We start from the raw sequence: 48,094 nt of genomic DNA, 5'->3' as shown, positions 1-48,094 counted from the left end.
GACGTTATCGTTGCTCACGGTGGCGTACCTCGTGGTTGGGTGGACTCGTGACAAGCCCATTCCAACCCGGTACGCCGCCTCTCCTCAACTCAGGGGCGTGCACCAGATTCGGTCATATCTCGCGGGGTTCCGGCCACCTGTGCTGCGGGTGAAGTCCGGCCCGAACGACGTCCCCCGCCTTTGAGTAGCCCCGCGATCTGGAGTCCAATCCCCATCGACAAGGAGATTGGACGTGAAGAAGCGGTTTACCGAAGAGCAGATCATCGGCTTCCTGCGTGAGGCGGAAGCGGGCGTGTCGGTCAAGGACCTGTGCCGTCGGCACGGCTTCAGCGAAGCCTCGTATTACCTGTGGCGCAGCAAGTTCGGCGGCATGAGAGTGCTGGATCAGCCGGGCATGGACGCGCTCACTGCGCCGTCCAGCCGCCATCCACTGGGAGCGCGGTGCCGGTGATGTTGTGCGCTTCGCGCCGGCACAGGAACACGGCGAGGGCGGCGATCTCTTCCGGCAGGGTCATGCGCAGGCTGGGCTGCTTCTCGGCCAGCAGCGCGCGCACGCCGTCCTCGCGCGAGCCGCCGTGCATGCGCGCCGCGATCTGCGGCTCGATCAGCGGGGTCTCCACCCAGCCCGGGCAGATGCAGTTGACGGTGATGCCGCCGGACTCGCGGCTGCCCTGCGCCGCGTATTCCAGCGCGGCGACCTTGCTCAGGCCGACGAGGCCGAACTTGCTGGCCACGTAGGGTGCCTTGTCCTTGGAGGCCACCAGCCCGTGCACCGAGGCGATGTTGATGACACGCCCGTAGCCGCGCGCGGCCATCGCCGGCAGCGCCGCGCGCATGGTGTGGAAGGCGGACGAAAGGTTGATGGCGAGGATGTCGTTCCACTTCGAAACCGGCATCTCGTGCAGCGACACCGCGTGCTGGATGCCGGCGTTGTTCACCAGCACGTCCACGCCGCCGTCCGACCAGGCGGCGAGATCGCTCATCATCGCCGCGATGGCGTCGGGATCGCGCAGGTCGGCGCCGAAGTGGCGCACAGGCTCCGGCCCGGCGCCCGCGCCCGCAGCCTCGACTTCGCGGATCGCACTGGCGATCTGTTCTGGCGTGCCCAGGCCGTTGATCGCCACCCGTGCGCCGGCCGCGGCCAGCGCCTTGGCGATCGCCAGGCCAATGCCGGAGGTGCTGCCAGTGACCAGGGCGGTGCGCCCGTGCAGGAAGGATTCGCTCATGGGGGAACTCCGCGACGCCATGGGGGAGCCATACGCTAGCAGGATCGTGTCGGCGCGGCGGCCGCGCCTGGCTGGTACGAAAGTACGATGCGGGAGCGTGCGGCAGGGGGTAAGGTCGGCACATGCACACACTCCGCCATTGCGCCCTCGCCGCGGCCGGCCTGCTGCTGGCCGCCTGTGCCAGCCTGCCCGCGCAGGCACCGTCGAATCAGGAAGCCCGCCCCATGTTCAGCCCGATCCGTATCACCGAACACCGCGGCGATGACGATCTGCTGACCGCCGGCCTTGGCCTGCAGGGCCTGCGCGCGCTGCTGCCGCCGGCGTTCGCGGAGGCCGCGCATCCGACCCCGACCGAGCTGCGCCGGCGCGCGATCTGGTCGAACTGGCGCGGGATCGCCGACCTCGCGCCGGGCGGCGGCTATGGCGAGCTGTACGGCAGCACCGCGGCGGCGCCAGGCCGCGAGTTCAGCGCCTATGCCCGCCTGCCCGGCGCGACGCAGCCGCATCGCGTGCTGGTGCAGCTGCCGGACGATTTCGATGCGCGCAAGCGCTGCGTGGTGGTGACCGCGTCCTCGGGTTCGCGCGGCATCTACGGCGCGATCGCGGTGGCCGGCGCCTGGGGCCTGCCGCGCGGCTGCGCGGTGGCCTACACCGACAAGGGCGCTGGCACCGACTATTTCGACCTGGATGCCGGGCAGGGCATCGCGCTGGATGGCACCGTCGCCGCCGCTGGGGGCGATGCCGCGCTGGCCTTCGCGCCCACGCCGGCTTCCGGCCACGGCGTGGCCTTCAAGCACGCGCACTCGCAGGACAATCCCGAGGCCGACTGGGGCCGCCACCTCAAGCAGGCCGCGCAGTTCGCGCTCTCGGTGCTGGACGCGCAGTTCCCGCAGCAGGCGCCGTTCACCATCGCGAACACCCGCATCATCGCGGTCGGCATCTCCAACGGGGGCGGCGCGGTGCTGCGTGCGGCGGAAGACCCGGAGCCGTGGTTGGACGCGGCGGTGGCCGGCGAACCCAGCGTACTGGTGGACGGCCACGGTGCGCGCGCGCTGTACGACTACGCCAGCGAGGCCGCGCTGCTGATGCCTTGCGCGTTGCCGCAGCTGGGCATCCCGGCGATGCCGGGGCTGGAGGCGAAGTGTGCGGCGCTGGCGGCGCGCGGTGTGCTCGCGGGCGCGACCCTCGACGCCCAGCAGAAGGACGCGCTGGCGCGGCTGCGTGCAGCCGGCTGGAGCGATGCCGGCCTGCGCGCGGGTGCGATCAGCGTGGGCTTCGACTTATGGCGCGCGATCGCGGTGGCCTATGCCTCGGCCTACGGGCGCTATCCGCACGATGCGCATCCCTGCGGCTACCGCTATGCCGCGCTGGGCGCGGACCTCGCGCCGCGCGCGGCCACCGCGGCTGAGCGCGCCGCCTGGTGGGCCGATGCTAGCGGCATCCCGCCCGGCGCGGGCGTGGCCATCGTCGATCCGCAGCCGCTCACCGATCTGGGCCTGACCGGCCTGCAGTGCCTGCGCGGGCTGTGGACGGGCGAGGGCGCGGATGCGCGCCGCGTGCGCCAGGGTATCGCCGAAACTCGCGCTGCGCCGCCGCGCGCCGGGCTGCCGCTGGTGGTCGTGCATGGCGCTGACGACGGCCTGGTGCCGCCGGCCTTCTCCAGCGCGCCCTACGTGGCGATGGCCAGGGCCGCCGGCCGCGATGTGCGCTACTGGCAGGTCCGCAACGTTCAGCATTTCGATGCCTTCCTCGGCCTGCCGCACATGGCCGCGGCCTACCTGCCGCTGCTGCCGTATGTGTACGCGGCGCTGGATCGGGTCGATGCCTACCTCGACGGCAAGGCGGCGCTGCCGGAGGATGCGGTGATCGCCACCACGCCGCGCATGGGTGTGCCGCTGGCGCCGGCGAACCTGGCGATGCCGCGTTGAATCGATGGTCCTTCGTCATGGCAGTGCCGTAACGGCGTTGCTAGCATGGCACCTATAGCGGAGGACACATGACGGACGCATCCAACGATTTCGCGGCGCTGGCGCGCCAGTACTGGGCGCTGTGGGGCGATGCGCTGCGCGGTGCGCCAGCAACGGGCGGCCCGGCGGCGGCCGGCCTGCAGGACGCGCTGGGGGCATGGCGCGCCCAGCTTGGCGGCAGCGATGCCTTCAACGGCGTGCTCGATCACTTCCAGCGACAGGCCGGCACTTGGCTGGCGCAGATGCAGCAGGTGGCGGCGCAGTTTGCCGGGCGCCCGCATTCCGCGCCGGACGTGGCGCGTGCCTGGCAAGGCGTGGTCGGCGCCAATCCGGTTGCCGGCATGGTCCAGGGCATGCAGGGGCCTGGGCTTGGCAACCTCACGCAGTGGAGCGAAGCAGCCGCGCCCTGGCTGCATGGGCTGCGCGCGCAGGCGGAGGGCATGTTGGGGTTGCCGGCATTCGGGCTCACCCGCGAGCACCAGGAGCGCGCGCAGGCGCTGGGCCGTGCGCTGCTGCGCCTGCAGCGCGCGCAGGAGGCGTGGAATGCGCTCTTGGCCAGGGCCTCGCAGGACGCGTTCGCACGCTTCGAGGCGAAGCTGGCCGAACACGAGGCGCCAGGTCGCCAGCTCACCAGCGTGCGCGCGCTGTTCGATGTGTGGGTGGATGCCGCTGAGGAGGCTTGGGTCGAACTCGCACTGTCGCATGAGTATCGCCACGTGCTGGGCGAGCTGGTCAACGCGCAGATGCAGACACGCGCCGCGGCGCAGGCGATCGGCGAGCAGATGGCGACGGCACTGGGCCTGCCCGGGCGGGTGGAACTGGACAGTGCGCACCGCAAGATCGCGGAGCTCGAACGCGCAGTGCGGCGAATGCAGCGCGCGCCGACCGCCGACCCACCCACGCACCCAGCGGGGGCTGCGAAAAGCGCGGCCGGCAAGGCCGTGAAGGCGGGAGCCACCCGAGCGGCGAAGGCTGCGCCGGCCAAGGCTGGGCGCACGCGCAGGCCTGCCGTGAAGCCTGCGGAAAAACCCGCAACCAAGACCGCGACCAAGACCACCGCCAGGAAGCGCTGACATGTACGGCCCGCTCGCCATCACTCCGGAAACGCTGGCCGAAGAGGCCGCCAAGCTGCAGCAGAAACTCGTGGCCGGCTTGCGCACCCTGCGCGAGCTGGACGATGTCCACGTGGGCGCGACCCCGCGTGAAGAAGTCTGGCGCGACGGCAAGGTGGTGCTGTACCGCTTCCGCGGCGAGCGCGCGCCCACGGCGAAGGTGCCGATCCTGATCGCCTATGCGCTGGTCAACCGTCCGTACATGGTGGATCTGCAGGACGACCGCTCGCTGGTGAAAGGACTGCTGGCCCGCGGCGAGGACGTGTACGTAATCGACTGGGGCTACCCTGACCGCTCCGACCGTTTCCTGACCCTTCAGGACTACATCGAGCGCTTCCTCGGCGGCGCGGTCGAACATCTGTGCGATGCGCACGGGCTGCCGGCGATCAACCTGCTGGGCATCTGCCAGGGCGGCGCGTTCTCGCTGTGCTACGCGGCGCTGCACCCGCAGCGGGTGAAGAACCTCGTCACCATGGTGACGCCGGTGGACTTCCACACCCCGGACAACATGCTGTCGAACTGGAACCGTGAGATCGACGTGGACCTGCTGGTGGACACGCTGGGTAACGTGCCGGCCGACATGATGAACTTCACCTACCTGATGCTCAAACCGTGGCGGCTGTTCGTACAGAAGTACGTGGGCATGCTCGATATCCTCGACGATCGCAAGGCGATGCAGGATTTCCTGCGCATGGAGCAGTGGATCTTCGATTCGCCCGACCAGGCCGGCGAGGCGTTCCGCGAGTTCAGCAAGCAGTTCTTCCAGGAGAACCGCTTCGTCACCGGCGGGGCCAAGGTGGGCGAGCGCGAAGTAGAGCTGCGGCGGCTGCAAATGCCGATCCTCAACATCTACGCGGAGCAGGACCACCTGGTGCCGCCGGATGCCTCGCGTGCGCTGCGCACGCTGTGCGGCAGCCGCGACTACACCGAGTATTCCTTCCGCGGCGGTCACATCGGCATCTACGTCTCCGGGCGCGCGCAGAAGGACGTGCCGCAGACCATCCACGACTGGCTGGCGCAGCGGTCGCATTGAGTATGCGCGGGCTGCCGCGCTGGGGGCTGCGCTTCGCACAGGGCCTTGGCATCGTATGGGCCTTGCCGGTGACCGCGCTTGGCCTGGTGGCGGGGCTGGCGGCAATGGCCGCTGGCGCGCGGTTGCGTTTCAGCCCGCGCGACCTGGCCTGCGTGTTCCAGCGGGTGCCGTGGGGGCCGGGCGGCGCGCTGACCCTGGGCAACGTGATCCTGGATACCGGCGACGATCTGGAGCGGCCGTGTCGCACCTATGCGCACGCGGCCGGAATCGGCCACGATCCGCCGGTTCTGCTGGCCGATCACGAGCGCGCGCATGTCTTCCAGTACATGGCATTGGGCGCACTGCTGCCGCCGCTGTACCTGCTGCACGGCGGGGTGTCCGCGCGCAACCGTTTCGAGCGTGCGGCCGACCGCTATGCGCTGACCGGTCGCGGCTGGTGGCCGTGGGCACGCGACTGAATGCGACTTGCCGACACGCCGCGGCGCGGGTGCGTTTATCGTTTTGCTAACGTCGCCGGTTCTATGGTGTTTGGTGCCGGAGAAAAACTGTCCGGCGCGCAAGGCGCCCCGCAGAATCGCTCCGGCCACGACCCGGTCCCCTCCAGGCGCAACGCCTGCGAGACCGGGTCTTTTGTGATGCGCGCTCACCCTTGCATGCACGCATCCATTCGCCATGTGATGGCGGTGGTGCGTGCTGCCATCTGGCTGCCTTCGCCGGACATCGCGCCCGCCATGCAAAAGGGGCCCGCAGGCCCCTTCGCACGCTGCGCTGGTACGGGCCGCGGTCAGTTCACGTTCGACAGGTCGCGCAGCTGGGTAGGCACGCTGTGGAAATAGGCGGCCAGGTCCGCGATCTGCTGGTCGCTCAGGCCCTTGGCCTGGGCCGCCATCACGTCGGCATTGCCGCCGGCGCGTGCGCCGCTGCGGTAAGCCTGAAGCGCATGCGCGATGTAGTCGGCGTACTGGCCGCCGATCTTCGGATAGATGTCGCCGATCGGGGCATTGCCTTCGGCGCCGTGGCAGGAGGTGCAGGGCGCGATGCCGTTGCCGCCCTTGGTGGCCAGCTCCTGGCCGGCGCGGATGTCGCCCTTGGGCAATCCGGCGGACGAGGACGCATGGGAGGTGGCTTCGGTGGCGGCTTCGGCGTCGGACTTGCCGGCGCTGCAGGCGGACAGAGCGAGAGCGCAGGCCAGGGTCAGCAGAGTCATCGAAATCTTGGTCATGGCGCGGCTCACTTCAGGCTAGACAGGTAGGCGGCGATGTCGGCGATGTCCTGCTCGGAGAAACTCTGCGCCTGTGCCTGCATGGTGGGATGCTTGCGATTGCCGTTGCGGTATTCGTTCAAGGCATTGAGCAGGTAGGTTTCCGATTGCCCGCCGATCATCGGCACGTGGTAGCTCGGGTAGGCGTTCTTGTAGCCGGTCAGGCCGTGGCAGCCGCGGCAGGTGTAGGTCAGGCCTTTGCCGCGGGCGGCATCGCCCTTGACGGCGGCAGGCGCGGGATCCTGGGCGGTGGCGGAAAAGGCCGCCAGGAGCAGGGCAAGGCTTGCGGCAATCGACAGCGGTCGCGTCATCGGGCGGTTCCCGTGGTGATTTCGGAAGATGGTGCGTTGGCAGGTGAAGCCACCGTGTCAGGCAGCTTCCGTTCAGGGAGTATAGCGGCGATTTTTCGTCGGCGGCACCGGACACCCATCCGGCCGCCGTGGATCAGCGTAGAGAGGTCAACCGGGCTCATCCCTGCCATTTCGCCCGGCCAGTCCGCCCGGCCACCCATGACCTTCGGCGCATGGCAGTCGGATTGGCCTGGTGAAATACTTGACTACAACACCAAACTTTGCGAATCCCCCCATGCACGACACCCCTACGGCTGCCGTTTTCCGTCCCGGCCGCATTTCCTCGCTGGCGCGCGCCGGCCTGGTGCTGATCCTCCTCGGGCTGTCCGCCTGCAAAGTCTCCACGGCCCCCGGAGGCAAGCCGGACGCCAAGCAGGACAAAGGTCCGGAGGCGGTGCCGGTGGAAGTGGCGCGGGTCGAGCGCCGCTCGATCTCGGCCAGCTATAGCGGCACAGCGCCGTTGGAGGCGCGCGCCCAGGCGCAGGTGGTCGCCAAGACCTCCGGGATCGCGCTGAAGGTGCTGGCCGATGTCGGCCAGCATGTGACGGCCGGACAGACCCTGGTCGTAATCGACCGCGACCGCGCCAAGCTGCAGGTTGCCCAGGCCGAGGCGCAGGTGCGCAAGCTGGAGGCGAACTACAACCGCGCCCTACAGCTGGCGGCGCAAAAGATGGTCAGCGCCAACGACGTGGACCAGCTGCGGTACGACCTCGACAACGCTCGCGCCACGTTGCGCATGGCCAGGCTGGAGCTGTCCTATGGCAACGTGGCCGCGCCGATTTCCGGAGTGGTGGCCAGCCGTGACATCAAGCCCGGCAACTTCGTGCAGATCAACACCCCGATCTTCACCATCGTGGACACTTCGCGCCTGGAGGCGACCCTGAATGCGCCCGAGCGTGAGATCGAGAAGCTCAAGCCCGGGCAGACGGTGGAACTGACGGTGGATGCGCTGCCGGGCCGCATCTTCAAGGGCCGGGTGGACCGGGTGGCTCCAGTGGTGGATGCCGGCAGCGGCACTTTCCGGGTGATATGCGCGTTCGATGCCGATGGCGGCCTGCAGCCAGGCATGTTCGGGCGCATCCGGATCGACTACGACCGGCGCGCGGATGCGCTGGTGATCCCGCGCAGCGCGCTGCTGGACGACGGCGGCGACCCGGCGGTGTTCGTGGTGCGCAACGGCAAGGCCCGGCGGGTCACCCTCGAGCTGGGCTATGACGACGGCCCCTGGGTCGAGGTACGCGCCGGCCTCAAGCAGGGTGAGCCGGTGGTGGTGGCCGGCAAGGCCGCGCTGCGCGACGGCAGTGTGGTGAACGTGCTGGGAACGGGCGCAAACCAGGCGCCAGCGCAGGTTGCCCGATGAGCACGCCGTCGCCGCACGACCCGCTGGGCACACCTGCCGGCCGCTTCAGTCTGGTCGAGTTCGCCACCCGCCGGCGCGTCACCATCGCGATGATGACGGTGACGTTGGTGCTGTTCGGCCTGATTGCGCTGGGCAGCCTCAAGGTCAATCTGCTGCCGGACCTCAGCTATCCCACCCTGACCGTGCGCACCGATTACCCAGGCGCGGCGCCGGCCGAGGTCGAGACTCTGATCACGCAGCCGGCGGAAGAGGCGCTGGGCGTGGTCAAGGGGTTGCGCAAACTGAAGTCGATTTCGCGCACCGGTCAGTCCGACGTGGTGCTGGAGTTCGCCTGGGGCACCGACATGAACCAGGCCAGCCTGGACGTGCGCGACAAGATGGAGTCGTTGCAGCTGCCGCGCGAGGCCAAGCCACCCGTGCTGCTGCGCTTCAATCCGTCCACCCAGCCGATCATGCGGCTGGCGCTGACGCCGAAGCAGGCCGTGCGCGGCGACGAGGAGCTGCGCCAACTGATGGGGCTGCGCCGCTACGCCGATGATGACCTCAAGCGCAAGCTGGAACCGGTGGCCGGGGTGGCCGCGGTCAAGGTCGGCGGCGGTCTCGAGGACGAGGTGCAGGTGGAGGTGGACCAGCGCAGGCTGGCGCAGCTGGGGCTGTCGATCGACACCGTGATCCAGCGCCTGCAGCAGGAGAACGTGAACATCTCCGGCGGACGCCTGGAGGAAGGCTCGCAGCGCTACCTGGTGCGCACCGTCAATCAGTTCGCCAGCGTCGATGAAATCCGCAACATGCTGTTGACCACGCGCGCGGCCAGTGCCGCCAATCCCGCCACCCTGGCGGCGATGCGGGTGGCGGCGGCGAGCGGCAACGCCAGCGTGATGGCGGCGCTGGCGCAGGGCAGCAGCAACGGGTCCAGCAGCGGCAGCGAGGCTCTGCGCTTGGGCGACGTGGCGCAGGTGCGTCAGGGCTACAAGGAGCGCGACACTATCATCCGCCTGGACGGCCGCGAGGCGGTGGAGCTGGCGATCTACAAAGAGGGCGATGCCAATACCGTGGCCACCGCCGATGCGCTGCAGGTGCGGCTGAAGCAAATCCGCGAACAGCTGCCGCGCGACATGGAGTTGACGGTGATCGAGGATCAGTCGGTGTTCATCCGCAACGCCATCCGCGACGTGAAGGTGGATGGCGTGATCGGCGGCATCCTGGCGATCCTGATCATCTTCCTGTTCCTGCGCGACGGCTGGAGCACTTTCGTCATCAGCCTGTCGCTGCCGGTGTCGATCATCGCCACCTTCTTCGTGATGGGCCAGCTGGGGCTGAGCCTGAACGTGATGTCGTTGGGTGGCCTGGCGCTGGCCACCGGTCTGGTGGTGGACGATTCGATCGTGGTGCTGGAATCCATCGCCAAGGCGCGCGAGCGTGGCCTTGGGATCCTCGAGGCGGCGATTGCCGGCACCCGCGAGGTGAGCATGGCGGTGGTCGCCTCGACCCTGACCACGATCGCGGTGTTCCTGCCGCTGGTGTTCGTGCAGGGCATCGCCGGCCAGCTGTTCCGCGATCAGGCGCTGACGGTGGCGATCGCGATCGCGGTGTCGCTGGTGGTGGCGATGACCCTGATCCCGATGCTCAGCTCGCTCAAGGGCCGCGCGCCGCTGGGCTTCCCGGAGGAGCCGCCGCGCCCGCGCTGGCAAGCCGGAAAAGCCTGGCAGAAGCCGGTGATGTACGTCGGACGCGGTCTCGCTGCGCTGCTGCGCTATGCGGTATTCGCTCTGGTATGGCTGGTAGTGCGCACCTGGCGCCTGCTGGGCGCGCTGGTGGGGCCGGTGATGCGCAAGGCCAGTGATCTCGCGATGGCGCCATATGCGCGTGCCGAGCGCGCGTATCTGCGCCTTCTTCCGGCCGCATTGGCGCGCCCGGCGCCGGTGCTGCTGGCAGCGGGCATCGCGTTCGCGGCGACGTTGGCGGTGCTGCCGCTGCTGGGCACCGATCTGATCCCGCAGCTGGCGCAGGACCGCTTCGACATGACCGCCAAGCTGCCGCCCGGTACGCCGCTGGCGCGCACCGATGCGCTGATCCGGCAGGTGCAGGCCGCGCATGCCAAGGACGAGGGCGTGCGCCTGCTGTACGGGGTCTCCGGCACTGGCACCCGGCTGGATGCCAATCCGACCGAGAGCGGTGAGAACATCGGCAAGCTGTCGGTGGTGATGACCGACAATGCGGCGGAAGGCCCGCTGACCGAGGCGCTGCGCAAGACCATGGCGGCTTACCCGGGCGTGCAGGTCGATTTCAGCCGGCCCGAGCTGTTCTCGCTGTCGCCGCCGCTGGAGATCGAGGTGGAGGGCAATGATCTCGACGCCATCCGTGCTGCCGGCAACAGACTGGCCGCCATGCTGCGCGCCAACAGCCACTACGCCGACGTGAAATCGACGGTGGAGCAGGGCTTTCCCGAGATCCAGATCCACTTCGATCAAGACCGCGCCGCTGCGCTCGGCCTGACCACCCGCCAGATCGCCGATGCCGTCACCAAGAAAGTGGCTGGCGAAGTGGCCACCCGCTACAGCTTCCGCGATCGCAAGATCGACGTGCTCGTGCGGGTGCAGGAGGGAGACCGCGCTACGGTGGAGGATATCCGCCGCCTGATCGTGAATCCCGGCAAGGGCGCGCCGGTGGAACTGGCGTCAGTGGCCCGCGTGGTGGAGACCTATGGGCCAAGCGAGATCCACCGTGCCGACCATCGTCGGGTGGCGATCGTTTCCGCCAACCTGCGCGGGATCGACCTCGGCACCGCGATCCGCGAGGTGCAGGCGATGGTGGCGGAGAACCCGCTGGGCGTCGGCATCGGCATGCAGATCGGCGGCCAGGGCCAGGAGCTGGACGATTCCATCCGCTCGCTGCTGTTCGCGTTCGGGCTTGCGGTCTTTCTGGTGTATCTGGTGATGGCCTCGCAGTTCGAATCGCTGCTGCACCCGTTCGTGATCCTGTTCACCATCCCGCTGGCGCTGGTGGGCGCGGTGGCGGCGCTACTGCTGACCCGCTCGCCGGTGTCGGTGGTGGTGTTCATCGGTCTGATCCTTCTGGTGGGCCTGGTGGTGAAGAACGCGATCATCCTGATCGACAAGGTCAACCAGCTGCGTGAGGCCGGCGTGGCCAAGCGCGAGGCGCTGGTGGAGGGCGCGCGCTCACGCCTGCGTCCGATCATGATGACGACCCTGACCGCCGTGTTCGGCTTTCTGCCGCTGGCGCTGGCGTTCGGCGATGGTGCCGAGGTGCGCAGCCCGATGGCGGTGACGGTGATTGGTGGCCTGCTGGTATCCACCCTGCTGACCCTGGTGGTCATCCCGGTGGTGTATGACCTGCTGGACCGCAAGCCGGACGAGTACTACGCCGAGCGTGGCCGACGCGCGCGCCGCGATGCGCAGGCGGTGGCCGAAGTGCTGGCCCACGAGCACGACCCGCTGATGGCGCCCGGCAGCGGCGAAGTGAAGGGATGAGCGGGCGATGAACATCACCGAACTCTCCATCCGCCGCCCGGTTACCACCATCATGCTGTTCGTGTCGATGGTGGTGATCGGCCTGATCGCCGCGTTCCGGCTGCCGCTGGAGGCGCAGCCGGAGGCATCTGCGCCATTCTTCTTCGTGCAGCTGCCGTATGCCGGCTCCACTCCCGAGGAGGTGGAGCGCAACCTGGTGCGTCCGGTGGAGGAAGCGCTAGCCACCATGTCCGGCATCAAGTCGATGAATTCCAATGCCGGCGCCGACGGTGGCGGCGTGTTCGTACAGTTCACCGACTGGGGTCGTAACGTGGCGGTGGCCGCTTCCGAGGCGCGCGAGCGGATCGACGCGATTCGCGACCAGCTGCCGTCCGATTTTCAGCGCTACTTCGTGCGGCGCTGGAGCACGGGCGATCAGGAGGCGATCAGCCTGCGCCTGACCAGCAGCGAGGACCTGAGCGCGCGTGGCGACCTGATCGACAAGAGCATCAAGCGCCGGCTGGAGCGCCTGCCCGGTGTGGCCCGGGTCGAGGTGGAGGGCGTGCCGGTGCAGGAGGTGGTGGTCGCGATCGATCCCGACCGACTGACCGCCAACGGCGTGGTGCTCAACGATCTGGTGACGCGCCTGCAGGCTGCCAACTTCTCGGTATCGGCCGGTCAGATCACCGACAACGGGCGGCGGCTGCGGATCCAGCCCAAGGGCGAGCTGACCGATCTGCAGCAGCTGCGCGACCTGCCGATCAACGCGCGCGGCGTGCGCCTTGGCGATATCGCCGACGTGCGGCTACAGCCGCAGCGGATGAACTACGTGCGCCAGATCGACGGCCGTCCCAGCGTGGGCGTGGACATCTACAAGGAGCGCGCGGCGAACCTGGTGGAGCTCTCGCGCGCCGTGAATGCCGAGCTTCAGGAATTGCAGCGCGACCCGGCGCTGGCCGGAATCAAGATCGACGTGGTGGACGACCAGGGCAAGGCGGTGGTCAGCTCGCTGTCGGCGCTGGCCGAGGCCGGCGCGATCGGTCTGCTGCTGTCGGTGATCGTGCTGTACCTGTTCCTGCGCCACTGGCCCTCGACTCTGATGGTGACCACCGCGATTCCGATCTGCTTCATCATGACCCTGGGGTTCATGTACTTCGCGGGGATCACCCTCAACATCCTGTCGATGATGGGCCTGCTGCTCGCGGTCGGCATGCTGGTGGACAACGCCGTGGTGGTGGTGGAGAGCATCTACCAGGAGCGCGAGAAATATCCGGACAACCCGCGTCTGGCTTCCATCATCGGCACCCGACACGTGGCGATCGCGCTGTCTGCCGGCACCCTGTGTCACTGCATCGTGTTCCTGCCGATGATGTTCGGCGAGAAGAACATCCTGACCATCTACCTGACCCAGCTGGCGGTGACCATCTCGGTGTCGCTGCTGGCGTCGTGGCTGGTGGCGATCAGCCTGATTCCGATGCTGTCGGCGCGGATGGTCACCCCGCCCGCCGTGAAGTCGCCTTTCATTTCGCGCCTGCAGGACCGCTATGCCCGCTTCCTGCGCTGGACGCTGGAGCACCGCGGCTGGGCGGTGGCCGGGATCCTGGCGATCAGTGCGATCAGTTTCATCCCGATCCATTTCACCAAGGGCGATACTGGCGATGAATCCGACCCCAGCAGAATCGCCATCTTCTACCAATGGAAGGGCGCCTACTCCAAAGAGCAGATGGGGCAGGTGGTGGCCGCAGTCGAGCGCTACATCAATGAAAACAGAAAGCGCTTCGGGGTGCAGAAGGTCTATTCGCGCTATGCCGAGCAGGGCTGGGCGATGACCGAGGTAAGCGTGGCCACCAAGGATCCGGAGGAATCGAAAAAAATCCAGGATGCGATGCGGCAAGAATTGCCGAAGTCCGCGCGCGCCAACATCGGGTTCGGACGTCAGGGTGGGCTGGGCGGCGGCGAGAATGGCATCCAGTTCAGCCTGATCGGGGATTCCGCGCAGACCCTGCGCGAGATCGCAAGCGACATCATCCCGGTGCTTTCGCGCAGCAAGTCGCTCCGCGATGTGCGGGTGGACACCGGCGATGCCAACAGCGAGTTGCAAGTGCGGGTGAACCGCGAGCGCGCGGCGGCCTACGGATTCTCGGCGCAGCAGGTGGCGCAGTTCGTCGGCATGGCCCTGCGCGGCGCCTCGCTGCGCGAGTTCCAGCGCGGCGAGCTGGAGATCCCGGTGAGCGTGCGCTTCCAGGGCGCCGAGCACTATGGCCCCGAGGACCTGCAGTCGTTCATCGTGCGCGCTCCGGACGGGCGCAGCGTGCCGCTGCTGGCGATGGTGGACGTGCAGACGGTGCCGTCGGCCAACACGATTCAGCGCATGAACCGGCAGACCATGCTCAAGGTGCAGGCCAACCTGGCGCCCGGCGCCACGCTGGAGGAGGCGAAGAAGGAGATCGAAGCCACCGTGAAGTCGCTCGACCTGCCGCCAGGCTATGGCATCACCTTCGAGGGCGGCGGTTTCGGCATGAGCATCGACATGAACCAGCAGATGCTGCGCAACGTGGGGATCGCGCTGGTGCTGATGTTCATCGTGATGGCGGCGGTGTTCGAGTCGCTGCTGTTCCCGCTGGCGATCATGAGCTGCGTGCTGTTCTCGATCTTCGGCGTGTACTGGCTGCTGTGGCTCACCGGCACCCAGTTCAACATCATGGCCTTCATCGGCATCCTGGTGCTGATGGGCGTGGTGGTGAACAACGGCATCGTGATGGTGGAGCACATCAACAACCTGCGCCGGCGCGGGCTGCCGCGGATCGATGCGTTGGTGGAAGGCAGCCGCGAGCGCCTGCGCCCGATCATGATGACGATGGGCACCGCGATCCTGGCGATGGTGCCGATCGCGCTGTCCAAGACCCAGGTGGCCGGCGACGGTCCGCCGTATTACCCGATGGCGCGTGCGATCGCTGGCGGCTTGGCGTTCTCGACCGTGGTCAGCCTGCTGTTCCTGCCGACCATCTACGCCCTGCTGGACGACCTGCGTGCCGGCACCGCCCGCATCATCGCGCGCGCGCGGATGACCGCCGCACAGCGGCGTATGGCCGATGCCGGCCCGTCAGCTGGGTGAGGCGGATCAGCCGAGCAACTTTCCGAAGATGCGGGCGCCGGCCATCCACTCGCCGGCGACGGTGCCGAGGTTGGTGAGCATGAACACCAGCACCACCCGAGTGACGCGGTTGCGGTACCAGCCGCGCAGGCTCTGGGCGTCGTCGCGCAGGGCGAGGAAGTCCGGGTAGGCCGGCTTGCGCAGGCGCAGTTCGACCAGCGCGCTGAACATGCCGGACGGCAGCCCCGGGCGGAACGGCTTGAACGGCGCCACCAGCGCCCCGACCAGCAGGCTCAGCGGGTGGGCGCCGGACAGCAGCGCGCCGAGCGCGGTCAGACCGCAGGTCCAGGCCACCCACTGCAGCAACAACTCGCGGCCGAGCGCGTGCCCGCCGTGGTACCAGCCCCAGGCGATGCCGCCGCCGATCAGCGCCAGCAGGGTGAGGGTGATCCACGGCAGGCGGCGCTTCTGCCTGACTTCGGCCAGCGCCGCGGTGAGTGCCGCCGGTTCCCGCGTCTCCTCGCGCAGGTAGCGGGCCATGCCTTTCAGATGCCCGGCGCCGACCACCGCCAGCACGCGGCGAGCGCCGTCGCTGCGCTGGCGCAGCCTGGCGGCCATGTACTGGTCGCGCTCATCGATCAATGTGGCATACAGCGAAGGGGTCGTTCGCGCGAACTCTCCGAAGCTGGATTCGAGCATGTCGCCTTCTTTCAAACGCTCGATGTCGGCCTCGGAGACCTGCTCGCGCTCGAACAGGCTGCCGATGATCCCGCCGATCAGCTTCATCCGGTCCCACCAGCGCAGCCCCTGCAGGATGCGGCGGAAGGTGATGCCGACGTCGCGGTCGATCAGTTGCAGCGGCAGGCCGCGCGCGGCGGCCTCGGTGGCCGCCGCCTTCAGTTCCGCGCCCGGCTCGATTCCGAGCTGTTCGGCCAGCCGCCGTTGGTAGGCGGCCAACGCCAGGTTGGCCGCGAACGGCGCGACTTTCTTCTCGCGGATGACCTTGACGAGATCCAGTTGCGCCAGCGCATCCGGCTGGGTCAGCGCCTTGTGGCGCTGCTCGTCCAGTTCCACGGCGACGGCGTCGAACTGGCCGCTGTCGATCGCGGCCTGCACCGCCTGGATGCTGGCTTTCGACACGTGCGCGGTGCCCAGCAGGGTGTAATGCACGCCGTCGCGTTCGACCTCGATGACCGGCTGGCCGGCGTAGCCGGAGCTTTCCTGAAGGTTGGGCTCAGTCACGGTAACGCTTCACGAGATCGCCATAGGCGTCGATCCGGCGGTCGCGCAGGAATGGCCAGATGCGGCGCACGTGCTCGCTGCGCTGCATGTCCACCTCGGCCAGCAGCAGGGTCGGCGCGGTGCCGGCTTCGGCCACGATCTCGCCCTGCGGCCCCAGCACCAGCGAGTTGCCCCAGAAATCGATCCCGGAGGCCCCCAGCGGCGAAGGCTCGTGGCCGACGCGGTTGCAGGACAGCACCGGCAATCCGTTGGCGACCGCATGGCCGCGGTGCGACAGCACCCAGGCGTCGCGCTGGCGGGTCTTCTCGTCCTGCGCATCGTCGGGGTCCCAGCCGATCGCGGTCGGATACAGCAGCAGTTCGGCGCCGGCCAGCGCCATCAGGCGCGCGGCCTCCGGATACCACTGGTCCCAGCACACCAGCACGCCCAGCCGGCCCACCGAGGTGTCGATGGGGGTGAAGCCGAGGTCGCCCGGGGTGAAGTAGAACTTCTCGTAGAAGCCCGGATCGTCCGGGATGTGCATCTTGCGGTACTTGCCCGCGGTGCGGCCGTCGGCGTCGAACACCACCGCGGTGTTGTGGTACAGCCCGGTGGCGCGCTTCTCGAACAGCGAGGACACCAGCACCACGCCGTGGCGCTTGGCCAGCGCCGCCAGGCGCTCGCTGCTAGGGCCGGGGATCGGCTCGGCGAGATCGAACTCGCGCACCGACTCGTGCTGGCAGAAATACGCGCCGTTGTGCAGTTCCTGCAGTAGGACGAGTTTCGCGCCGGCGGCCGCGGCCTCGGCCACACGCGCCTCGATCACCGCGAGATTGGCCTCGGCATCGCCGTGGTTGCGCTCCTGCACCAGCGCGACGGGGAGCGTGTTGTGCTTGGACATCAGACCAGTCCTTCGGGCAGTTGCATGGTGATGCAGTGGAGGCTGCCGTTCTGCCAGATCAGCGGCCGGCACGGCACCGGCACGATCTTGCGGCCAGGGTAGGCGGCCGCGAGGACGTCCGCGGCGCGCGCATCCGCCGGATCGCCGTAGGCCGGCATCAGCACCGCGCCGTTGATGATCAGATAGTTGGCATAGCTGGCAGCCAGGCGGCGGCCTTCATCCAGGATGGGCCTGGCCCACGGCAGCGGGAACAGGCGGTACGGTCGGCCATCGCGGGTGCGCAGGGCGGCGATCTCTTCGGCCATCGCCTGGAGGTCGGCGTAATGCGAGTCCGCCTCGTCATCGCAGGCCTGGAAGACGATCGCATCGCCGGGGGCGAAGCGGGCGAGGGTGTCGATATGGGCGTCGGTGTCGTCGCCCTCCAGCGCGCCGTGGTCTAGCCACAGCACGCGGTCCTGGCGCAGCCAGGCGGCGAGTTGCGCGGTCAGTTGCTCGCGGGTCGCATCCGGATGGCGCTCGTGCAGGCAGCGCCAAGTGGTGAGCAGGGTGCCGCGCCCGTCGGTCTCGATCGCGCCGCCTTCCAGCGCGAAATCGATGCGCTCACGTACTGCGGCGCCAAACACGCCCTGGGCGTGCAGGTGCTCCACCAGGCGATCGTCGCGGCCGGCTTCGAACTTGCCGCCCCAGGCGGTGAAGCGGAAGTCCAGCAGGCGGAACCCCGCGTCCTCGCGCAGGGTGATCGGGCCGGAGTCGCGCAGCCAGGTGTCGTCGTAGTCCACCGTCAGGAACCGCACCCGCGCCAGATCCACGCCGGCGGCGGCCAGGCGGTCGCGGGCATGCGCCTGCAGGGCGGAAGAGGGCGCGCACACCAGCAGCGGCTGGAAGCGGGTGACGGCCGCGGCCAGCGCGACGTAGGTGGTTTCGACCTCGGCCAGGCGCGGGGCCCAGTCGGTGCCGGCATGCGGCCAGGCGATTAACACCGCCGACTGGGGCTCCCACTCGGCGGGAAAACGGGAAGAGGCGTCAGTCATCGTGGGAAGACGGATAAGCGCGGGGCCGCGCGCGACGGCCCCGGGAGAAGAGAGTCAGCGCGTGGTCGGTTTGGGGCCGATCTCGTTGGGGCTGGCCTGGTTGACCACGGCGTCGATCACCCGGCCCTGCTCGAAATAAACGGTGAAAGTGGGATAGACCCAGCGCTCGATCGCCGGCCAAGCGCGCTTCTGACCGCCAACGGCCGGCAGACGCTGACCGGGCGCGCCGTATTTGGCTTCCACCTGCGCATGGGTCATGCCGCGTGCAGGAAGGTTGGCCGGCTTCTGCTGGATGCGCTGGATCAGCAGCGTGTCACCGGTGGCCGCCTGGACAGCGGCGGTGGAGGCGAGCAGAACGGCGGTGAGGACAAGACTGCGCGAAAAACGCTCCATGACGATGCTCCCAGGATGCGAGTGGTCGAACGCCGGATTCTATGCCGAACCGGGCCGAACCGGGCCGAACCGGGCCACGGCAAGGCCGGTAGGCGATAAATACGGAAAAGGCCGCCTTGCGGCGGCCTTTCGGGTCGGGTATGCGCGGGGCAAGTCCGCGCGGGCTGCCGCCGACCTTCAGCGCTGGCGCGCCTTGAACCGCGGGTTGGACTTGCAGATCACGAAGACCTTGCCGCGACGGCGAACCACCTTGCAGTCGCGGTGACGGGTCTTCGCCGACTTCAGGGAGGACAGGACCTTCATGACGAAACCTCGGCAAATGAAATGGAGTGAAACTTGAGCCGCGCATTGTAGCCGGGAAGCGGGGCGCATTTCAACGCGGCGCGCACGGGTGTCGCGTGCTGGGCCGGCAGGCCGCGCTTGCCCCCATAATGACGGGCATGGATACCTCCGTTCCGGTTCTCACCATCGATGGGCCTTCCGGCTCCGGCAAGGGCACCGTCAGTCGCATCGTGGCGGCCCGATTGGGCTGGCATTATCTGGATTCCGGCGCACTGTACCGCGCGGTCGGGATCGCCGCCGGGTGGTCTGACATCGATCTGTCGGATGCCTCGGCGCTGGTGCGCTGCGCCTTCGATACCCGCGTGGAGTTTCGCGAGAACGGCAGCGGTGAGCCGCGGGTGATCGTGAATGGTACGGACGCCACCGATGAGCTGCGCACCGAGACGGCTGGCGCCGCGGCGTCCGCGATCGCCGCCATTCCCGAGGTGCGGTCCGCATTGAGGGAGCGCCAGCGCGCCTTTCGCCAGCCGCCGGGGCTGGTGGCAGACGGTCGCGACATGGGCACCGTCATCTTCCCGGATGCGGCCTACAAGGTGTTTCTGACCGCGAGTGCCGAAGAGCGCGCCGAGAGGCGCTATAAACAGTTGAAAGAAAAAGGGGTTTCGGTCACAATCGACGGTCTGCTACGCGAGATTCTCGCCCGCGACGCCCGCGACGCCAGTCGCGCGGTGGCGCCGCTGCGGCCGGCGGATGACGCCGTCCTCATCGATACCACCGGGCTGTCGGTCGAGGACGTGGTCGCGCGGGTGCTGGACGTCGTGTCCCGCCCTGCGGCCTGACGGTCGGGGTTGCGCTTGGCAGAACCGGCCCCGTGGGCACGTCCGTGCCTGCGGTTTCCATTCAACCACACGTGGTCTGGGCGCTTGCTGCGTCGAGGCCAACCAGCCCAAGGTGGGCAGCCCCGTCGCTGTGGGCTGCCTGTGTATCCACCCGAGATTTTTCATGAACTCCGCAGCTACCGAATCCTTCGCCGAACTGTTCGAAGCCAGCCAGGCGGCCGATCTTGCCAAGCTCAAGCCTGGCGCCATCGTCAAGGGCACCGTGGTCGACATCCGCAACGATGTCGTGGTCATCAATGCTGGCCTGAAGTCCGAGGGTATCGTCCCGATCGAGCAGTTCCGTAACGAGAACGGCGAGATCGACGTCGCCATCGGCGATGAAGTCAAGGTCGCCCTCGATTCGCTCGAAAACGGCTTCGGCGAAACCGTGCTCTCGCGCGAGAAGGCCAAGCGCGCGATGGTGTGGGACGAACTCGAGGAAGCGCTCGAGAAGAACGCGACCGTCGTCGGTCGCATCAGCGGCAAGGTGAAGGGCGGCTTCACCGTGGACATCAAGGATGTGCGCGCATTCCTGCCCGGTTCGCTGGTCGATGTGCGCCCGGTGCGCGATCCGGCCTATCTGGAGGGCAAGGAGCTGGAGTTCAAGCTCATCAAGCTCGATCGCAAGCGCAACAACGTGGTCGTCTCCCGCCGCGCGGTGGTCGAGAGCGAGCATTCGGAGGAGCGCGAGCAGCTGCTCGAGAAGCTGGTCGAGGGCGCCGTGCTCAAGGGCGTGGTCAAGAACCTGACCGACTACGGCGCGTTCGTCGATCTCGGCGGCATCGATGGCCTGCTGCACATCACCGACATGGCGTGGAAGCGCGTGCGGCATCCGTCCGAGGTGGTGGAGGTCGGGCAGGAGCTCGAAGTGCGCGTGCTCAAGTACGATCGCGAGCGCAATCGCGTCAGCCTCGGTCTGAAGCAGCTGGGCGAGGATCCGTGGGACAACATCGCGCGCCGCTATCCGGCCGGCAGCCGCGTGTTCGGCAAGGTCTCCAACGTCACCGATTACGGCGCCTTCGTCGAGATCGAGCCGGGCGTCGAAGGCCTGGTGCATGTGTCCGAGATGGACTGGACCAACAAGAACGTCAATCCGGCCAAGGTGGTGCAGGTCGGTGACGAAATCGAGGTCATGGTGCTCGACGTGGATGAAGAGCGCCGCCGCATCTCGCTGGGCATCAAGCAGGTCACCAGCAATCCGTGGGAAACCTTCGCCGCCACTCACAAGAAGGGCGACAAGGTGTCCGGCCAGATCAAGTCGATCACCGATTTCGGCATCTTCATCGGCCTGGAGGGTGGCATCGACGGTTTGATCCACCTGTCCGACATCAGCTGGAACTCCTCCGGCGAGGAGATCGCGCGCAACTACAAGAAGGGCGATACCCTGGAGGCCGTCGTGCTGGCGGTCGATCCCGAGCGCGAGCGCATCTCGCTGGGCGTCAAGCAGATGGAACAGGATCCGCTGGGCCAGTTCCTGGCGGCGCATCCGAAGGGCAGCAAGGTGTCCGGCACGGTCAAGGACGTGGACGCCAAGGGCGCGACCATCGACCTGGGCGATGGCGTGGAAGGCTACGTCATGGCGCGCGACATCAGCCAAGAGCGTGTGGACGATGCCAGCCAGGTGCTGAAGGTCGGCCAGCGGATTGAAGCCAAGTTCGTCGGCATGGACCGCAAGGGACGTACCCTGCAGCTGTCGATCAAGGACAAGGATGCGGCGGAAGCCGCCGAGGCGCTGGCCGAGTACAACAAGGCCAATGCCGATGCGGCCAGCGGCACCACCAAGCTGGGCGCGCTGCTGCGCGAGCAGCTGAACAAAGCCGACTGATCCCGACGCCATCGGAACCTGCAGCGGCCCGGCGCATGCCGGGCCGCCTGCGGCCGCGACGAGATTTTTCACGACATGACCAAATCCGAGCTCATCGAGCTGCTGGCCCGGCGGCAACCCCATCTGAAGGCGGACGACGTCGACCTTGCGGTCAAGTCCCTGCTGCAGATGATGAGCAGCGCACTGGCGAGCGGACAGCGCATCGAGATCCGCGGGTTTGGCAGCTTTTCCCTGCACTATCGGCCGCCGCGCACCGGCCGCAATCCCAAGACCGGCGAGGCGGTGGCCCTGCCCGGCAAATACGTGCCGCACTTCAAGCCAGGCAAAGAGTTGCGCGAGCGGGTCACCGACGTCATCCCACTGCCCGACGCCGACTGATGCGCGTGGCATCACGCGCCCGCTTCGACTGATTCCATCCGGTAGAGTCCGCTAAGCTAGCCGCCGCATGCTGGCTGCTTTGGCGCTGCCTTGCCGAGTCACGGAGAGCATCATGGATTTCGATTTTCTCGACCAATGGATGTGGTTCATCATCCTGGTTCCCCTGGCGGCACTCGTTGGTTGGGTGATTGGGCGCCGCGGCGGCGAGCGCCATAGTGGGCATCAGGTCAGCAAGCTCTCCACGACCTATTTCCGCGGCCTGAACTACCTGCTCAACGAGCAGCAGGACAAGGCGATCGAGCTGTTCCTGCATGTGGCGGAGCTCGACAAGGACACCTTCGAGACTCAGGTCGCGCTGGGCCATCTGTTCCGCCGGCGAGGCGAAGTCGACCGCGCGATCCGCCTGCATCAAGCGCTGGCGCAGCGGCCGGACCTGACCGACACCCAGAAAATCCAGGCGCTTTCGGCGCTCGGCGAGGACTACATGCGCGCCGGGCTGCTGGACCGCGCCGAGACCGTATTCAACGACTTGGCGCGCCTGGATCAGCGCGCGCCGCAGGCCCTCAAGCACCTGATCGACATCTATCAATCCGAGCGCGATTGGGAGCGCGCGATTCACAACGCCTCCCGCTACGAGCAGGTGACCGGGCAGCCGATGGGCCGCCTGATCGGCCAGTTCGAATGCGAACTGGCCGACCGTCACCGCAGCAATGGCGATGTCGAGGCCGCGCGCGCGGCGGTGGCGCGCGCCTATGCCGCGGATCCCACCTCGGTGCGCGCCGGCATCCTCGAAGGCCGGATCGAGGCCGAGGCCGGCAACACCCAGGCTGCGATCCGCGCGTTCGAGCGTGCGGCCCGCCATGATCCGGATTTCCTGCCGGTGATCCTGCCCATGCTGCTGGAGAACTATGAAAAGGCCGGTGAGCGCACCGGCGCGCGCGCGTTCCTCGCCGGCATGTGCGAGCACTACCGCGGCATTTCTCCGGTACTGGCGCTGACCCGGATGCTGGAGGCCGAGGAGGGGGTGGATGCGGCCCGCCGCTACCTGGCGCAGCAGCTCAAGGATCGCCCCTCGGTGCGCGGCGAGGCTGCGCTGATCGAACTCAGCCTGGCCGCAGGCGCGGATGCGGTGGCGACCCTGCACGATCTCAAGCACATCACCGACCAGTTGCTGGTGCGCAACCCCAGCTACCGCTGCAACCGCTGCGGCTTCGGCGCGCGCAGCCACCACTGGCAGTGTCCGAGCTGCCGCGAGTGGGGGAGCGTCAAGCCACTGTTGAACTATGCCGTGGTCTGACCCGGCTGCAACCGGACTCATGCTGGCGGCGAGCTTCCTGCTGTCGGCCGCGGCCACCGAAGGCGTGCGCCGGTTCGCATGGCGTTCCGGGATGCTGGATCGACCGGGGCCACGCCGCAGCCACGCCGTTCCCACGCCGCGCGGAGGCGGCGCCGGAATCGCGCTGGTCGGGCTGGCGGCATTCGCGGTGTTCGCCTGGCACGGCGTCGCCGGTGCCGGCTGGATGGGCGCGGGCCTGCTGCTGGTGGCCGTGGCCGGCTGGCGCGATGATCGCCGCCCGCTGGCGATTGGCTGGCGACTGGCGGCCCAGCTGCTGGCCGGAGGATGTCTGGCCATTGCGCTGGCGCGTGCGCAGGCGCCGCTAGCCGCGGTGATCCTGGGCGGCGTGCTGGTGCCGGTGCTGGTGAACGCCTGGAACTTCATCGACGGAATCGACGGACTGGCGGCCAGCCAGGCGCTGCTGTGCGCGCTGGCGCTGGTGTCGCTGCAGGAGGCGGAAGCTCGCTGGCTGGGACTGGCGCTGGCAGCGGCCTGTCTCGGCTTTCTGCCATTCAACTTCCCGCGCGCCCGCGTGTTCGCCGGCGATGTCGGCAGCGGCGCGATGGGGTATCTCCTGGCGTGCCTGCTCGGCCTGGCGCTGCCGCGGCATGCGCCGGTGCTGTGGCCGCTGCTGGCGCTGCCGCTGGCGACGGTGCTGGTGGACGTGGCCATGACCCTGGGCCGGCGCGTGCTGCGCGGCGAGCGCTGGTGGCTGCCGCACCTGCAACATCTCTACCAGCGCTGGGCGCGCGAGGCTGGCCATTCCCGGGTGACGCTGAGCTATGCCGCGTGGACGGGGTTGGCGATGGCCTGCATGGCCTGGCTGCGGGCGGCGCCGATCGTCTGGGCCTACGGCGGCCTGGCGGCGTTTCTCGCCGTCTCGATCTGGCTGTGGTGGCGCGGGCAGATGCGTGCCGGCGCGGAGGGCATGACATGAATCGCCACTGGTGGCATCGCCTGACGCCATCGCGCGGACACCGCCGGCGAATCGTGGCCGACATCGGCGAGGCTGCGGCCTTGCTGGGCCGGCGCGAGCATGTGGCCGATTCCGGCAGGATCCGCGCCTGGCTGCGCGGGCAGACGGTGTTGGTGACCGGAGCCGGCGGCTCGATCGGTGCCGAGCTTTGCCGCCAGTGCGCGCTCCACCGCGCGCGCCGGCTGCTGCTGGTGGAGATCGACGAACTGGCGCTGCTGCAGGTGCAGGAGCGCCTGCACGCGGCGTTCCCGGCGCTGGAAAGCGTGGCGGTGCTCGGCGACTGCGGCGATCCAGCGGTGCTGGCGCACGCGCTGGAGCAGGGACCGGTGGAGACCCTGATCCACGCTGCCGCCTACAAGCATGTGCCGCTGCTGGAGATGCAGCCGCGCGAGGCCGCGCGTAACAATGTGCTGGCCACCGCAACCGTGGCGCAGGCGGCGCGCGCCGCCGGCATCGCGTGCATGGTGCTGGTGTCCACCGACAAGGCGATGGATCCGGTCAGCGTGCTGGGGGCGAGCAAGCATCTGGCCGAGCAAGTCTGCCTGGCGCTGCTGGCGGAAGCCTCCGCAACCCGCCTGGCGGTGGTGCGCTTCGGCAATGTGCTGGATTCGGCTGGCAGCGTGAGCCAGGTATTCCGCGAACAGATCCGCCGCGGTGGGCCGCTGACGCTGACCCATCCGCAGGCCACGCGCTATTTCATGACCATCACCGAGGCCTGCCAGCTGATCCTGCAGGCGGCGGCGCTGGGCGAGCAGCGTGCAATGTATGCCCTGGACATGGGCGCGCCGGTGGCGATCCTCGCGCTGGCCTCGCGTCTGCTGCGGCAGGCCGGCCTGAGCCCGCAGGAGGTCGGCATGGTGTTCACCGGGCTGCGCCCGGGCGAGCGCCTGCACGAACCGGAGCTGCCGCCGCAGCGCCAGCAGGCTGCGCCCGGGATCTGGCGGTTGCCCTTGGACGCGGGCGCGCCAGCGGAGGTCATCACCCGACTGCAGGCGCTGCGCGAGGCCGTGCTTGCCTATGATGTGCCCTCGCTGCAGCGGCTGCTGGGCGTGCCCGTGCCCGTCGAGCCCGCGGCAAGCGCCGTCAGGCGCGCTTCGATTTCCATGCTTCCACCGACAGAGTGAACCGATGAGTCGATCTTTCCCGCGTATCCGCAAGGCGGTATTCCCGGTCGCCGGCCTTGGCACCCGCTTTCTTCCCGCGACCAAGACCGTGCCCAAGGAAATGCTGCCGATCGTCGATCGTCCGCTGATCCAGTACGCGGTGGATGAGGCGATCGCCGCCGGCTGCGACACCCTGGTGTTCGTCACCAACCGCTACAAGCACGCGGTGGCCGATTACTTCGACAAGGCCTACGAGCTGGAGCAGAAGCTGGAGAAATCCGGCAAGCAGGAGCTACTGGCGCTGGTGCGCAACGTGTTGCCCGACGGCGTGCGCGCGGTGTTCGTGACCCAGGCCGAGGCGCTGGGGCTGGGGCATGCCGTGCTGTGCGCGCGTCCGGTGGTGGGCGACGAGCCGTTCGCGGTGCTGCTGCCGGATGATCTGATCTGGAGCCGTGGCGACGGTGCGCTCACGCAGATGGCCGACCACGCCCAGGCGACCGGCGGCAGCGTGGTGGCGGTGCAGGACGTGCCGCGCGAGCAGACCAGCAGTTACGGGATCGTGGCGACCGACGGCTTCGATGGACAAGCCGGGCGCATTCGGAAGATCGTCGAGAAGCCGCGCCCCGAGGATGCGCCGAGCACGCTCGCCGTGGTCGGTCGCTACATACTCAGCCCGGCGATCTTCGACCTGCTGGAGACCACCCCGAAGGGGGCTGGCGGCGAGATCCAGCTGACCGATGCGATTGCCGCGCTGCTGCAGCGTGAGCGGGTGGACGCGTTCCGCTTCCACGGCACCCGGTTCGATTGCGGTACCCATCTCGGACTGATCGAGGCCACCATCCGCTACGCGTTGGATCACGAAAAGCTCAGCGAAGCCGCGCGCGGTCTGATGCAAAGAGCCCTGGGTGAGATGGGCGTGGTCGAGACCTGAGGATCGGTTGGCCGCGGTTGCAATGAAAACGGCGCCGCAAGGCGCCGTTTTCGCGTGTCCGAACGCGCGGGATCAGAGCGACTCGAAGATCCCCGCCGCGCCCATGCCGGTGCCGATGCACATGGTCACCATGCCGTATTTCTGCTTGCGCCGGCGCAGGCCATGCACCAGGGTGGCGGTGCGGATCGCGCCGGTGGCGCCCAGCGGGTGGCCCAGCGCGATCGCGCCGCCCAGCGGGTTGACCTTGGCCGGATCCAGCCCGCAGGTGCGGATCACTGCCAGCGCCTGCGCGGCGAACGCCTCGTTGAGCTCGATCCAGTCCAGCTGGTCCTGGGTGAGGCCGCCTTGCTTGAGCGCCTTGGGAATCGCCGCGACCGGGCCGATGCCCATCACTTCCGGACGCACGCCGGCCACGCTGAAGCTGACGAAACGCGCCAGCGGGGTCAGCCCGTAATCCTTGATCGCCTGCTCCGATGCCAGCAGCACCGCGCCAGCGCCATCGCTCATCTGCGAGGCATTGCCGGCGGTGACGGTGCCACCGAACTGGCCGTTGCGGAACACCGGGCGCAGCTTGGCCAACCCTTCCAGCGTGGTATCCGGGCGCGGGCCTTCGTCCTGCTCCACCCGCCGCGTGCGGATTTGGATGGTGTTGCCCGCCAGATCCGGCTGCCGTGAAACCACCTCGTATGGCGTGATCTCGTCGCGGAACTCGCCGGCCGCCTGCGCGGCCAGCGCCTTCTGGTGCGACGCCAGCGCGAAGGCATCCTGATCCTCGCGCGAGACCTTCCACTCCTCGGCAACTTTTTCGGCGGTGATGCCCATGCCGTAGGCGATCGCCACGTGGTCGTCGCGGAACACCGCCGGCGACAGCGCGACCTTGTTGCCCATCATCGGCACCATCGACATCGATTCGGTGCCGCCCGCCAGCATCAGGTCGGAATGGCCCAGCTGGATCTGCTGCGCGGCCAGCGCCACCGCCTGCAGGCCGGAGGAGCAGAAGCGGTTGATGGTCTGACCGGCGACGGTATTGGGCAGGCCGGCCAGCAGCACGCCGATGCGCGCCACGTTCATGCCTTGCTCGCCCTCGGGCATCGCGCAGCCGATGATGGCGTCGTCGATGCGGTTGACGTCGATGCCCGGCGCCTGCGCGATCACGGCTTTCAGCACGTGCGCCAGCATGTCGTCGGGGCGGGTGTTGCGGAACACGCCCTTCGGGGCCTTGCCCACCGGGGTGCGGGTGGCGGCGACGATGTAGGCGTCCTGGATTTGCTTGCTCATGGATGGACTCCAATGTCTGGGATGTCGGCGGCACAGGGACGTGCCGCCGCGGTATCGCATGCGATGCTGCGCGAGCGGGCGAATGTCACGTCATGCGCCCGCGCCGGGAAAGTCGCGGCAGTAGGCCCGATCTTTCCCATGTTCAATTCCGCAGCGGCTTGCCGGTCTTGAGCATGTGCGCGATGCGGGCCTGGGTCTTCTCCTGCTGCGCCAGCTCGACGAAATGCTTGCGTTCCAGCTTGAGCAGCCAGTCCTCGTCCACCAGCGCGCCGCGCTCCACGTCGCCGCCGCACAGCACGGTGGCGATGCGCTCGGCGATTTCATAGTCGTACTCGCTGATGAAGCGGCCCTCCAGCATGTTCACCAGCAGCATCTTGAAGGTGGCGATGCCGACGTCGCCGGCAACCTGGATGCGGCGTGCCGGCAGCGGCGGGCGGTAGCCGCCCTCGGCCAAGGCGCGCGCCTCGGCCTTGGCGATGTGGAGCAGTTCGAAGGCGTGGAAGGCGATCTTGTCGGCGGGGCGCAGCAGGCCCAGTTCCTTGGCGTTGAGCGCCGAGGTGGACACCTTGGCCATCGCCACCGTCTCGAAGATTTTCTTCAGCTCGGCGAAGACGTCGCCGCCTGGGCCGGCCGCCGCGGAGGCGCGCACCGCCAGCTCCTTCAGGCCGCCGCCCGCCGGCAGCAGGCCCACGCCGGCCTCGACCAGGCCGATGTAGCTTTCCAGATGCGCCACGGTCCTGGCGCTGTGCATCTGGAACTCACAGCCGCCGCCGAGGGCCAGCCCGCGCACGGCCGCGACCACCGGTACCAGCGAATATTTGAGACGCTGGCTGGTGGCCTGGAAGTTGGCCACCATCGCCTCGAACAGGTCGAGCTTGCCGGCCTGCAGCGCGCCCAGCGCACCGGCGAGGTCGGCACCGGCGGAGAACGGCTCCTTCGGCTGCCAGATCACCAGGCCGGCGAAGTCGCGCTCGGCGCGGCCCACCGCTTCCTGCAGCCCGTCCAGCACGGCATCGGAGACGGTGTGCATCTTGGTCTTGAAGCTGACCACGGCGATGTCGTCGCCGTCGTGCCACATGCGGATGCCGTCGTTCTCGAACACCGTCTCGCCGGGGGCGAAGCGCTCGCCCAGCATCGGGTCGGGGAAGCGCTGGCGCCGGTACACCGGCAGCGAGGAGCGCGGCAGCAGGGCGTCCTTGGCGGGGCTGTAGCTGCCCTCGGCGGCGTGTACTCCGTCGCGCTGGGTGACCCAGGCGGGCAGGGCGGCGACGCTCATGGCGCGTCCGGCGGCGATCTCCTCGGCGATCCACCCGGCCACCTGATTCCAGCCTGCGGTTTGCCAGGTTTCGAACGGGCCCTGCGCCCAGCCGTAGCCCCAGCGAATGGCCTGGTCCACGTCGCGCGCGGTGTCGGCGATATCGGCCAGGTGGTAGGCGCTGTAGTGGAACAGGTCGCGGAAGCAGGCCCACAGGAACTGCGCCTGCGGGTGCTGGCTCTCGCGCAGGCGGGCGAACTTCTCCGCCGGGTTCTTCAGCTTCAGGATCTCGACCACCTCCGGCGCGGCGCCGCGATCGGCGAGCCGGTAGTCCTGCCGCTCGAGGTCGAGCACCATGATGTCCTTGCCGACCTTGCGGAAGATGCCGGCGCCGGTCTTCTGGCCCAGCGCGCCCTTGGCGATCAGCGCTTGCAGCCAGTCCGGCGACTGGAAATAGCGGTGCCAGGGATCGTTCGGCAGGGTGTCGGCCATGGTCTTGATGACATGCGCCATGGTGTCCAGGCCGACCACGTCGGAGGTGCGGTAGGTGGCGGACTTCGGCCGCCCCAGCAGCGGGCCGGTCAGCGCGTCCACCTCGTCGAAGCCGAGACCGAACGCTCGGGTGTGGTGGATCACCGACAGGATCGAGAACACCCCGATCCGGTTGCCGATGAAGTTGGGGGTGTCCTTGGCCCGCACCACGCCCTTGCCGAGCTGGGTGGTGAGGAAGGCTTCCAGCCCATCGAGCACGCCAGGTTCGGTGGTCTGCGCCGGAATCAGCTCGGCCAGATGCATGTAGCGCGGCGGGTTGAAGAAGTGCACGCCGCAGAACCGATGCTTCAGCTCTTCAGGAAGAACGCCCGCCAAGGCATTGATTCCCAAGCCAGAAGTATTGCTGGCCAGGATCGCATGCGCGGGCACGTACGGAGCGATCTTGCGGTACAGGTCCTGCTTCCAGTCCATCCGTTCGGCGATCGCCTCGATGATCAGGTCGCAGCCTTTCAGCAGTTCCAGCCCGGTGTCGTAGTTGGCCGGCGTGATCGCTTCTGCCAGCCGCTGGCTGGCCAGCGGCGCTGGCGAGAGCTTGCCGAGGTTGGCGATGGCCTTGAGCACGATGCCGTCGGCCGGCCCGTCCTTGGCGGGCAGGTCGAACAGCACGGTGTCGATGCCGGCATTGGTCAGGTGGGCGGCGATCTGCGCTCCCATCACGCCGGCGCCGAGCACGGCGGCGCGGCGTACCAGTAGTTTCTGAGACATATCATCTATCTCCTTGAAAAGTCAGGATGCGTCGGCATTGAAGCCGGCCGCGGCGAAGCGAATGAGCGCCTGTGCGGCGCGCTGGCGGTGGGTGGCCTCGGACACTCCCGAAGGCCGCTTGATCAGGCCGAAATCGGCCATCGCATAGGTCAACGCGCCGGACAGGAAATCCAGCCGCCAGTAGAGCTCTTCCTTGCTCAGGCCGGGCACGCAGCCGGCGATCGCCTTGGCGAACTCGCGCAGCACGTGGCCGTACTGATCAGACAGGAACTTGCGCAGGCGGTCGTTGTTCTCGGCGTAGGTGCGGGCGATCACCCGGATGAAGGCGCCGCCGCCGTGGCGGTCCTGGGCCATGGCCAGCGCCGGCTCCACGAACGCGGCCAGGATCGGCTCCAGCTGCCCGGGCGCGGTTTCCCGCGCGCGGTGCAGGGCCTCCAGCCGCTGCGCGCTCATCACGTCCATGCGGCGCCGGAAGACCTCGTTGATGAGGTTGTCCTTGCTGCCGAAGTGATAGTTGACCGCGGCGATGTTGACATCGGCGCGGCTGGTCACCTGGCGCAGCGAGGTCGCGGCAAAGCCCTGCTGGGCGAACAGCTCCTCGGCCGCGTACAGGATGCGGTCCTTGGTGGAGAAATGCTGCAGGCTCATCCCGCCTCCTGGCGCCAGACAGAATCAAACGCTCGTTTGAGGCTACTCCGTACGCTTGCGTACGTCAATCGCGGGCGCGTCGGCTGCGACGGGCGGCATCGTGCCCAAGCCGCAGGCTGCCCGGAAAATGCGCTAGAAAAATGCGCTAGAATCTTCCGCAGCCATATCGGCCAAACCCGCGCCAGAACGCGGGTTTTTTCTGTTATCCTCGGGCGCTTCCGGCAAGGACGCCCGCCAACCTCCGGAGAATCGTCATGGCGCTGGAGCGCACTCTTTCGATCATCAAGCCCGATGCCGTCGCCAAGAACGTCATCGGCCAGATCTACACCCGTTTCGAGCAGGCTGGCCTGAAGATCGTGGCCGCCAAGATGAAGCACCTCTCGCGCGCCGAGGCGGAAGGCTTCTACGCCGTCCACCGCGAGCGCCCGTTCTTCAACGCGCTGGTCGAGTTCATGATCTCCGGCCCGGTGATGATCCAGGTGCTGGAAGGCGAGGATGCGGTGCGCAAGAACCGCGAACTGATGGGCGCCACCAACCCGAAGGACGCCGCGCCCGGCACCATTCGCGCCGATTTCGCCGAAAGCATCGACGCCAACGCCGTGCACGGTTCGGATTCGCTGGAGAACGCCGCGATCGAGATCGCCTACTTCTTCCCGGCCACCGACGTCTACGCACGCTGATCCGCCGATGACCACCGCACGCACTCCGTCCATCGAGATCACCCTGCTGGGCGAGGACGGGGCGGCGTCTGCCGCCACGCCGGCAATGGCCGGCGTGGACGGCCATGCCGGCAAGTCGGCGGCCTTGGCCGATGCCGGGAAGACCAACATCTTCGACTTCGATCGCGCCCGCCTGGAGCGCTTCTTCGAGGAAGAGTTGGGCGAGAAGAAGTTCCGCGCCCACCAGGTGATGAAGTGGATCCATCACCGCTACGTCACCGACTTTACCGCCATGACCGACCTCGGCAAGGCGCTGCGCGCCAAGCTGGAGGATCGCGCGCTGGTGCGCGCGCCGCAGGTGCTGTTCGACAAGGCCTCCAGCGACGGCACCCACAAGTGGCTGCTCGGCATGGACGCCAGCAACGCCATCGAAACGGTCTACATCCCCGACAAGGGGCGCGGCACGCTGTGCGTGTCCTCGCAGGTGGGCTGCGCGCTCAACTGCACGTTCTGCTCGACCGCGACCCAGGGCTTCAACCGTAATCTGACCACCGCCGAGATCATTGGCCAGGTGTGGGTGGCGGCGCGTCATCTCGGCAATGTGCCGCACCAGCAGCGCCGCCTCACCAACGTGGTGATGATGGGCATGGGCGAGCCGCTGGCCAATTTCGACAACGTCGTACGCGCCATGAGCATCATGCGCGATGACCTCGGCTATGGGCTGGCCAACAAGCGCGTCACCCTCTCCACCGCCGGCATGGTGCCGATGATCGACCGCTTGGCGCAGGAAAGCGACGTGTCGCTGGCAGTCTCCTTGCATGCGCCGTTCGACGAGCTGCGCGACCAGCTGGTGCCGCTCAACCGCAAATACCCAATCGCCGAACTGATGGACGCCTGCGTGCGCTATGCGCTGCGCAAGAAAGGCGAATCCGTCACCTTCGAATACACCTTGATGAAGGGTGTGAACGACCAGCCGGAGCACGCGCGCGCTTTGGTGGCGCTGCTGCGCGACTTCGACCGCCGCGTGCAGATGAAGGACGCGGCCAAGGTCAACCTGATTCCGTTCAACCCGTTCCCAGGCGCGCGCTACGAACGACCGGACGAAGTGGCCATCCGCGCCTTCCAGAAGCTGCTGAACGATGCCGGCCTGATCGCGCCGGTGCGCCGCACCCGCGGCGACGACATCGATGCCGCCTGCGGCCAGCTCAAAGGGCAGGTGCTGGATCGCACCCGGCGTTCCTCCGAGTTTCGCAAGCGCCTGCAGGCGCGAGGAGATGTGCATGCCGCTTAGTGGGTCACGGCTCGGGCCTGGATTTGTCGCCTTTGCGCTGCTGCTCGCCGGCTGCCAGCAGATGGAGCGGCTGTCCTTCATCCGGCCCAGTGCCCAGCCGCGCGGCTATACCCAGGTGGCGCCCAGCTACGACGTGAGCGGCAAGAAAGGGCGCGCCGAGTCCGATCCGGTCTTGCTGCTGCTGTCTGCCAACGACCAACTGCAGCGCGGCCAGTACGCCGAGGCCGAGCGTCTGGCGCGGCAGGCGCTCAAGCTTCGGCCCGATTCGGGCGATGCCCAGACGCTGCTCGGCGCGATCGCCAGCGCGCGCGGCGATGCGGCGGCAGCAGGCAAGGCGTACCGCGCTGCAGTGCAGATCGCGCCCGGCAATGGGGTGTATGCCAACAACTACGGCAACTGGCTGTGCGCGAACGGACAGGCGGCGGACGCGCTGCCCTGGTTCGAGCGTGCGCTGGCCGATCCGACCTATCCGACGCCCGTAGCCGCGCTGGTCAATGCGGGCACTTGCGCCATGCGCGCAGGTCAGCCGGAGCGCGCCGAATCGAACTGGCGCAGGGCGCTGGAGCTGGATCCGCAGAATCTGACCGCGCTGGCCGGCATGGCGGCATTGGAGCAGGAGCGAGGCAACGGGCTGGATGCACGCGCGTTCGTCGAGCGCTGGCTGGCCCTGAGCCCCGAGGACCCCGCCGGTTTGCGGCTGGCGGCGGACATCGAGCAGAAACTGGGCGACAACGCGGCCGCTTCGCGCTATCTTTCGCGTTTACAGGCGATTTCTTCAACCTCCGCCACTCCGCCACGCACGCAATGACAGCGAACATCGCCCAGGATTCCACTCACGCGGCGCTGGCAGGTTGCGGCGCGCGCCTGCGCGCAGCGCGTGAGGCTGCGGGGCTACGGATCGAGGAAGTGGCGGCCAGGCTGCACATGCCGGTGCAGGTGGTGCGCTCGCTGGAAGAAGAGGATTGGGATCGCCTGGGCGCGCCGGTGTTCGTGCGCGGCCAGGTGCGCAGCTATGCGCGTCTGCTCGGGCTGGGCACCACGGCCATGATGGAGGCGCTGAACGTGGCGCCGGTGGAGCCGACCCGGCTGGTCAGCCGCACCCATATTCCCAAGGTGCGCTGGTGGGCCGAGCAGATCGGGCGGCGTCTGGTCTACATCGTGCTGACCCTGTCGCTGGCGGTTCCGGCCTGGGTTGCGACCCGTCAGCACATGGCGGCGGATTCTTCGCCGGCGGTAGCCGCGTTGGATGCCGTGCCCGCGGCACCCCAATCGCCCGCCGCCGCGCGCACCATCGTGGCGTCGATGGCGCCGCTGCCCGCCGCGTCGGCGAGCGCGACCGAGCGGCGCGATCCGGACATTCTGCTGCGCACGAACGACAAGACCTGGCTGGAAGTGATCGGGCGCGATGGCGCGCCGATCGAACAGGCGTTGCTACCGGCGGGCAGCGAGCGCCGTTATGCCGCGGCTCAGGTCGCGCGCATGACCATCGGCAACGCGTCGGCGGTGGCACTGGCCGTGCGCGGGAAGGCGGTGGATGTCGCGGCGCACGCGCGCGCGAATGTCGCCCGCTTTGCGGTATCCTCCGACGGCTCGATCGCTGCGGCGGAGTAACCCTGCCCAACCCGCGGCGCGCGCGACTTCATTTCCGATTCACTCACATCACACCCGTCCAGGACGACGGGCGAGAGGCAGCATGGCAATCGACGATCTGCTCAATGAGCACGAAAAGAGCGAGCAGGTGCGCGCCTGGCTCCGCAACAACGCCCTTGGCATCATCGGCGGCATCGGCCTCGGGCTTGCGCTGATCGCAGGCTGGAACTGGTGGCAGAGCCAGCGCCGGCAGGCCGAAATGGGCGTGAGCGCCGCCTACGCGCAGGCGGTGCAGGCATTCGAGGATGGCAAGCTGCCGGCCGACAAGGGGCAAGGTGTGATCGCCCGCCTCGATCAGGACAACCCCACGCTGGGCACGCTGGCTGCGCTGCAGTTGGCCAAGGCGCAGCTGGAGGCGGGCAAGCGCGATGATGCCATCGCCACCCTGCGCGGCGTGCGCGAGGTGCCTGCCGACCTGCGTCCGCTCCTGCGCGAACGCCTGGCACGCCTGCTGATCGACGCCGGCAAGGCCAAGGAGGCGCTGGCCCTGCTGGATGACGAGCGCAACCCGGCCATGCTCGAAGCCCGTGGCGATGCGCAGTTCGCGCTGGGCGAGATGGCCAAGGCGCAGGAGTCCTATCGCAAGGCGCTGGTGCTGGTCGCGGTCGGCGATCCCCAGCACCGCCTGCTGGAAATGAAGCTGATCGAGGCCGGCGGCACCCCGCCGCACACCGAGGACAATGCCTGATGATTTCGCGTCAGCCCCGCGCTCTGCGCCTTCTCGCCGCCGTTCTCGTCGCCACGGTCGCCGTGTCCGGCTGCAGCAGCATCAAGACCCTGTTCGGCGGTCGTCACAAGGACAAGACCGGCGAGCCGGCCCAGCTGGTCGATTTCACGCCGACCGTCGGCGTCAAGCCGCTGTGGTCGGTCAAGGTCGGCAAGGGCGAGAAGAATCTCGGCATCGGCCAGCATCCGGTGATCGTGGACGGCAAGGTGTATGCCGCTGCCGTGGATGGCGGCGTCACCGCGATCGATCTGGCCACCGGGCAAACCCTGTGGCACTACGATTCGAAGTCCCGTCTGAGCGGCGGCCCCGGCGCCGGCGACGGGCTGGTGGTGGTCGGTGGTCTGAAAGGCGAGGTGATCGCGCTGGATGCCGCCGATGGTCATCAGAAGTGGACCGCCCGGGTCGGCAACGAAGTGCTGGCCGCTCCCGCGATTGCCGGCGGCATGGTGTTCGTGCATTCCAACGATGGCCGGGTCACCGCCTTCGATGCCGCCAGCGGCGAGCGCCGCTGGTTCTACAGCGCCGACATGCCGGCGCTGACCGTGCGCGGCACGGGCGAGCTCACCCTCGGCCCGGGCCTGGTGTTCGTGCCCGGGGACAACGGCACCCTGACCGCGCTCAGCGCCAGCGATGGCAGCGAGCGTTGGAGCGTGGCGGTGGCCGAGCCGGATGGCCGCAGCGAGCTGGAGCGCATGGCCGACGTGGACGGCGCCGCGGTGCTGGATGGCACCGTGCTGTTTGCCACCAGCTTCAAGAACCACACCGTGGCGATCGACGGCCCGCGCGGCCAGATCCTGTGGGACAGCGACTACGGCGGCCCGCGCGGGTTGGGCCTGAGCAACTCGGCGGTGGTCATCACCGACCGCAATGGCAACGTCGTCGGTTTGGACAAGAACACCGGCGGCAGCATCTGGAAGCAGTCCGGGCTGCTCAACCGCAATGTCTCGGCTCCGACCGTGCAGGGCGATTACGCGGTGGTGGGCGATTATGAGGGCGTGGTGCACTGGCTGAACCTCAAGGACGGCGCGTTTGCCGCGCGCAGCAAGGTGGGCGCGGCAGTGACCGGCAAGCCGGTGGAGGCCAATGGCATCGTGGTGGTGCAGAGCGTGGACGGCAAGCTGACGGCGTTTGCGCTGCAGCCGTGATCCCGCCGCGCCGGCGGTGCGCCGCTGGCCTTTCTGATTCGCGGCTCCGGCTTGCCCGCCGGGGCCGCTGTCGCATCGATTTTTTGGGATGCCGGACGGCATCCATTTCCGAAGGTACGTGATCCATGCTTCCGCTCGTTGCGCTCGTCGGGCGCCCCAATGTCGGTAAATCCACGCTGTTCAATGCGCTGACCCGCAGCCGCGATGCGCTGGTGCACGACGAGCCGGGCGTGACCCGCGATCGCCATTACGGCGTGTGCCGGCAACGTGAGGGGCGCCCCTTCGTGCTGGTGGATACCGGCGGCATCGCCGGCGAGGAAGACGGCCTGGCCGGGGCGACGGCGCGCCAGTCACGGGCCGCGGCGGAAGAGGCCGATCTGGTGCTGTTCATCGTGGACGGGCGCGAGGGAGCCTCGGCGCTGGACGATGACATCCTGCAATGGCTGCGCAAGCTGGCCAAGCCGACCCTGCTGGTGGTCAACAAGATCGACGGCATCGATGCCCGCGCGGCGCTGGCGGAGTTTGCCCGCTACGGGGTTGCCGACATGCTGCCGGTGTCGAGCGCGCATCGCACCGGCCTCGACGCGCTGTTGACGCGGGTGACGGCGCTGTTGCCCGAGGTCGGCCATGCGCAAATGCTCGACGACGACCCCGAACGCATCCGCATCGCCTTCGTCGGCCGCCCGAACGTCGGCAAATCCACCCTAATCAACCGCATCCTCGGCGAGGAGCGGATGATCGCCTCGGAAGTGCCCGGCACCACCCGGGATTCGATCGCGATCGATCTCGAACGCGATGGCCGCAAGTATCGCCTGATCGACACTGCCGGACTGCGGCGGCGGGCGCGGGTGGAGGAGGCGGTCGAAAAGTTTTCCGCGCTCAAGACTTTGCAGGCAATCGAGCAGTGCCAGGTCGCAGTGCTGATGCTGGACGCCAGCGAGGGCGTCACCGACCAGGACGCCACCGTGCTGGGCGCGGTGCTGGACGCTGGCCGCGCGCTGGTGATCGCGCTCAACAAGTGGGACGGCCGCAGCGACTACGAGCGCCAGCAGGCCGAGGCGCTGGCGGCGCGCAAGCTCGGGTTCGTGGACTGGGCCGAGCGCGTGCGCATTTCCGCGCTGCACGGCTCCGGCCTGCGCGAACTGTTCCGCGCCATTCACCGCGCGCATGCCTCGGCGACCCGCGAGTTCAGCACCTCGGAGGTCACCCGCGCACTGGAGGCGGCGTATGCCGCGAATCCGCCGCCGGTGGTGCGCGGGCACGTGGCCAAGCTGCGCTTCGCCCATCCCGGTGGCGCTACCCCGCCGACCTTCGTCGTGCACGGCACCCGCCTGAAGACCCTCAGCGGCACCTATCAGCGCTATCTCGAAAACTTCTTCCGCAAGCGCTTCAAGCTGGTCGGCACCCCGATCCGCTTCGTGTTCCGCGAAGGCAGCAACCCCTACGAGGGCAAGAAAAACGAGCTGACCCAGCGCCAGGTCGCCAAGAAACGGCGCCTGCTGCGGCATGTCAAGCGCGGCCGTTGACTTTAGCTTGGGGCGGTCCCGACGCGCCCGCCATCCGCTCCGGCCATCTCAGGCGGCGGGCGTCGCCTTGCGTCGCGGCCGCGGCTTGGCGCGGGCGTCCAGCTGCACGCCCAGCACGGCGTGGCAGTGGATGCAGCTGAAGCTGATGCAGCGCGCCTTGCTCTCGCCCCCGACCATCCCCACGATCTGCTCGACATTGACGTGCAGCACGCGCTTGCCGCACTTCGGGCATTCTCCCTTGACCGTCATCATCTGGGCCTCGTCCGTCTGCAACCTGCTGCCGCAGCTTATCGCGTGAACGTTGTAGCGACGCGATTTCGGCCAAGGGCCAAGTGGGCGATAATGCATCTCTTGTCCGCATTTCGATCGCCTACCGCCCATGGCTGCTCGCATTCTCGATGGGAAACGCATCGCCGATGAACTGCTGGATTCATTGAAAATCCGGGTGCAGGCGCGGCTGGCGGCCGGCAAGCCGCGTCCCGGGCTGGCGGTGGTGCTGGTCGGCAACGATCCGGCCAGCCAAAGCTACGTGCGCAACAAGCGCCGGGCCGCCGACAAGGTGGGCATCCAGGCATTCGACTACGACCTGCCGGCCGGCACCAGCGAGGCCGAGCTGCTGGCCCTGATCGATACGCTCAACGCCGATCCCAAGATCCACGGCATTCTGGTTCAACTGCCGCTGCCTGGCATTCGCGATGCCAGTGCGCTGATCGAGCGCATCCATCCGCACAAGGACGTGGACGGCTTTCATCCGACCAATGTCGGCCATCTGGCGCTGCGCCAGTTCGGCCTGCGCCCCTGCACGCCGCGCGGCATCACCACGCTGCTGGCATGGACCGACCGTCCGGTGCGCGGGCAGAGCGCCACCATCGTCGGCGTGTCCAATCACGTGGGGCGGCCGATGGGCCAGGAGCTGCTGATCGCCGGCTGCACCGTCACCAGCTGCCACAAGTTCACGCCGCCCGAGGTGCTCAAGCGCCATGTGAGCGAGGCCGACATTCTCGTCGTGGCGGTGGGAAAGCCGGGCCTGATTCCGGGCGAGTGGGTGAAGCCGGGGGCGGTGGTGATCGACGTTGGCATCAATCGCCTCGACGACGGACGCCTGGTCGGCGATGTCGGCTTCGAGGAGGCGGCCAAGCGCGCCAGCTGGATCACGCCGGTGCCGGGCGGGGTGGGGCCGATGACCGTGGCCACTTTGATGCAGAACACGCTGGAAGCGGCAGAGCTGGCGGATTGCGAAGAGTGAGCGCAGTGATCCCCTGATTTCTCACTGCTGAAACACTCGGCAATAAGGACACGCACTGACGTTGACTGAGTGATATACCCCGCCTATGATCCCGCATCGTGACGCCTGTCACGTTCATGACCGGGGTGAGGCCCCGCAACATGGCACAGGGAAGTGGCCAAGCAGCTGCCGTGTCCGCATTGGCACAGGGCGGCGTTGTCGAACCAGAAGTATCAACAGGGGAACGGAAGGATTCCGGCCTGCATGGGTTGCTTCTGCTTGCCCAGTTCCATGGCATCGCTGCGGATCCTGCGCAGCTCGTCCATCAGTTCGGCGACGGCAGCAAACCGTTCGATGAAACCGCGCTTCTGCTGGTTGCCAAACACCTCGGCCTGAAGGCAAAAATCACCCGGCAGCCGGTTGAGCGCATCGCCTTCGCTAGCCTGCCTGTGCTGGCGCTTGACGCCTCGGGCGAGCATTTCATCATTGCCCGTGCAGGCGAAGACGCCGTTCTCATCCACGACCTTTCCGAGCAGCGCCCGCGCAAACTGTCGCGTGAGGAATTTGCGACCCGCTATCAGGGCCGCCTTTTGCAGGTTACGTCTCGCGCCTCGGTGCTTGGCCAACTGGCAAAGTTCGACTTCCGCTGGTTCGTGCCGGCCGTCGTCAAATACCGCAAGCTGCTGATCGAGGTACTGGTCGCCTCGCTATTCATTCAATTGTTTGCGCTGGTGACGCCGCTGTTCTACCAGGTGGTGATGGACAAGGTGCTGGTACACCATGCCATTACCACGCTGGAAGTGGTGGCGGTGGGCTTGGTATCGATTGCCCTGTTCGATGTGGTGCTGACGGGGCTGCGCAGCTATGTGTTCGCCCACACCACCAGCAAGATCGACGTCGAGCTGGGCGCGCGCCTGTTCCGGCACATCCTGGCGCTGCCGTTGAGTTACTTCGAATCGCGACGAGTGGGCGATACCATCGCGCGTGTCCGTGAATTGGAAAACATCCGCAGTTTCCTGACCGGGCAGGCCCTGACCTCGCTGCTGGATCTGCTGTTTACCGTGGTCTTTCTGGCGGTGATGTTCTGGTACAGCGGCTGGCTGACCCTGATCGTGGTGCTGTCCCTGCCGGTGTATGCGTTGTGGTCGGCGGCGATCACGCCGGTGCTGCGCAAGCGGCTGGACGAGAAGTTCGCCCGCAGCGCGGACAACCAGTCCTTTCTGGTGGAAACCATCAACGGCATCGGCACGGTCAAGGCGACCGCGGTCGATCCGCGCGTCACCCGCACTTGGGACAACCAGCTGGCTGGTTATGTCGGCGCTTCGTTCCGCGTGACCCGCTTGGCGACCATCGGTCAGCAGGGCATCCAACTGGTGCAGAAGCTGGTGGGTATCGCCATCCTGTTCTTCGGCGCACGGCTGGTGATCGACAACAAGTTGTCGCTGGGCCAGCTGATCGCGTTCAACATGCTGGCGGGACAGGTGGCCGCGCCCATCGTGCGTCTGGCGCAGCTGTGGCAGGAGTTCCAGCAGGTCGGCATTTCAGTCGAACGCCTCGGCGACATCCTCAATACCCGCACCGAACTGCCCGGCAGCAAGATGGCCTTACCGGCCATCCAGGGACGCGTGACCTTTGAACATGTCACCTTCCGCTATCGGCCGGACGCCGCCGAGGTATTGGCCGGCATCGATCTGGATATTGCACCGGGCGAAGTCATCGGCATCGTCGGTCGCTCCGGTTCGGGCAAGAGCACGCTGACCAAGCTGGTGCAGCGGCTTTACGTCCCCGAGCGCGGACGCGTGCTGATTGATGGCCACGACTTGGCTTTGGCCGATCCGGCTTGGCTGCGTCGGCAATTGGGCGTGGTGCTGCAGGAGAATTTCCTGTTCAACCGCAGCGTGCGCGAGAACATCGCGCTCAGCGATCCGGGCATCTCGCTGGAACGGGTTATCCACGCCGCCAAGCTGGCGGGCGCGCACGATTTCATCCTTGAGCTTCCGGAAGGCTACGACACCGTGGTGGGCGAGCATGGCGCCTCGCTCTCCGGCGGGCAGCGCCAGCGCATTGCGATTGCCAGGGCGCTGATTACGGACCCGCGCATCTTGATCCTGGACGAGGCCACCAGTGCACTGGACTACGAATCCGAACACGCGGTGATGGGCAACATGCGCGCCATCTGCAAGGGTCGCACGGTGCTGATCATCGCCCATCGCCTGTCCACTGTGCGCATGGCGAACCGGATTGTGGTGGTGGAGAAGGGACGCATCGTCGAATCGGGTTCGCACGCGGAACTGGTGGATCGCCCTGGAGGCCATTACGCCCGCCTGCACCAACTGCAGCAGGGGCTGGCATGAGCATGCTCCGCTTAGCGCTCCCGCGATGGCGTCATTGCTCGTCATGCCCGCGTAGGCGGGCATCCAGCATCTTCGCTCTTGAACGGAATGTCGGAACGTCATGGAGAGGGGCATGACACATTTATTTGCCGCCATCCGCGAATTCCTCGGCCGCTACACCGAAGTCTTCAAAGCTGCCTGGTCGATCCGCGCCACCCTCGACCCGCCCAAACGCAGCGAAGACGAATTGGCCTTCCTGCCGGCGCATCTGGAACTGACCGACACTCCGGTCTCGCCCGCTTCCCGCTGGATCATGCGCGCGATCATGGCGTTCTTCGCCGTCGCGCTGCTGTGGGCCTGCGTCGGTCAGCTGGAGATCGTGGCGGTCGCTCCGGGCAAGACCGTGGTTGGCTCGCGCACCAAGGTCATCCAGCCGTTGGAGGCCGGTGTGGTCAAGCGCATCCTGGTGCAGGACGGGCAGGTGGTGAAAGCCGGCGACCTCCTGATTGAACTGGATGCCACGGCCGCCGCGGCCGATTACGCCAAGGCCGGCGAGGCCCTGATCGCCGCCAAACTCGCCGAATTGCGCCTTGCCTCCCTTGCCGATGCCTACCGGCAAAACCAGCTACCGCAGTTGGCCACAAACCCCGGCTTGCCTGAGGCCCGCTATGCGGCCGAACGCGATCTGGCCACCAGCCAGTTCCAGGCTTATCGAGCGCGCCGCGGCAATCTGCAGGCCACGCTGGAACAGCGTCAGGCGGAATTGTCCACTATTGATGCCCTGATCCCGCCATTGGAACAGACCGCTCGCATCGCCACCGAGCGCGCGGCTGATTACGCCAGGCTGGTGGAAGGCAAATACGTGGGCCGGCACGACTATTTGCTGCGCGAACAGGAGCGCATTGCCGCGGAGCGTGATCTGGCCGCGCAGCGCCGCCGCCGGGCGGAGGTGCAGGCTGCCATCCACGGCGCAGCGGAAGAACTGCGCATGCTGGATACCGATGCTCGCCAACAGACATTGGATGGCTTGCGCCAGGCTCGCGAGCAGATCGCCCAGTACCAGCCTGAAGTCATCAAAGCTGGCCAGCGAGACAAATTGATGCAATTGCGCGCACCGGTGGACGGCACCGTGCAGCAGTTGGCCGTGCATACCGTGGGTGGCGTAGTGACGCCCGCGCAGGCGTTGCTGGCGGTGGTACCCAGTGCGGACACGCTGGAAGTGGAGGCTACCGTGCTGAACAAGGACATCGGCTTTGTGCGCGCCGGTCAGCGTGCCACGGTGAAGGTGGAGAGCTTTCCGTATACCCGCTATGGCTATTTAGAAGGTGTAGTGGACACGGTTTCGCACGATGCTGCGCAAGACGAAAAGATGGGTTTGATATTTCCGGCGCGAGTAAAGCTGCGGAATGCGGCACTCGTGATTGATGGCGTGCGTGTGCGACTTACGCCAGGCATGAATCTGAGTGTGGAAATCAAGACCGGCAAGCGGCGGGTAATTGATTACTTGCTGAGTCCGTTACAGGCGCATGTGAGTGAGGCGTTGCGTGAGCGATAAGAAAAATGCTATCGCAAGAAAAAGGACTATTGGTTTAGGAAGATCGTGTTTCGGTTCGGATTATAACCAAGCTAGAGAATTTTACTTCTGTGCCGTAAGGCCGCCGAGTACAGGCAGATCTCCTTGGGGTGATAAGCCATGAAACATCTAAAAATTCTACTTCCCTTTACATTGGCGCTTGCTCTGTTAGGCGCGTGTTCTGATTCAGAGGTAAACATTCAGGAGGTAAGAGCTATTGCAGTTTCTTCGGAGTTCAAGTCTCGCAATGATCTCAAAGTAAACGTACGTGCCCAAACTTTCGGCGAGTATGCAAATTTTGATAGAAGCTGCTCGACACACGCCCCTCTCATAGGGGCGGTTCATTATCAGCGCAAGCTAAAGTATCTTGGCGAAGGAAATGTTAAGGCAAAAATAGAGATTTCTGGCGACCGAGAAGATTGTCTATTGAGGTTGATAGGGATTCATGTCGCTTTAGTTTCGCGCTCGTCGGAAAAGTTAGCCTGGGCGGCGGCATTCTACAACGAACGAAATTTATCCGGCGAAGAAATGTTTTATTGCTACACCTCTGTAGGTGGGCCTGGGTACTGTTTGCTGAAATCCGAAAAATCGGAAGATCAGAGGGGGCAAAATCGAGAAAGGCTCATTGGTACTGTGAATATTAAGTGGCAATAAGCACATAAACTACAAAAAGGAAAATCAATGTCTTCCACCAGCACGGGCGCATTCGCATTTGCAAGTTCACTTGCATATCAATCAGGCTCTCTTGTAATAGGTACCGTATTCATATCGCCGGAAGGACATAGATTAACTGTACTGAACACAGTTTCGACGTTAAGCGGTTATAAAGGCACGGTTTTCCGGGACGAGGTGACGGGCAATATCATTGTGGCAAGTGCTGGCACCGAGATATTTGGATCAACCCCATCAGACATTAATACCGACATTGCCATGGCGGTTAGCGGGATTCCGAATCAGTTTCCTGATGCCGCTACCCTATTCCGGTGGGCTCAAAATTATTCTACACAAAACGGCTCACCGGAAATTCAAGTTACGGGCCACTCGCTCGGCGGGGCCCTTGCACAGCTTCTTGCAGCTCAAAATGGCGTTGGCGGTGAAACATTCAATGCGTTTGGAAGCCGCTCGGGTGCTGAAAATCTGGGTCTTAGCGACATCGCGCTAGCAGACTCATTAATTACAAATCACAGAACAGTTCAAGATATCGTGTCTGGCGTGAGTGATCACATTGGCAAAGTGATTGATTACTTTAACGATTCATTTGGGCCATCAAATGCTCTTTTTCTCGGAGACGCGCTTGATTTTCTAAGTGCTCATTTCATGGGTAATTTTTGGAACGAGGATGGACGGGTTTCTGGTTCGGCCTTCGCAAATCCGGTTTCAGGTAGAAGTAACTTCGATAGATTGAGGGAATTTCTGGAGAGGAAGTATTTTGAAACTTTCGATGGATTAATTTTTCAACTACAATCATTCTTCGCCAGACTGAAAAATGAAACCTTTCGTATCCAGCGATATGACCCCCTTGCTCTTGATCTAAATGGGGATGGTACTGTCTCCACCCGCGCTGACGGCAACTTGGCCGGCCCACTTTTCGATTTTGATAATGACGGTTATCGCACCGCCACCGGCTGGGTTGACGGTAACGACGGTCTATTGGTGCGTGACCTCAATGGCAATGGCGCCATTGATTCCGGTGCCGAGCTGTTTGGCGATCAGACGGTATTGAGCAATGGCAGCATTGCTGCCACTGGCTTCCAAGCCTTGGCCGATCTGGATTCCAACGCTGATGGCGTGGTCGATGCCAGTGATTCGGCATTTGCCTCGTTGCGCATCTGGCAGGACGCCAACCAGAACGGTGTCACCGAAGCTGGCGAACTGAATACCCTGGCTGAACTTGGCATCACCAGCCTGTCTATCGCGCATAGCACTGAGAACACCGCAGTCGCAGGCGGCCAGCGCACAGGTACCGGTAGCTTCACCCGCACTGATGGAAATGGCAATGCCGTCACGCAGGTGATGCAGGAATTCGATTTCGATGCGGACACGATCAATGGCGGCTATACCGCGCCGGTCGCGATTCCAGTGGAGCTGTCCGATATCCCAGCGATTCCCGGTGTGGGTCGCATGCGTTCTCTACGTGAGGCCTGTGCGCTGAGTCCCGCGCTCACCCAGCTTGTCCGCCAGTTCATGGCGGCAGGCACACGCGCAGAGCAAGAACTATTGATGTCTAACTTGCTTCAGGAATGGGTGAAGACCAATCCTGGCTACAGCAATCATGGCATCCAAGCCTATGCAAGCGGGGGTGTGGAAGACCCCAACTCAACGAATGTGATTTGGATTCGCCCAGGTGAGGGCTTGCCTGCGTTAATGCCGGTAGATTTGCCGAGTGAACTGGTAAATGAAATCCGTGTCGCGGAGGCAGTGCTCGGCCTTCAGGTGCAGAACACGATTTACTGGGCGAATGACAACACCAACATCTACCACAACGTCTATGCGTCCTTCTCCGATGCTGTGTACAAGCAGCTGAGCTATCAGACCCGCTTGAAGTCTTATATCGACAAGATCGTACTGACGGTGGATACGCAGGGCGCGTTCGCCATCGACATGGCTCCAGCGTTCGCGATGTTCGATCAGCTTCGCGCCACGAATCCGGACAAGGCGCGCAGCGAGTTGGCCGAGTTTCTTGTGTATGTCAAGGGTGTTGGCTTGGGTGATGAGAGTTCGTTGCCAGGCGCAGAGTTGCTCCGCAACTGGCTGTCTGCGGATGTCATGACGCCCGAGCAATTGGCCGAAATCACCTCCATCGGCGTCATCTACCAGGACGGCTCTGCGACTCAGCCGCAATCCACGTCGGGCAACGACGTCATCATCGTCAAGAGCACGGCCGCTGTTGGCGCGAATAGCCAAGGCGGTGCCGGCATGGACACGCTGTATGGCGATGTCGGCAACGACACGCTCGGCGGCGGCGAAGGCAACGACCAGCTCCTGGGCGCTGCGGGGAATGATTCCTTGTCGGGCGGTGCAGGAAATGATGCGCTGTATGGCGGCACCGGCAGCGACCAGTTGTACGGCGAGAATGGCAATGACCGCCTGCTTGGCGGGGATGGCTCTGACAATCTGATTGCAGGTGATGGCAATGACACCCTGTCGGGCGGCGCTGGCGACGACTATCTGTACGGCGGCAATGGCGAGGACATCTATCTCTTTGGTCGCGGAGATGGGCACGATGTCCTCAACAACTACGGCTACCAGCAAAACGCTCCCAAGGGTGCGCTGGTGCTTGGCTCCGGCATCGCCACTTCCGACATCAAGATGTGGCGCAGCGGCAATTACCTGTGCCTCGGCATCATCGGCACGACGGATCGCATCGATATCGCCGACTACTTCGAGGCGGATGCAACCGGGGCCTATACCGTCAAGGAAATCCGTTTTGCGGATGGCACGGTCTGGAGCGTCGATTACGTCAAGGCAACGGTGCTCACGGCAACCGATGGCGACGACGACATCTATGGCTACGACACCGACGACGTGCTTGCGGGTGGTTCGAGCAATGATCACCTGTCGGGACGTGGTGGCAACGACATCCTGAACGGCGGTCTTGGCAACGACTCGCTGGATGGCGGTAAGGGCAATGACCAGTTGAATGGCGAGGACGGCAGCGATTATCTCTCCGGCGGTGAAGGGGACGACATCCTGTCAGGCGGTGCCGGTTCTGACACCCTGTTTGACGATGATGGCGATGACATCGTGGATGGCGGGGCAGATGCCGATACCCTCTACTCCTACGGTACCGGCAACGACACGTTCCGCTTTGGGCGTGGTTCTGGTGCGGACATCCTGTACAACAGTGACGCAGCGACGTCGCGCAACGACGTGATCGAACTTGGCGACGGTATTGCGGTTGGCGATATCTCGCTGCGCCGCTCCGGGGAAACCCTGATCCTGTCGATCAACGGCACGTCCGACAGCTTCTCAGTCGTGGGTTTCTTTGCCGACGATGGCACCAGCTCCGCGCGTATCGATCAGGTGCTTTTCAAGGATGGCACGGTCTGGACGACCGCAATGCTGAAGACCATGTCGCTGCAAGGCACGGCAGGGAATGACGATCTGACAGGCTTCGACACCGACGATGTGTTCTCGGGTGGCGCCGGTAACGACACGATCTCCGGTGCGGCGGGTAACGACCAGATCAGCGGCGGAGAGGGCGATGATGTCCTGAACGGCGATGCCGGCAATGACACGCTCTTCGGCGAGCTTGGTGCCGACACGCTCAATGGCGGCGACGGTGATGATGTCTTGTCGGGTGGCGATGGCATGGACGCGCTTGCTGGCGGCGCCGGCAACGATACGTTGCTGGGCGGCGAAGGTCAGGACTTCCTGGCAGGTGATGCAGGCGACGATTTCCTGGACGCCGGTGCAGGCGATGACCAACTGGTCGGCGGGGAGGGCAATGACCAGTTGCGAGGTGGCCTTGGCAATGACGTCTTGCAAGGTGGTGCCGGTGATGACCGGTACTACTTTGCGCGCGGCGATGGCAGCGACCTCATCTGGGACATCGACGGCCGCACGACGGTTTACGTGTCGCAACTGTCCCTGGAAGAGATTTTCTTCCGTCGCGAAGGTACGCAACTCGTGGTGCGGTTTGCTTCGAGCGCAGGTGACGAAGTCCGGTTGGAAGGGTTCTTTGATCCCGCAACCGGTCTTGCGCTCAGAGGGATCAATATCGACTACGGCACGGGTCAGGTATGGGAAATCAGCCCCGAGGCGCTTGAACTCGAGACGCTGAAAACCACTGCCGTCAACGACATCATCCAGGGGAACGACGCCGATAACGTGGTGCTTGCCTCCGATGGTGATGATCGAATCGCTGGTTTTGGCGGAAATGACACGCTGTCTGGCGGCGCTGGGCAGGACGTGTTGGATGGCGGCATGGGCCAGGACACGCTGATCGGCGGTTCCGGAGATGATCTGTTCCTGGTCGATGATGATGGCGACACTGTCATCGAGGCGTCAGGCGAAGGTGTCGATACGATCGAGAGTGCTGTCAGCTATACCTTGCCTGCCAATGTCGAAGCCTTGCGCCTGGTAGGCTCCGGGAATATCGATGCGACCGGCGGCGATGCGGGCGACAGGCTGTATGGCAATAGCGGCAGCAACGTCCTCACCGGCTTGGCCGGCAACGATGAGCTGGATGGCGGGGCAGGAGCCGACACGCTGATCGGTGGACAAGGCGATGATACCTATATCGTCGATGCAGACAACGATGTCGTGATCGAGTTTGGAGATATGACCGAATCTGGTGCACGCCCCTGAGTTGAGGAGAGGCGGCGTACCGGGTTGGAATGGGCTTGTCACGAGTCCACCCAACCACGAGGTACGCCACCGTGAGCAACGATAACGTC

The 48,094-nt window shown here is 66.3% G+C and carries 38 protein-coding genes and 1 pseudogene; 27 read left to right on the top strand and 12 right to left on the bottom strand.

Going from position 1 to position 48,094, the window contains the following annotated elements; all coding sequences use genetic code 11:
• Window positions 1–232 precede the first annotated feature (232 nt).
• Window positions 233–424: pseudogene (locus ML342_RS10955) on the top strand (transposase); the annotation flags it as partial.
• Here the strand turns inward: ML342_RS10955 and ML342_RS10950 are convergent.
• Window positions 405–1,226 (bottom strand): 3-hydroxybutyrate dehydrogenase, encoded by an 822-nt coding sequence (locus ML342_RS10950; protein WP_240127070.1) that lies wholly within the window; start codon window positions 1,224–1,226, stop codon window positions 405–407. The pseudogene ML342_RS10955 and the gene ML342_RS10950 overlap by 20 nt on opposite strands.
• A 122-nt stretch (window positions 1,227–1,348) precedes the next feature.
• Between ML342_RS10950 and ML342_RS10945 the strand changes: the two genes are divergently transcribed.
• The 4 genes from ML342_RS10945 to ML342_RS10925 all read left to right on the top strand — a co-directional run bounded on the left by ML342_RS10945 (window position 1,349) and on the right by ML342_RS10925 (window position 5,796).
• The gene (locus ML342_RS10945) at window positions 1,349–3,154 is read left to right on the top strand and encodes a 3-hydroxybutyrate oligomer hydrolase family protein (protein WP_240127069.1); all 1,806 of its coding nucleotides are present in this window, start codon (window positions 1,349–1,351) and stop codon (window positions 3,152–3,154) included.
• Window positions 3,155–3,222: 68 nt separating this feature from the next.
• Complete coding sequence (gene phaE / locus ML342_RS10940) at window positions 3,223–4,266, top strand: class III poly(R)-hydroxyalkanoic acid synthase subunit PhaE (protein WP_275672473.1); 1,044 nt, start codon at window positions 3,223–3,225, stop codon at window positions 4,264–4,266.
• Window position 4,267: 1 nt separating this feature from the next.
• The gene (locus tag ML342_RS10930) at window positions 4,268–5,338 is read left to right on the top strand and encodes a class III poly(R)-hydroxyalkanoic acid synthase subunit PhaC (RefSeq protein WP_240127068.1); all 1,071 of its coding nucleotides are present in this window, start codon (window positions 4,268–4,270) and stop codon (window positions 5,336–5,338) included.
• Between the two features lie 2 nt (window positions 5,339–5,340).
• The gene (locus ML342_RS10925) at window positions 5,341–5,796 is read left to right on the top strand and encodes a hypothetical protein (protein ID WP_240127067.1); all 456 of its coding nucleotides are present in this window, start codon (window positions 5,341–5,343) and stop codon (window positions 5,794–5,796) included.
• Between the two features lie 326 nt (window positions 5,797–6,122).
• Here the strand turns inward: ML342_RS10925 and ML342_RS10920 are convergent, their stop codons facing one another.
• Together ML342_RS10920 and ML342_RS10915 are read right to left on the bottom strand one after the other, a co-directional pair.
• The gene (locus ML342_RS10920; protein ID WP_240127066.1) at window positions 6,123–6,560 is read right to left on the bottom strand and encodes a c-type cytochrome; all 438 of its coding nucleotides are present in this window, start codon (window positions 6,558–6,560) and stop codon (window positions 6,123–6,125) included.
• 8 nt (window positions 6,561–6,568) lie between these two features.
• Window positions 6,569–6,910 carry a c-type cytochrome gene (locus ML342_RS10915; protein ID WP_240127065.1) on the bottom strand — a complete coding sequence of 114 codons (342 nt, stop codon included), beginning with the start codon at window positions 6,908–6,910 and terminating at the stop codon, window positions 6,569–6,571.
• A gap of 274 nt (window positions 6,911–7,184) precedes the next feature.
• On the opposite strand from ML342_RS10915, the gene ML342_RS10910 reads away from it, so the two are divergent.
• Genes ML342_RS10910 through ML342_RS10900 form a run of 3 tightly spaced genes read left to right on the top strand, consistent with a single transcriptional unit; the run spans window position 7,185 to window position 14,894 of the window.
• Window positions 7,185–8,309, top strand: coding sequence for an efflux RND transporter periplasmic adaptor subunit (locus ML342_RS10910; protein ID WP_240127064.1), 1,125 nt, complete (start codon window positions 7,185–7,187; stop codon window positions 8,307–8,309).
• Window positions 8,306–11,800 carry an efflux RND transporter permease subunit gene (locus ML342_RS10905; protein ID WP_240127063.1) on the top strand — a complete coding sequence of 1,165 codons (3,495 nt, stop codon included), beginning with the start codon at window positions 8,306–8,308 and terminating at the stop codon, window positions 11,798–11,800. The genes ML342_RS10910 and ML342_RS10905 overlap by 4 nt, the downstream gene beginning before the upstream one ends.
• A gap of 7 nt (window positions 11,801–11,807) precedes the next feature.
• A complete protein-coding gene (locus ML342_RS10900) occupies window positions 11,808–14,894 on the top strand; it encodes an efflux RND transporter permease subunit (RefSeq protein WP_240127062.1) in 3,087 nt (1,028 codons plus the stop codon).
• A gap of 6 nt (window positions 14,895–14,900) precedes the next feature.
• Here ML342_RS10900 and ML342_RS10895 read toward each other — a convergent pair whose 3' ends face one another.
• From ML342_RS10895 to ykgO, 5 genes are all read right to left on the bottom strand, one after another.
• Window positions 14,901–16,115: a TraB/GumN family protein gene (locus ML342_RS10895; RefSeq protein WP_240127061.1), complete on the bottom strand. Its 1,215-nt coding sequence runs from the start codon at window positions 16,113–16,115 to the stop codon at window positions 14,901–14,903.
• Window positions 16,108–16,995: a carbon-nitrogen hydrolase gene (locus ML342_RS10890; RefSeq protein WP_240127060.1), complete on the bottom strand. Its 888-nt coding sequence runs from the start codon at window positions 16,993–16,995 to the stop codon at window positions 16,108–16,110. The genes ML342_RS10895 and ML342_RS10890 overlap by 8 nt, the downstream gene beginning before the upstream one ends.
• Entirely contained in the window at window positions 16,995–18,026 is a 1,032-nt protein-coding gene (locus ML342_RS10885; protein WP_240127059.1) for an agmatine deiminase family protein, read from the bottom strand. The genes ML342_RS10890 and ML342_RS10885 overlap by 1 nt, the downstream gene beginning before the upstream one ends.
• Before the next feature lie 54 nt (window positions 18,027–18,080).
• The gene (locus ML342_RS10880) at window positions 18,081–18,419 is read right to left on the bottom strand and encodes a hypothetical protein (RefSeq protein ID WP_240127058.1); all 339 of its coding nucleotides are present in this window, start codon (window positions 18,417–18,419) and stop codon (window positions 18,081–18,083) included.
• A gap of 177 nt (window positions 18,420–18,596) precedes the next feature.
• Complete coding sequence (ykgO, locus tag ML342_RS10875) at window positions 18,597–18,722, bottom strand: type B 50S ribosomal protein L36 (protein ID WP_005913193.1); 126 nt, start codon at window positions 18,720–18,722, stop codon at window positions 18,597–18,599.
• Between the two features lie 137 nt (window positions 18,723–18,859).
• On the opposite strand from ykgO, the gene cmk reads away from it, so the two are divergent.
• The 7 genes from cmk (at window position 18,860) to galU (ending at window position 26,128) form a co-directional block, all read left to right on the top strand.
• A complete protein-coding gene (gene cmk, locus ML342_RS10870) occupies window positions 18,860–19,540 on the top strand; it encodes a (d)CMP kinase (protein WP_240127073.1) in 681 nt (226 codons plus the stop codon).
• A 163-nt stretch (window positions 19,541–19,703) separates the two neighbouring features.
• Window positions 19,704–21,404, top strand: a complete 1,701-nt coding sequence (rpsA, locus tag ML342_RS10865) for a 30S ribosomal protein S1 (protein ID WP_240127057.1) — start codon at window positions 19,704–19,706, stop codon at window positions 21,402–21,404.
• 75 nt (window positions 21,405–21,479) lie between these two features.
• On the top strand, window positions 21,480–21,782 hold the full coding sequence (locus ML342_RS10860; RefSeq protein WP_240127056.1) for an integration host factor subunit beta: 303 nt from the start codon (window positions 21,480–21,482) through the stop codon (window positions 21,780–21,782).
• A 112-nt stretch (window positions 21,783–21,894) separates the two neighbouring features.
• Window positions 21,895–23,079 (top strand): lipopolysaccharide assembly protein LapB, encoded by a 1,185-nt coding sequence (lapB, locus tag ML342_RS10855; RefSeq protein WP_240127055.1) that lies wholly within the window; start codon window positions 21,895–21,897, stop codon window positions 23,077–23,079.
• Window positions 23,080–23,098: 19 nt separating this feature from the next.
• Window positions 23,099–24,055, top strand: a complete 957-nt coding sequence (locus ML342_RS10850) for an MraY family glycosyltransferase (protein WP_240127054.1) — start codon at window positions 23,099–23,101, stop codon at window positions 24,053–24,055.
• Window positions 24,052–25,218, top strand: a complete 1,167-nt coding sequence (locus tag ML342_RS10845) for a polysaccharide biosynthesis protein (RefSeq protein WP_240127053.1) — start codon at window positions 24,052–24,054, stop codon at window positions 25,216–25,218. The genes ML342_RS10850 and ML342_RS10845 overlap by 4 nt, the downstream gene beginning before the upstream one ends.
• 4 nt (window positions 25,219–25,222) lie before the next feature.
• Window positions 25,223–26,128, top strand: coding sequence for a UTP--glucose-1-phosphate uridylyltransferase GalU (galU, locus tag ML342_RS10840; protein WP_240127052.1), 906 nt, complete (start codon window positions 25,223–25,225; stop codon window positions 26,126–26,128).
• 72 nt (window positions 26,129–26,200) lie between these two features.
• Here the strand turns inward: galU and ML342_RS10835 are convergent, their stop codons facing one another.
• The 3 genes from ML342_RS10835 to ML342_RS10825 form a co-directional block, all read right to left on the bottom strand.
• Window positions 26,201–27,406, bottom strand: a complete 1,206-nt coding sequence (locus ML342_RS10835; RefSeq protein ID WP_240127051.1) for an acetyl-CoA C-acyltransferase — start codon at window positions 27,404–27,406, stop codon at window positions 26,201–26,203.
• A 142-nt stretch (window positions 27,407–27,548) separates the two neighbouring features.
• Complete coding sequence (locus ML342_RS10830; RefSeq protein ID WP_240127050.1) at window positions 27,549–29,918, bottom strand: 3-hydroxyacyl-CoA dehydrogenase/enoyl-CoA hydratase family protein; 2,370 nt, start codon at window positions 29,916–29,918, stop codon at window positions 27,549–27,551.
• Window positions 29,919–29,939: 21 nt separating this feature from the next.
• Window positions 29,940–30,566, bottom strand: coding sequence for a TetR/AcrR family transcriptional regulator (locus ML342_RS10825; protein WP_240127049.1), 627 nt, complete (start codon window positions 30,564–30,566; stop codon window positions 29,940–29,942).
• A 254-nt stretch (window positions 30,567–30,820) separates the two neighbouring features.
• Here ML342_RS10825 and ndk point away from each other — a divergent pair, with 254 nt between their 5' ends.
• From ndk to der, 7 genes are all read left to right on the top strand, one after another.
• Window positions 30,821–31,246 carry a nucleoside-diphosphate kinase gene (ndk, locus tag ML342_RS10820; protein ID WP_240127048.1) on the top strand — a complete coding sequence of 142 codons (426 nt, stop codon included), beginning with the start codon at window positions 30,821–30,823 and terminating at the stop codon, window positions 31,244–31,246.
• A gap of 85 nt (window positions 31,247–31,331) precedes the next feature.
• On the top strand, window positions 31,332–32,516 hold the full coding sequence (gene rlmN, locus ML342_RS10815) for a dual-specificity RNA methyltransferase RlmN (RefSeq protein WP_240127072.1): 1,185 nt from the start codon (window positions 31,332–31,334) through the stop codon (window positions 32,514–32,516).
• Entirely contained in the window at window positions 32,506–33,324 is an 819-nt protein-coding gene (pilW, locus tag ML342_RS10810) for a type IV pilus biogenesis/stability protein PilW (protein ID WP_240127047.1), read from the top strand. Before rlmN ends, pilW begins: the two co-directional genes overlap by 11 nt.
• A complete protein-coding gene (locus ML342_RS10805; RefSeq protein WP_240127046.1) occupies window positions 33,321–34,127 on the top strand; it encodes a helix-turn-helix domain-containing protein in 807 nt (268 codons plus the stop codon). Before pilW ends, ML342_RS10805 begins: the two co-directional genes overlap by 4 nt.
• An 82-nt stretch (window positions 34,128–34,209) precedes the next feature.
• Complete coding sequence (locus ML342_RS10800; RefSeq protein WP_240127045.1) at window positions 34,210–34,854, top strand: YfgM family protein; 645 nt, start codon at window positions 34,210–34,212, stop codon at window positions 34,852–34,854.
• The gene (bamB, locus tag ML342_RS10795; protein WP_240127044.1) at window positions 34,854–36,038 is read left to right on the top strand and encodes an outer membrane protein assembly factor BamB; all 1,185 of its coding nucleotides are present in this window, start codon (window positions 34,854–34,856) and stop codon (window positions 36,036–36,038) included. The genes ML342_RS10800 and bamB overlap by 1 nt, the downstream gene beginning before the upstream one ends.
• Before the next feature lie 125 nt (window positions 36,039–36,163).
• Window positions 36,164–37,564, top strand: a complete 1,401-nt coding sequence (der, locus tag ML342_RS10790; protein ID WP_240127043.1) for a ribosome biogenesis GTPase Der — start codon at window positions 36,164–36,166, stop codon at window positions 37,562–37,564.
• A gap of 48 nt (window positions 37,565–37,612) precedes the next feature.
• Here der and ML342_RS10785 read toward each other — a convergent pair whose 3' ends face one another.
• Window positions 37,613–37,813, bottom strand: a complete 201-nt coding sequence (locus ML342_RS10785; RefSeq protein WP_240127042.1) for a hypothetical protein — start codon at window positions 37,811–37,813, stop codon at window positions 37,613–37,615.
• Window positions 37,814–37,943: 130 nt separating this feature from the next.
• On the opposite strand from ML342_RS10785, the gene folD reads away from it, so the two are divergent.
• The 5 genes from folD (at window position 37,944) to ML342_RS10760 (ending at window position 48,005) form a co-directional block, all read left to right on the top strand.
• Entirely contained in the window at window positions 37,944–38,810 is an 867-nt protein-coding gene (folD, locus tag ML342_RS10780; RefSeq protein WP_240127041.1) for a bifunctional methylenetetrahydrofolate dehydrogenase/methenyltetrahydrofolate cyclohydrolase FolD, read from the top strand.
• A gap of 140 nt (window positions 38,811–38,950) precedes the next feature.
• Window positions 38,951–41,143: a type I secretion system permease/ATPase gene (locus ML342_RS10775; protein ID WP_240127071.1), complete on the top strand. Its 2,193-nt coding sequence runs from the start codon at window positions 38,951–38,953 to the stop codon at window positions 41,141–41,143.
• A gap of 112 nt (window positions 41,144–41,255) precedes the next feature.
• The gene (locus tag ML342_RS10770) at window positions 41,256–42,677 is read left to right on the top strand and encodes an HlyD family type I secretion periplasmic adaptor subunit (protein ID WP_240127040.1); all 1,422 of its coding nucleotides are present in this window, start codon (window positions 41,256–41,258) and stop codon (window positions 42,675–42,677) included.
• 138 nt (window positions 42,678–42,815) lie between these two features.
• Window positions 42,816–43,349, top strand: coding sequence for a hypothetical protein (locus ML342_RS10765; RefSeq protein WP_240127039.1), 534 nt, complete (start codon window positions 42,816–42,818; stop codon window positions 43,347–43,349).
• A 27-nt stretch (window positions 43,350–43,376) separates the two neighbouring features.
• Window positions 43,377–48,005: an SPM autocatalytic domain-containing protein gene (locus tag ML342_RS10760; protein ID WP_240127038.1), complete on the top strand. Its 4,629-nt coding sequence runs from the start codon at window positions 43,377–43,379 to the stop codon at window positions 48,003–48,005.
• Window positions 48,006–48,094: the final 89 nt, after the last annotated feature.

The organism is Thermomonas alba (assembly GCF_022419205.1).
Classification (GTDB): domain Bacteria; phylum Pseudomonadota; class Gammaproteobacteria; order Xanthomonadales; family Xanthomonadaceae; genus Thermomonas; species Thermomonas alba.
Note: the sequence above shows the minus strand (reverse complement) of the source record. Positions and strands in the feature narration are given on the sequence as shown.

Excerpts from the sequence above, each read along its gene's own strand:
- ML342_RS10950 (WP_240127070.1), bottom strand. The coding sequence starts at position 1,226 with ATGAGCGAATCCTTCCTGCACGGGCGCACCGCCCTGGTCACTGGCAGC.
- ML342_RS10945 (WP_240127069.1), top strand. The coding sequence starts at position 1,349 with ATGCACACACTCCGCCATTGCGCCCTCGCCGCGGCCGGCCTGCTGCTG.
- phaE (WP_275672473.1), top strand. The coding sequence starts at position 3,223 with ATGACGGACGCATCCAACGATTTCGCGGCGCTGGCGCGCCAGTACTGG.
- ML342_RS10930 (WP_240127068.1), top strand. The coding sequence starts at position 4,268 with ATGTACGGCCCGCTCGCCATCACTCCGGAAACGCTGGCCGAAGAGGCC.
- ML342_RS10925 (WP_240127067.1), top strand. The coding sequence starts at position 5,341 with ATGCGCGGGCTGCCGCGCTGGGGGCTGCGCTTCGCACAGGGCCTTGGC.
- ML342_RS10920 (WP_240127066.1), bottom strand. The coding sequence starts at position 6,560 with ATGACCAAGATTTCGATGACTCTGCTGACCCTGGCCTGCGCTCTCGCT.
- ML342_RS10915 (WP_240127065.1), bottom strand. The coding sequence starts at position 6,910 with ATGACGCGACCGCTGTCGATTGCCGCAAGCCTTGCCCTGCTCCTGGCG.
- ML342_RS10910 (WP_240127064.1), top strand. The coding sequence starts at position 7,185 with ATGCACGACACCCCTACGGCTGCCGTTTTCCGTCCCGGCCGCATTTCC.
- ML342_RS10905 (WP_240127063.1), top strand. The coding sequence starts at position 8,306 with ATGAGCACGCCGTCGCCGCACGACCCGCTGGGCACACCTGCCGGCCGC.
- ML342_RS10900 (WP_240127062.1), top strand. The coding sequence starts at position 11,808 with ATGAACATCACCGAACTCTCCATCCGCCGCCCGGTTACCACCATCATG.
- ML342_RS10890 (WP_240127060.1), bottom strand. The coding sequence starts at position 16,995 with ATGTCCAAGCACAACACGCTCCCCGTCGCGCTGGTGCAGGAGCGCAAC.
- ML342_RS10885 (WP_240127059.1), bottom strand. The coding sequence starts at position 18,026 with ATGACTGACGCCTCTTCCCGTTTTCCCGCCGAGTGGGAGCCCCAGTCG.
- ML342_RS10880 (WP_240127058.1), bottom strand. The coding sequence starts at position 18,419 with ATGGAGCGTTTTTCGCGCAGTCTTGTCCTCACCGCCGTTCTGCTCGCC.
- ykgO (WP_005913193.1), bottom strand. The coding sequence starts at position 18,722 with ATGAAGGTCCTGTCCTCCCTGAAGTCGGCGAAGACCCGTCACCGCGAC.
- cmk (WP_240127073.1), top strand. The coding sequence starts at position 18,860 with ATGGATACCTCCGTTCCGGTTCTCACCATCGATGGGCCTTCCGGCTCC.
- rpsA (WP_240127057.1), top strand. The coding sequence starts at position 19,704 with ATGAACTCCGCAGCTACCGAATCCTTCGCCGAACTGTTCGAAGCCAGC.
- ML342_RS10860 (WP_240127056.1), top strand. The coding sequence starts at position 21,480 with ATGACCAAATCCGAGCTCATCGAGCTGCTGGCCCGGCGGCAACCCCAT.
- lapB (WP_240127055.1), top strand. The coding sequence starts at position 21,895 with ATGGATTTCGATTTTCTCGACCAATGGATGTGGTTCATCATCCTGGTT.
- ML342_RS10850 (WP_240127054.1), top strand. The coding sequence starts at position 23,099 with ATGCTGGCGGCGAGCTTCCTGCTGTCGGCCGCGGCCACCGAAGGCGTG.
- ML342_RS10845 (WP_240127053.1), top strand. The coding sequence starts at position 24,052 with ATGAATCGCCACTGGTGGCATCGCCTGACGCCATCGCGCGGACACCGC.
- galU (WP_240127052.1), top strand. The coding sequence starts at position 25,223 with ATGAGTCGATCTTTCCCGCGTATCCGCAAGGCGGTATTCCCGGTCGCC.
- ML342_RS10835 (WP_240127051.1), bottom strand. The coding sequence starts at position 27,406 with ATGAGCAAGCAAATCCAGGACGCCTACATCGTCGCCGCCACCCGCACC.
- ML342_RS10830 (WP_240127050.1), bottom strand. The coding sequence starts at position 29,918 with ATGTCTCAGAAACTACTGGTACGCCGCGCCGCCGTGCTCGGCGCCGGC.
- ML342_RS10825 (WP_240127049.1), bottom strand. The coding sequence starts at position 30,566 with ATGAGCCTGCAGCATTTCTCCACCAAGGACCGCATCCTGTACGCGGCC.
- ndk (WP_240127048.1), top strand. The coding sequence starts at position 30,821 with ATGGCGCTGGAGCGCACTCTTTCGATCATCAAGCCCGATGCCGTCGCC.
- rlmN (WP_240127072.1), top strand. The coding sequence starts at position 31,332 with ATGGCCGGCGTGGACGGCCATGCCGGCAAGTCGGCGGCCTTGGCCGAT.
- pilW (WP_240127047.1), top strand. The coding sequence starts at position 32,506 with ATGCCGCTTAGTGGGTCACGGCTCGGGCCTGGATTTGTCGCCTTTGCG.
- ML342_RS10805 (WP_240127046.1), top strand. The coding sequence starts at position 33,321 with ATGACAGCGAACATCGCCCAGGATTCCACTCACGCGGCGCTGGCAGGT.
- ML342_RS10800 (WP_240127045.1), top strand. The coding sequence starts at position 34,210 with ATGGCAATCGACGATCTGCTCAATGAGCACGAAAAGAGCGAGCAGGTG.
- bamB (WP_240127044.1), top strand. The coding sequence starts at position 34,854 with ATGATTTCGCGTCAGCCCCGCGCTCTGCGCCTTCTCGCCGCCGTTCTC.
- der (WP_240127043.1), top strand. The coding sequence starts at position 36,164 with ATGCTTCCGCTCGTTGCGCTCGTCGGGCGCCCCAATGTCGGTAAATCC.
- ML342_RS10785 (WP_240127042.1), bottom strand. The coding sequence starts at position 37,813 with ATGACGGTCAAGGGAGAATGCCCGAAGTGCGGCAAGCGCGTGCTGCAC.
- folD (WP_240127041.1), top strand. The coding sequence starts at position 37,944 with ATGGCTGCTCGCATTCTCGATGGGAAACGCATCGCCGATGAACTGCTG.
- ML342_RS10775 (WP_240127071.1), top strand. The coding sequence starts at position 38,951 with ATGGCACAGGGAAGTGGCCAAGCAGCTGCCGTGTCCGCATTGGCACAG.
- ML342_RS10770 (WP_240127040.1), top strand. The coding sequence starts at position 41,256 with ATGACACATTTATTTGCCGCCATCCGCGAATTCCTCGGCCGCTACACC.
- ML342_RS10765 (WP_240127039.1), top strand. The coding sequence starts at position 42,816 with ATGAAACATCTAAAAATTCTACTTCCCTTTACATTGGCGCTTGCTCTG.
- ML342_RS10760 (WP_240127038.1), top strand. The coding sequence starts at position 43,377 with ATGTCTTCCACCAGCACGGGCGCATTCGCATTTGCAAGTTCACTTGCA.